General features: G+C 36.2%; 63 protein-coding genes and 3 tRNA genes (2 of these 66 only partly in view). 33 read left to right on the top strand and 33 right to left on the bottom strand.

From position 1 onward, the window contains the following. Together BN1225_RS06050 and BN1225_RS15045 are read left to right on the top strand one after the other, a co-directional pair. On the top strand, positions 1-1190 hold the 3' portion of the coding sequence (locus BN1225_RS06050) for a M1 family metallopeptidase (protein WP_041138887.1). Its footprint begins 166 nt before the window's first position; the window shows 1190 of its 1356 coding nt (coding positions 167-1356); the start codon falls outside the window, past its left edge; it ends in the stop codon at positions 1188-1190. Positions 1191-1231: 41 nt separating this feature from the next. Further along, complete coding sequence (locus tag BN1225_RS15045; RefSeq protein WP_278247261.1) at positions 1232-1360, top strand: hypothetical protein; 129 nt, start codon at positions 1232-1234, stop codon at positions 1358-1360. A 6-nt stretch (positions 1361-1366) separates the two neighbouring features. Here BN1225_RS15045 and BN1225_RS06045 read toward each other — a convergent pair whose 3' ends face one another. The 4 genes from BN1225_RS06045 to BN1225_RS14850 all read right to left on the bottom strand — a co-directional run bounded on the left by BN1225_RS06045 (position 1367) and on the right by BN1225_RS14850 (position 3080). Next, positions 1367-1831 carry a GNAT family N-acetyltransferase gene (locus tag BN1225_RS06045; protein ID WP_041138886.1) on the bottom strand — a complete coding sequence of 155 codons (465 nt, stop codon included), beginning with the start codon at positions 1829-1831 and terminating at the stop codon, positions 1367-1369. A gap of 41 nt (positions 1832-1872) precedes the next feature. Beyond that, positions 1873-2331 (bottom strand): TspO/MBR family protein, encoded by a 459-nt coding sequence (locus tag BN1225_RS06040; RefSeq protein ID WP_041138885.1) that lies wholly within the window; start codon positions 2329-2331, stop codon positions 1873-1875. Between the two features lie 69 nt (positions 2332-2400). Further along, entirely contained in the window at positions 2401-2868 is a 468-nt protein-coding gene (locus tag BN1225_RS06035) for a dUTP diphosphatase (RefSeq protein WP_041138884.1), read from the bottom strand. A gap of 74 nt (positions 2869-2942) precedes the next feature. Then, the gene (locus tag BN1225_RS14850) at positions 2943-3080 is read right to left on the bottom strand and encodes a hypothetical protein (RefSeq protein ID WP_187117539.1); all 138 of its coding nucleotides are present in this window, start codon (positions 3078-3080) and stop codon (positions 2943-2945) included. An 89-nt stretch (positions 3081-3169) separates the two neighbouring features. On the opposite strand from BN1225_RS14850, the gene BN1225_RS06030 reads away from it, so the two are divergent. Continuing rightward, a complete protein-coding gene (locus BN1225_RS06030) occupies positions 3170-4012 on the top strand; it encodes a hypothetical protein (RefSeq protein WP_041138883.1) in 843 nt (280 codons plus the stop codon). On the opposite strand, the gene BN1225_RS06025 is transcribed toward BN1225_RS06030, so the two are convergent. The 5 genes from BN1225_RS06025 to BN1225_RS06005 form a co-directional block, all read right to left on the bottom strand. Further along, positions 4002-4454: an Rrf2 family transcriptional regulator gene (locus BN1225_RS06025; protein ID WP_041138882.1), complete on the bottom strand. Its 453-nt coding sequence runs from the start codon at positions 4452-4454 to the stop codon at positions 4002-4004. The two genes, BN1225_RS06030 and BN1225_RS06025, sit on opposite strands and share 11 nt — an antisense overlap. After that, positions 4451-5203 carry an amino acid ABC transporter ATP-binding protein gene (locus BN1225_RS06020; protein WP_041138881.1) on the bottom strand — a complete coding sequence of 251 codons (753 nt, stop codon included), beginning with the start codon at positions 5201-5203 and terminating at the stop codon, positions 4451-4453. Before BN1225_RS06020 ends, BN1225_RS06025 begins: the two co-directional genes overlap by 4 nt. Continuing rightward, complete coding sequence (locus BN1225_RS14505; protein WP_187117538.1) at positions 5169-6773, bottom strand: ABC transporter substrate-binding protein/permease; 1605 nt, start codon at positions 6771-6773, stop codon at positions 5169-5171. The genes BN1225_RS06020 and BN1225_RS14505 overlap by 35 nt, the downstream gene beginning before the upstream one ends. An 88-nt stretch (positions 6774-6861) precedes the next feature. Beyond that, positions 6862-7527: a DUF5680 domain-containing protein gene (locus BN1225_RS06010; protein ID WP_041138880.1), complete on the bottom strand. Its 666-nt coding sequence runs from the start codon at positions 7525-7527 to the stop codon at positions 6862-6864. 106 nt (positions 7528-7633) lie between these two features. Next, a complete protein-coding gene (locus BN1225_RS06005; protein WP_041138879.1) occupies positions 7634-8398 on the bottom strand; it encodes a ChbG/HpnK family deacetylase in 765 nt (254 codons plus the stop codon). A gap of 302 nt (positions 8399-8700) precedes the next feature. Here BN1225_RS06005 and BN1225_RS06000 point away from each other — a divergent pair, with 302 nt between their 5' ends. After that, positions 8701-9090, top strand: coding sequence for a hypothetical protein (locus tag BN1225_RS06000; RefSeq protein ID WP_041138878.1), 390 nt, complete (start codon positions 8701-8703; stop codon positions 9088-9090). An 11-nt stretch (positions 9091-9101) separates the two neighbouring features. Next, on the top strand, positions 9102-9551 hold the full coding sequence (locus BN1225_RS05995) for a DUF1284 domain-containing protein (RefSeq protein WP_041138877.1): 450 nt from the start codon (positions 9102-9104) through the stop codon (positions 9549-9551). Between the two features lie 431 nt (positions 9552-9982). Here BN1225_RS05995 and BN1225_RS05990 read toward each other — a convergent pair whose 3' ends face one another. The 10 genes from BN1225_RS05990 to BN1225_RS05945 all read right to left on the bottom strand — a co-directional run bounded on the left by BN1225_RS05990 (position 9983) and on the right by BN1225_RS05945 (position 19123). Further along, positions 9983-11200: a hypothetical protein gene (locus tag BN1225_RS05990; RefSeq protein ID WP_041138876.1), complete on the bottom strand. Its 1218-nt coding sequence runs from the start codon at positions 11198-11200 to the stop codon at positions 9983-9985. A 181-nt stretch (positions 11201-11381) separates the two neighbouring features. Continuing rightward, complete coding sequence (locus tag BN1225_RS05985; RefSeq protein ID WP_041138875.1) at positions 11382-11651, bottom strand: CD3324 family protein; 270 nt, start codon at positions 11649-11651, stop codon at positions 11382-11384. Between the two features lie 147 nt (positions 11652-11798). Next, positions 11799-12278 (bottom strand): AAA family ATPase, encoded by a 480-nt coding sequence (locus BN1225_RS05980; protein WP_041138874.1) that lies wholly within the window; start codon positions 12276-12278, stop codon positions 11799-11801. Positions 12279-12333: 55 nt separating this feature from the next. Beyond that, a complete protein-coding gene (locus BN1225_RS05975; RefSeq protein WP_041138873.1) occupies positions 12334-12774 on the bottom strand; it encodes a heme-binding protein in 441 nt (146 codons plus the stop codon). Next, positions 12774-13793, bottom strand: a complete 1020-nt coding sequence (locus tag BN1225_RS05970) for a Gfo/Idh/MocA family oxidoreductase (protein WP_041138872.1) — start codon at positions 13791-13793, stop codon at positions 12774-12776. The genes BN1225_RS05975 and BN1225_RS05970 overlap by 1 nt, the downstream gene beginning before the upstream one ends. An 11-nt stretch (positions 13794-13804) precedes the next feature. After that, on the bottom strand, positions 13805-14773 hold the full coding sequence (locus BN1225_RS05965) for a Gfo/Idh/MocA family protein (protein WP_041138871.1): 969 nt from the start codon (positions 14771-14773) through the stop codon (positions 13805-13807). Positions 14774-14902: 129 nt separating this feature from the next. Beyond that, a complete protein-coding gene (locus BN1225_RS05960) occupies positions 14903-15691 on the bottom strand; it encodes a MurR/RpiR family transcriptional regulator (protein WP_052466391.1) in 789 nt (262 codons plus the stop codon). Between the two features lie 79 nt (positions 15692-15770). Continuing rightward, entirely contained in the window at positions 15771-17111 is a 1341-nt protein-coding gene (locus BN1225_RS05955; RefSeq protein ID WP_041138870.1) for a PTS sugar transporter subunit IIC, read from the bottom strand. Between the two features lie 211 nt (positions 17112-17322). Then, positions 17323-18063 (bottom strand): uracil-DNA glycosylase family protein, encoded by a 741-nt coding sequence (locus BN1225_RS05950; protein ID WP_041138869.1) that lies wholly within the window; start codon positions 18061-18063, stop codon positions 17323-17325. A 172-nt stretch (positions 18064-18235) separates the two neighbouring features. Continuing rightward, entirely contained in the window at positions 18236-19123 is an 888-nt protein-coding gene (locus tag BN1225_RS05945) for a LysR family transcriptional regulator (protein WP_041138868.1), read from the bottom strand. Positions 19124-19271: 148 nt separating this feature from the next. Here BN1225_RS05945 and BN1225_RS05940 point away from each other — a divergent pair, with 148 nt between their 5' ends. The 4 genes from BN1225_RS05940 to BN1225_RS05925 all read left to right on the top strand — a co-directional run bounded on the left by BN1225_RS05940 (position 19272) and on the right by BN1225_RS05925 (position 23392). Beyond that, positions 19272-19793: a flavodoxin gene (locus BN1225_RS05940; protein WP_041138867.1), complete on the top strand. Its 522-nt coding sequence runs from the start codon at positions 19272-19274 to the stop codon at positions 19791-19793. A gap of 17 nt (positions 19794-19810) precedes the next feature. Continuing rightward, on the top strand, positions 19811-20662 hold the full coding sequence (locus tag BN1225_RS05935; protein ID WP_041138866.1) for an SDR family oxidoreductase: 852 nt from the start codon (positions 19811-19813) through the stop codon (positions 20660-20662). A 90-nt stretch (positions 20663-20752) separates the two neighbouring features. After that, positions 20753-22126 (top strand): MATE family efflux transporter, encoded by a 1374-nt coding sequence (locus BN1225_RS05930; protein ID WP_041138865.1) that lies wholly within the window; start codon positions 20753-20755, stop codon positions 22124-22126. Between the two features lie 84 nt (positions 22127-22210). Next, entirely contained in the window at positions 22211-23392 is a 1182-nt protein-coding gene (locus tag BN1225_RS05925) for an iron-containing alcohol dehydrogenase (protein ID WP_041138864.1), read from the top strand. A gap of 176 nt (positions 23393-23568) precedes the next feature. Here the strand turns inward: BN1225_RS05925 and BN1225_RS05920 are convergent. The 3 genes from BN1225_RS05920 to BN1225_RS14065 all read right to left on the bottom strand — a co-directional run bounded on the left by BN1225_RS05920 (position 23569) and on the right by BN1225_RS14065 (position 24742). After that, positions 23569-23642, bottom strand: a tRNA-Trp gene (locus BN1225_RS05920). A 6-nt stretch (positions 23643-23648) separates the two neighbouring features. Beyond that, positions 23649-23724, bottom strand: a tRNA-Glu gene (locus BN1225_RS05915). Positions 23725-23779: 55 nt separating this feature from the next. Beyond that, positions 23780-24742: a GrpB family protein gene (locus tag BN1225_RS14065; protein ID WP_052466389.1), complete on the bottom strand. Its 963-nt coding sequence runs from the start codon at positions 24740-24742 to the stop codon at positions 23780-23782. Between the two features lie 103 nt (positions 24743-24845). Here BN1225_RS14065 and BN1225_RS05905 point away from each other — a divergent pair, with 103 nt between their 5' ends. The 10 genes from BN1225_RS05905 to BN1225_RS05860 all read left to right on the top strand — a co-directional run bounded on the left by BN1225_RS05905 (position 24846) and on the right by BN1225_RS05860 (position 36503). Next, entirely contained in the window at positions 24846-25844 is a 999-nt protein-coding gene (locus tag BN1225_RS05905; protein ID WP_041138863.1) for a YdcF family protein, read from the top strand. A gap of 112 nt (positions 25845-25956) precedes the next feature. After that, positions 25957-26259 carry a hypothetical protein gene (locus BN1225_RS05900; protein ID WP_147585187.1) on the top strand — a complete coding sequence of 101 codons (303 nt, stop codon included), beginning with the start codon at positions 25957-25959 and terminating at the stop codon, positions 26257-26259. A 71-nt stretch (positions 26260-26330) separates the two neighbouring features. Beyond that, a complete protein-coding gene (locus BN1225_RS05895) occupies positions 26331-27188 on the top strand; it encodes a Cof-type HAD-IIB family hydrolase (protein ID WP_041139054.1) in 858 nt (285 codons plus the stop codon). A 156-nt stretch (positions 27189-27344) separates the two neighbouring features. Further along, on the top strand, positions 27345-28934 hold the full coding sequence (locus BN1225_RS05890) for a peptide chain release factor 3 (RefSeq protein ID WP_041138861.1): 1590 nt from the start codon (positions 27345-27347) through the stop codon (positions 28932-28934). A gap of 573 nt (positions 28935-29507) precedes the next feature. Continuing rightward, positions 29508-30911 (top strand): M17 family metallopeptidase, encoded by a 1404-nt coding sequence (locus BN1225_RS05885; protein ID WP_041138860.1) that lies wholly within the window; start codon positions 29508-29510, stop codon positions 30909-30911. A gap of 54 nt (positions 30912-30965) precedes the next feature. After that, complete coding sequence (locus tag BN1225_RS05880) at positions 30966-32105, top strand: MFS transporter (RefSeq protein WP_041138859.1); 1140 nt, start codon at positions 30966-30968, stop codon at positions 32103-32105. 11 nt (positions 32106-32116) lie between these two features. Beyond that, entirely contained in the window at positions 32117-32347 is a 231-nt protein-coding gene (locus tag BN1225_RS05875) for a hypothetical protein (RefSeq protein WP_041138858.1), read from the top strand. Between the two features lie 269 nt (positions 32348-32616). Continuing rightward, the gene (locus BN1225_RS05870; RefSeq protein WP_187117537.1) at positions 32617-34350 is read left to right on the top strand and encodes a P-type ATPase actuator domain-containing protein; all 1734 of its coding nucleotides are present in this window, start codon (positions 32617-32619) and stop codon (positions 34348-34350) included. Between the two features lie 77 nt (positions 34351-34427). Then, on the top strand, positions 34428-36023 hold the full coding sequence (locus BN1225_RS05865; RefSeq protein ID WP_041138856.1) for an ABC-F family ATP-binding cassette domain-containing protein: 1596 nt from the start codon (positions 34428-34430) through the stop codon (positions 36021-36023). Positions 36024-36131: 108 nt separating this feature from the next. Then, on the top strand, positions 36132-36503 hold the full coding sequence (locus BN1225_RS05860) for a desulfoferrodoxin family protein (protein ID WP_041138855.1): 372 nt from the start codon (positions 36132-36134) through the stop codon (positions 36501-36503). Positions 36504-36537: 34 nt separating this feature from the next. Here BN1225_RS05860 and BN1225_RS05855 read toward each other — a convergent pair whose 3' ends face one another. Continuing rightward, positions 36538-37203, bottom strand: coding sequence for an N-acetylmuramoyl-L-alanine amidase (locus BN1225_RS05855; protein WP_187117536.1), 666 nt, complete (start codon positions 37201-37203; stop codon positions 36538-36540). 205 nt (positions 37204-37408) lie between these two features. Here BN1225_RS05855 and BN1225_RS14060 point away from each other — a divergent pair, with 205 nt between their 5' ends. The 8 genes from BN1225_RS14060 to BN1225_RS05815 all read left to right on the top strand — a co-directional run bounded on the left by BN1225_RS14060 (position 37409) and on the right by BN1225_RS05815 (position 44825). Then, positions 37409-38098: a DUF4430 domain-containing protein gene (locus BN1225_RS14060; protein ID WP_052466382.1), complete on the top strand. Its 690-nt coding sequence runs from the start codon at positions 37409-37411 to the stop codon at positions 38096-38098. Then, positions 38073-38930 (top strand): energy-coupling factor transporter transmembrane component T, encoded by an 858-nt coding sequence (locus BN1225_RS05845; RefSeq protein ID WP_041138854.1) that lies wholly within the window; start codon positions 38073-38075, stop codon positions 38928-38930. The genes BN1225_RS14060 and BN1225_RS05845 overlap by 26 nt, the downstream gene beginning before the upstream one ends. Next, entirely contained in the window at positions 38917-40470 is a 1554-nt protein-coding gene (locus tag BN1225_RS05840) for an ABC transporter ATP-binding protein (protein ID WP_041138853.1), read from the top strand. The genes BN1225_RS05845 and BN1225_RS05840 overlap by 14 nt, the downstream gene beginning before the upstream one ends. After that, positions 40463-41176 (top strand): ECF transporter S component, encoded by a 714-nt coding sequence (locus BN1225_RS05835; protein WP_052466380.1) that lies wholly within the window; start codon positions 40463-40465, stop codon positions 41174-41176. Before BN1225_RS05840 ends, BN1225_RS05835 begins: the two co-directional genes overlap by 8 nt. Continuing rightward, positions 41157-42947, top strand: coding sequence for an outer membrane protein assembly factor BamB family protein (locus BN1225_RS05830; protein ID WP_041138852.1), 1791 nt, complete (start codon positions 41157-41159; stop codon positions 42945-42947). The genes BN1225_RS05835 and BN1225_RS05830 overlap by 20 nt, the downstream gene beginning before the upstream one ends. An 86-nt stretch (positions 42948-43033) precedes the next feature. Next, positions 43034-43107 (top strand) — tRNA-Thr (locus BN1225_RS05825). A gap of 213 nt (positions 43108-43320) precedes the next feature. Beyond that, entirely contained in the window at positions 43321-43506 is a 186-nt protein-coding gene (locus tag BN1225_RS05820) for a hypothetical protein (RefSeq protein ID WP_041138851.1), read from the top strand. A 149-nt stretch (positions 43507-43655) separates the two neighbouring features. Further along, entirely contained in the window at positions 43656-44825 is a 1170-nt protein-coding gene (locus tag BN1225_RS05815; RefSeq protein WP_041138850.1) for an MFS transporter, read from the top strand. 35 nt (positions 44826-44860) lie between these two features. Here BN1225_RS05815 and BN1225_RS05810 read toward each other — a convergent pair whose 3' ends face one another. Further along, complete coding sequence (locus tag BN1225_RS05810; protein ID WP_041138849.1) at positions 44861-45064, bottom strand: cold-shock protein; 204 nt, start codon at positions 45062-45064, stop codon at positions 44861-44863. A 334-nt stretch (positions 45065-45398) separates the two neighbouring features. Between BN1225_RS05810 and BN1225_RS05805 the strand changes: the two genes are divergently transcribed. Continuing rightward, entirely contained in the window at positions 45399-46766 is a 1368-nt protein-coding gene (locus BN1225_RS05805; RefSeq protein WP_041138848.1) for an MATE family efflux transporter, read from the top strand. 128 nt (positions 46767-46894) lie between these two features. On the opposite strand, the gene BN1225_RS05800 is transcribed toward BN1225_RS05805, so the two are convergent. From BN1225_RS05800 to BN1225_RS05775, 6 genes are all read right to left on the bottom strand, one after another. Next, positions 46895-47350: a helix-turn-helix domain-containing protein gene (locus BN1225_RS05800; RefSeq protein ID WP_041138847.1), complete on the bottom strand. Its 456-nt coding sequence runs from the start codon at positions 47348-47350 to the stop codon at positions 46895-46897. 191 nt (positions 47351-47541) lie between these two features. Further along, positions 47542-48132 carry a GNAT family N-acetyltransferase gene (locus BN1225_RS05795; protein ID WP_041138846.1) on the bottom strand — a complete coding sequence of 197 codons (591 nt, stop codon included), beginning with the start codon at positions 48130-48132 and terminating at the stop codon, positions 47542-47544. A 19-nt stretch (positions 48133-48151) separates the two neighbouring features. Then, positions 48152-48616, bottom strand: coding sequence for a VOC family protein (locus BN1225_RS05790; RefSeq protein WP_041138845.1), 465 nt, complete (start codon positions 48614-48616; stop codon positions 48152-48154). 67 nt (positions 48617-48683) lie between these two features. Then, positions 48684-49112, bottom strand: coding sequence for a DUF6442 family protein (locus BN1225_RS05785; protein ID WP_041138844.1), 429 nt, complete (start codon positions 49110-49112; stop codon positions 48684-48686). Continuing rightward, a complete protein-coding gene (locus BN1225_RS05780) occupies positions 49109-49312 on the bottom strand; it encodes a helix-turn-helix transcriptional regulator (protein WP_041138843.1) in 204 nt (67 codons plus the stop codon). Before BN1225_RS05780 ends, BN1225_RS05785 begins: the two co-directional genes overlap by 4 nt. Positions 49313-49430: 118 nt before the next feature. Then, positions 49431-49970 (bottom strand): HdeD family acid-resistance protein, encoded by a 540-nt coding sequence (locus tag BN1225_RS05775; protein ID WP_041138842.1) that lies wholly within the window; start codon positions 49968-49970, stop codon positions 49431-49433. Positions 49971-50108: 138 nt separating this feature from the next. On the opposite strand from BN1225_RS05775, the gene BN1225_RS05770 reads away from it, so the two are divergent. Continuing rightward, positions 50109-50834 (top strand): glycerophosphodiester phosphodiesterase, encoded by a 726-nt coding sequence (locus tag BN1225_RS05770; RefSeq protein WP_041138841.1) that lies wholly within the window; start codon positions 50109-50111, stop codon positions 50832-50834. Positions 50835-50945: 111 nt separating this feature from the next. Here BN1225_RS05770 and BN1225_RS05765 read toward each other — a convergent pair whose 3' ends face one another. After that, complete coding sequence (locus BN1225_RS05765) at positions 50946-51497, bottom strand: Sir2 family NAD-dependent protein deacetylase (RefSeq protein WP_041138840.1); 552 nt, start codon at positions 51495-51497, stop codon at positions 50946-50948. A gap of 62 nt (positions 51498-51559) precedes the next feature. After that, complete coding sequence (locus BN1225_RS05760) at positions 51560-52081, bottom strand: hypothetical protein (protein ID WP_052466378.1); 522 nt, start codon at positions 52079-52081, stop codon at positions 51560-51562. Between the two features lie 472 nt (positions 52082-52553). On the opposite strand from BN1225_RS05760, the gene BN1225_RS05755 reads away from it, so the two are divergent. Then, on the top strand, positions 52554-52817 hold the full coding sequence (locus BN1225_RS05755; RefSeq protein WP_041138839.1) for a hypothetical protein: 264 nt from the start codon (positions 52554-52556) through the stop codon (positions 52815-52817). A 12-nt stretch (positions 52818-52829) separates the two neighbouring features. On the opposite strand, the gene BN1225_RS05750 is transcribed toward BN1225_RS05755, so the two are convergent. Continuing rightward, positions 52830-53060, bottom strand: coding sequence for a hypothetical protein (locus BN1225_RS05750; RefSeq protein ID WP_041138838.1), 231 nt, complete (start codon positions 53058-53060; stop codon positions 52830-52832). A 315-nt stretch (positions 53061-53375) separates the two neighbouring features. On the opposite strand from BN1225_RS05750, the gene dapD reads away from it, so the two are divergent. The 3 genes in view from dapD to carB are tightly spaced (at most 14 nt apart) and all read left to right on the top strand, a layout consistent with a single transcriptional unit that may run on beyond the window. Next, complete coding sequence (gene dapD / locus BN1225_RS05745) at positions 53376-54080, top strand: 2,3,4,5-tetrahydropyridine-2,6-dicarboxylate N-acetyltransferase (protein ID WP_041138837.1); 705 nt, start codon at positions 53376-53378, stop codon at positions 54078-54080. 14 nt (positions 54081-54094) lie between these two features. Further along, complete coding sequence (locus BN1225_RS05740; protein ID WP_041138836.1) at positions 54095-55168, top strand: carbamoyl phosphate synthase small subunit; 1074 nt, start codon at positions 54095-54097, stop codon at positions 55166-55168. Next, positions 55168-57007, top strand: the 5' portion of a protein-coding gene (gene carB, locus BN1225_RS05735) for a carbamoyl-phosphate synthase large subunit (RefSeq protein ID WP_041138835.1). Its footprint extends 1358 nt past the window's final position; 1840 of the gene's 3198 nt are visible here — the first part of the coding sequence; it begins with the start codon at positions 55168-55170; the stop codon falls past the right edge of the window. Before BN1225_RS05740 ends, carB begins: the two co-directional genes overlap by 1 nt.

The raw sequence follows: 57007 nt of genomic DNA, 5'->3' as shown, positions 1-57007 counted from the left end.
TGACACTTAAGAATACATCTTGGGACGTATGGGACAAGATCGTATTACGAGATTATCCCAGTCAGTTTAAAGACGAAAAAGATGGTGGTCTAAGTCTTATACAAAATGTCATGACGAGCGATAAAGACGTGCTTGCCTATCTGCGTCTTGATGATCCGACGATCGTGGAGGTCATGTTGGCTGCCCCTTTGGCACCCGGGGAAATTATCACTATTTCGATGGATTATCAGGCGTATGTTCCTGAGCTAAATGCTCGCTTTGGGTATGTAGAAAATAAAGCCGATGCAATTGATTTTTATTTAGGCAATAGTCTGCCCATCTTAGCGGTTTATGAAAATGGGCAGTGGGTGTGCGAACCCTATTTTAGTGATGGAGAATGTTTTTATAGTGAGACAGCAGATTATTTAGTAACGGTGACTGTCCCCAATAATTTCACGGTTATTGGTACCGGTGATAAACTGAATACCGTTAATGGCGAAAATCAAAAAACGATCGAGTATACGGCTTCTTCAGTACGTGACTATGCTTTAGTTATCGGCAATGACTATCAGTGTGTGAGCCAAATGGAAGACGGCATCCTTTATAACAGTTATTATCATTCAGCTAATCAGAATATCGGGATTGGCTCATTGATTACTTTAATCAATGAAACAAAGGCATTAAATAAGCAGTTGGGGGAATATCCTTATCAAACGATGAATACGGTCGAGACTTATATGGACATGCAAGGCATGGAATATCCGCAGCTGATTATGATTGCAGAGTACATGCATGGGAATGAAAGTACGATCCGCCATGAATTAGTGCATCAATGGTTTTATAATATAGTAGGGAATAATGGATATCAGGTAGCATGGCTGGATGAAAGTATTGCGACTTATTTAGCAGAGAAAAGTCTGAGCGAACATATCGGAAGGATCGATCAAAGTTATAATGAATATCCCGACGAAAACAGCTATGTCAACGCTATGTATTTTTGTGGTGGGGCGATGTATACTCGTTTAGCAAATCGTTTTGGCAAAGACCAACTGATAGCGATTCTGCAAGATTATCTTTTGACTTATGCCTATTCACAAGCGGCAACGAAAGATCTTTTAGGAATGCTGATAAGAGGATTGGGAGAAGAAAGTCTGGAAATATTCAAAGATTATTTTGATGAAACCACCCTTACAGAAGCCTCAACTCAGTAATTTTCAATCAAGTCTGCTAGAATAGCGAAGAGGTGAAGAAGATGAGTCAGAGCGAATTCAATGAGTACGTTGAGACATTTTGCCAGCGTTATCAAAAAGAAAAAGAAGAAGTGCTTGCTTTAGCGATCGTTAAAGAAGTGCAAAAAGAGATTATCGAACGTCCTCGATAATCTCTTTTACTTTAATAATGCTTCAATCTGTGGGAGTTCTAAACGGAAGAACTCATGGTCATCGCGCATCGAAGCACCGATCGCAAGATACATATCAATACTTCCCTTATTCCATTTTAAACAATCCCAGTCAATGCGACAGCAGTCTTTTTGTTTGGCAAGTTCCGCTAAAGCTATAAATAATTTTTTTCCTAAACCTAATCCGCGGGCACTTTCTCTTACATACAAGTCCAACAGGTAAATTCCTTTTTTTCCTGTCATTGTCGAAAAAGTATAATAATACAAGGCGTAGCCACAAGGTTTTTGATCGTGAAAGATAATGAATGAATGACAGCTGTGATCAATAAAAATCGCTTTTTCTAAAGCCGCTTCATCCATTGCAATCTCATCACCTAAATAATCTCCTAATTCTTTAATTAAAGTATAAAGAAGGGGAATTTCTGTTTGTTTTACGTGTCTGGTCTCGATCATTACGTTTCTCCTTTGCTTTAAACTATTATCAGTATAGCATATTAATTCATGTAGTAGATACAAATATTTAAAATGCTGGCAAAGGTAATCCAAAGCAGATAGGGAACAAGCAAGTAAGATGCAGTTTCATCAATATCATAAAAAAGAAAAATAAGATAGAAGACAAGCAGCCATAATAAGATGATCCAAAAGAATGAAAATAAATAAGCATGCAGTGTAAAAAAGAAAAACGGCCATAAGAAATTCACCAACAGTTGAACAAGATATAATTTAATGGCTTTGCTTTTATTTGGATGATCACTGATCATAATGAGATATCCTGAAACTCCAATCAGCAGATAGAGAATCGTCCAAACAATGGGAAAGATGTATCCGGCAGGCGCAAACACCGGTAAATTCAAAGCGGCATAAGCAGTGGCAGAATTGGAGATCAATAAACCTACTAAGGCACCTCCGCCTAAACTTAATGCGATATTAAAGATCAATAACTTAATTTTCATATTATCACCATTACATTATATGACAAATTAGGAGGAGTTATCCCATAAAAAAAGATAATAGCACAGCTATTACCTAAATGTATTTTGATATTGAGCTAAAATGTCTTCAAAACTAAACCCTAATTTAGCACCTAAGGAAAAATAATCTTCGATGCTGTTTTGATAATCTTCAAAATTAAAGGTCGAATTAATCTTTAACACACTCTCATACACTTTAAGAAATTGTTTAGGCAAAGAAAGATTATTTTCGAGTTCTGCCTGATTTTTCAAAGCATCGACATGCAGTTCAAAACCAATTGAAAGCAGCATCTGCAAGCCATTGATATAAGCATCTTTTAATTCATGAAGATCCACTTCAGCATATTTATCCCAAAAGCTGAAACATTGGGACTGTTCGGCAACATTTCCTAAATCAGATAAAAACGCCAAGATCTTGATCTCTACTTTATCCTTATGAAGGAGTGCCTTTTCTTTTGACTGTGTCAGTGTCAATTCATGCTCGACATGTTTTTGATATAATTGATTAATTTCATTCATATACAATTCACCTCTACCCCCATTATAATCCATTTTTTAAAAGAGGTTAAATAAAAAAGCGAAATCTCTTTCGCTTAATTTCCGCCAGGTCCGTCACGGCGATCACGGTTATCGGGATAATTATCTAATGAAGTGCTGACCCACTGATTATTATAGGCAGTTTTCTTAGCTTCTTCATTATTCTTTTTGGGAATCTCATTCTTGCGATCCATACTGTAGCCTCCTTTATCTTAGTATTCTTACGATTTCATCGATTCATACCAGGATCTTTTATGATACAATGAAAAAAGAGGTGAGCATTATGGAAAAAACAATGCAGGATGTTTTTGAGATTTTACAATATTCAAACGATAAAGCTAAACATCATCAGGCATATCATCATTATACCGATATGGAAAGTCTGATTAAGATCATAGAATCTCGTTCTTTTTTAGCGTCAACCGGCTTCAATATGAATGATCAGCTGGAATTAAGCAGCGGAATGAAATCAAAGTGGGAAACCCTTTATTTTACCAGTTTTTCTTATGGCAGTGAAAGTATTGCGATGTGGGGACTTTACTGTTTTCCAAGAGAAAGTGCGGTGCGCATTTCATTACCGAATAAAGTCATGAACAGTTGGGTAGAGACATTAAAAATAAAAACGGATATCCGCTGTGGCGTATTGGGTCAAAAAGAGAAAATTCTTGGTTCTGATAAAATAAAATCTATCTTATTAACCGATATTCTTTATACCGATGAGCGTCATCGCTACCTAAGCCGCGGCAGTTATGATAAATTAAAGTTATCAATGCCGATGGCTGATATCGCACAGCTTCCTGACATGACGGGACATATTAAAGATGGGGCTTGGATAGCCGAAAATGAAGTCAGATTACTGATTGAAACAACAGAACGTTATGCAAGCGATATGAAATTGTTTAGTCATTTTGATAGTGACATGATTCAGGCACTAAAAATTACCATTGGACCATGGTGTGATGATCAGACGTATACGCTCTATGTGAGCAAGTTAGTTGAATTAGGAGTTACGGAAAAAAACATCAGCCGGAGTAAATTTACAGGTCTATTGAAAATGAAGTCGCCCTGTGATAAATGTGTGTATAAAACGATGGTACTCAAACAAAAACAGCCCCTTACTCATTAGGGGCTGTTTCTTCATCTACGCGTTGTTTTAAATCACGAATCAGTTCGGACAAAGTAGTACGCTGCAAGTTTTCTTCCATCGTTTGCTGTGCTTTTTGCAAAGCCGGAGTCAAAACAGCCGAAATATTTCTTCCAACCGGACATCTAGGCTCAGTATTTTCATGCATTGAAAAGAGCAGTTGATCTTCCGGTAGGGCTACGGCTTGATAGATATCCAATAAGGTGAGTTCATCCGGAGAAATTTTCAAATGAATCCCGCCCGTTCCACCGGTAACTTCAATTAAGCCATGATTTTTAAGCATGCCCATAATCTTGCGGATGACGACCGGATTCGTACGCACACTTTTAGCCAAGAAATCACTCGTAATTTTATATTGGGTTGAAAAATATTCCACACAAATCAGCATATGAGTGGCAACGGTAAAGCGTGAAGAGATTTTCATTCTATTCCCTCCTTTTGAATATTGACACGAGATAAAAATTGACGTGTTCTTTCTTCTTTTGGCGATAAGAAGATGTCTTGCGGAGTTCCTTGTTCTAGGATATAACCGTTGTCTAAGAATAAAACGTGATCGGCAATCTCATAAACAAAATTCATTTCATGAGAAACAATAATCATTGTATAACCGTTTTCTCTGGCTTTACGAATCACATCCAGCACTTCACCGACCATTTCCGGATCTAAGGCACTGGTCGGTTCATCTAATAAGATGATTTCCGGTTGTAAGGCTAAAGCACGAGCGATTCCGACACGCTGTTTTTGTCCGCCGGATAATTGACGGGGATAAAAGTGATACTTATTTTGCATGCCGACTTTTTCAAGATAAAGTTCGGCAATTTCTTTTGCTTCAGCTTTTTTCTTCTTTTGAACAACGGTTAAACCTTCCATCACATTTTCTAAAACGGTTTTATAACGAAAGAGGTTAAACTGCTGGAAAACCATCGCACTGTGTTGGCGGATAAAAGCAATATCTTCTTTTTTAGCCGATTTCACATCAATTTTACGACCCATGAATTCCAAAGTCCCGTCATTTGGCGTTTCCAAAAAATTGAGACAGCGAAGTAGAGTAGACTTACCGCTTCCACTAGGACCGATGACTGCAATCACCTGACCTTTGTTGATCTCAAAATGAATGTCTTTTAAAACCTCTGTCTGATTATATTTCTTTTTCAAGTGACATACTTTCAACATCGTCTGTAACCTCCTGTTCATCTGCTTTTAATTTCTTTTCTAATTTCTTTAACAGCCATGAAATAATGATCGTCATTGCCCAATAAATCAAAGCCACAGAAATATAGCCTTCAAAGTAACGGTAATTGCGAGATGCCATGATCTTTCCGGCAGCGGTAATATCAACAACGGCACATGTAAAGGCGAGGGAAGTTCCCTTGATTAAACCCACTAATGAATTTCCTAAAGCTGGCAGCGCAATGACTAACGCTTCAGGTAAAGTGATTCTAAAGAAAGTCTGTAATGGACTCATTCCCATTGATAAAGCGGCTTCCTGTTCACCTTTGTCAACAGCCTCTAATCCGGCACGAATGCTTTCGGAACTATAAGCCGCTTCATTGAAAGCAAAGGCAATAATAACGAATAAAACAGGCGGTATTGAGTTTGTGGAATAAGCGGTTCCTTGATAGTAGTTAATATATTGAAGCAGAATCGGAATTCCATAGAAGGTCAGATATAACTGAACTAAGATAGGCGTCCCACGCATAAACGATACATAGAAGTTAAAGAACTGCGTCAAGACCGGAATCTTTTTATGTTTCACGATTGCAATGACAAATCCTAAAATAAAACTGATCGCAGCTGAAACGACGGTAATCAGCAACGTTGTAGGCAGATAGGCTAAAATCTTTGGAATTTGTGTAAAGACTAATTTTAAATCAAAGAGATTTGCCATGCCATTGTTAGTGGTTTGTTCAGTCGCTGTTGTTTGGATATTAGCAACATAGTCCCTGCCTAAATATTCTTTCGATAGTTCTGATAAGGTACCGTTATCAATCAACGTTAAAATGGCTTGATCGACATCACTTTTTAATTTCTCCCCCTCACTTGTTTTAGGAAAGATAAAGTAACCTTCCGGTTTCATGACTTGAATCGTTTCTTCATGTTCGAGAGGGATGATTTGTAAATCTAAGTTATATTCATCCATCATTGTATCAATAATGATTTCCTCACTCAGCAAAAAATCAACGGTTCCGTTCATAATATCCTGATAAGTTTTTAAGTTATCCTGTTCAGAATAAAAGTAGGCAATTTGTCCATCCGGATGATCTTCATTATATTTTTCCATGAATGCCTGAAGGAACGAACCGGATGGTTTGACCGGAGTTGTTTTTCCCGCTAAATCTTTTAACGAATGAATATCTGTACGATCTTTATTGGTCACTATAACCGCATTATTATATAAATAATACTGATCTCCATACAAATATTTACGCTCACGTTCTTCATTCTTGGAGATATTGTTGGCTCCCATTTGATAACGTCCGGAATCAATCCCGGCAAAAATGCTGGAAAATTCAGTGACTTCAAATTCAAACTGATACTGCGGCAATAAGTCATCCAAAGCCTTTACTACGGCAATATCATAACCGGTGAGCTGTTTATTTTCATCATAATACGTATAGGGACGTGTATCACCATCAGTCCCTACTAATATTTTAGTGACTTCGTTTTTTTTCTGCGTTGAGCAGCCGCTTAAAAGCAAGGCAATTACGCCAATCACTAAGAATATGCGGTGTCGTTTTTTCATATTTTCCCTCCTAATTGTTGTAACCATTATAGTTACAACTAAAGTGATTTGTCAAGCAGGAAAATAAAAAAAGGAGAAAATCTCTTATTTAAAGCAGATCTCCGCCATGAAAATAAAGTTCATAAACTTTCTTATCTTTGAAAAAGATTTCTTCTTTCCCATGAAAACAATGAGAATCTCCCTCTGTCTGACAATGGTAGGTATAATCTCCTTTTTGAAAAAGCTGTGGTCCTCGAAATGGCTGATCATAGGGGACATGAAGCAGACTTTCTTTAAGAAAATCACCTGAAAATCCTAAAGCCATCACATAGCCATAATAATTCATTGACCATAGTGGCTGATCTTGAAACCAAATGGCTTCGGTACCGGAAAACTTTTCTGAGCCTAGAAAGCTGTCTAAATACAAATAATCTCCTTCTTTAAACTGATAATCTTGAGAAGCCGTACGGGAAGAAGTCACTTTTCCCATTTTTGCGGCATAGGTATGCTGTTTGGCTTTGATTAAAAAATCAATCCAGTCACTTTTATCGATAGTGGGGGATTTCTCTTTTTTTGTACACTCATCTTCTCTGACAAGCATATCTAAAGTAATGCCGAATAGATCACTTAACTGAATTAAATAATCAATTTGCGGAATTGTTCCTGCTTCCCATTTTGTAATGGTTTGTCTGGATACATTCATTTTTTCTGCCAATGTTTCTTGTGAATAGCCCGATTTTTCACGATATTTTTTTATTTTCTGATCAATTGTCATATCTCTCACCTCGCTTACAGTTTAACAGAAGAATCTTGATAAAAAAAGCAACCGGACTTTACAATTTTTGCTACTTAAATAAAAAGAACGCCTCAGCGTTCTTTCATTATTTTTTGGGTATATCACGATAATCAATTAATTCAATATGGTTATCTTCTACCCATTTTTTAGCTTCTTCGCATAAAAAGACATGAGCATCATGGGCTCTTCCTACGGTTAAGCTGGAAATTTGAAAAATTTCATAATCCACATAACCCGGATGTAAAGCAAATTCAAAGATGTCGTCACTTTCAATTTCTTCTTTAGTATAAAGTTCCGTCAATGATTGAGGGGTAGAAAATTCACTTAATGATCCCCCGCTAAATTTCATTAATGGGATCTTATAGTCAACATCAAGATGATCGCCTTTTGGAAGTGTAAAGAAACGGCGAACCGGAAGATCATATTTTTTAGAGAGTTCACATACGATTGCTTCGGCACCTTTGATCATTTCAATTCCGTGATGACTGTTTAAATGATCCGGTATTTTCCCGGTTAAAGCAATGTATTTTTCAACCTGTGCATAGAGTTCTGCTCGAATTTCTTCAATATCAACATGTTCACTATCTTTAAGCATGCCTTTATTAAAAGTACCATCTTCTTTTAATAATGTCTTATGTGTTTTTAATAATGGTTTCCCCACCGTCAAATTCAGATGAATCCCAACACTAAAATCAGGATATTCTTTCATCAGTTGAGCCGCATGTTCAGCTCCGGGCATATTAACCATCATACTGCATGATTTTAATATCCCATCTTTATAACAGTCAATAATACCAAAGTTAGCGGCACGAGTGATACCAAAATCATCTCCATTCGTTATTAACTTCATTTTATCCCTTCTTTCTTAGCTTCATTATACTCAATTTTGCATTGGCTATGTTCTCATTTTCTGAAAACTAAAATACAATAATTTGCCGCAAAGAACGGCATAGTGCTGGATAAAAAAACTTTGTTTAAAATAAAATTTATGACGATATTTAAAGAATGTTCGTAATTTGGTTAACTATTAATATAAATTTAGGAAATATGAAAGAAGTATACTAAAGAATATGATATAATAAAAGCAAGAAGATCTGTATCTAATAATGGATGTGGAAAAGCAGTATACATTTAAAGAAGGGAGAGGTGAATATGGGAATTATTATTTTGTTGTTGTTATTTGGTGGAGGTGCTTATGTATTTGCCAGCGGTATGCTGACAAAAGAAAAAAATTCTTCCCCAAGCAATGTGTACGATAATTCGCAGTCAGAAACAACAGTACAGACGAGTTCATCGAGTGAATCATCGATTAACACTCCGTACTATATTTACTTTAAAAAGGGGAGTTATCATGATTTAAGTCAGGACGAACGTTTTCAAGACATGGGTATATGGACGGTTTTTAAACATGAAACATTTAAGTTGGAAACGCATTGCAAGCGTGAAGAAGTACACAAAAGAATCAAAGAAACTTTGAACCTAACGGATAATGACTTTAAAGTTGTCGGAAAAATGGACCTTTGGGTACCTATAAGATTTTAGGAGATACAATTATGATAATTAAACCACATCATTTTTTAGATATTATTAAGCTTTACGGTGCGGGAATAGAACATTTTGTTCCTGATACACAAATGAATCATGATTTTTATAAAGCAGCAAATGAGATTATTTCAAATCCGCAAACCATACTCATTCTGACAAAAGAGGCTGACGATATTTGTCAGCCTTGTATTAAGTTAAAACAGGGGGTATGTGCAGATCCGCTGACAAAATATTGCGGTTTTTCATTAAAGGATGATTATAATAAAGCCTTGGATCAGCGTATGCTTGAACAGTTTGATTTAGATGAAACCACTCAATATTCTGCGACTGAATTATGTCAGATTATCTATAAAAACATTGAAAAGATTTTCATGGTTTGGCGTGAAGAAGAAAAGGAAGCTGTACAAAAACGCTATGATCTGTTTTGTATTGGCGCTAAAAAATATTTAGGATTATAAATGAAAATTGAAAGAATGTTTGCCTCGCTTTTATAGCTGTTTGAACCTGAAAAAAGGTACCCAATTTGCCTTAGCCGATTATTTTGAAGTCGTTGCTGGAACCTGTATCTGAGGATACCTTGATAACTGGATAATACTGATACTACGCATTTGGCGATTGATTTTAGTGTGCTAAAACAAAATGGGAATATTAGGGAGCATGACTGTTTTTTGATGAGGCGATATCAAAACAGCATCCTAGTAAAAAAACGTATTCGCATCTTCAACTGGTAAAAGACTATGGTGAAAATCTTATTTTAGATTGCTTAGAATGCAATGAATTGACAGGGGTGCACTATCATTATTTTCATCAGGAAATAGGGGATTATGATTTGAATGATGAAAATGCATTAAGCACTCAGTGTTAAAAGGAAAAAATAGACAACGGATGTCTATTTTTTAGTATTTTTAAGAACAGCATTCACGAGACGTTCTGCTGTATCACGGTTAAGCGGCATCAATGTTTTCCAGTAAATATAATAAATTAGGTAGGAATGCAGTACCTCGTAACCTCCTTTATCATATTCTTTGGCAGTGGGAAGATAACCGGTACAGCCATTTGTGTATCCGGCGAAATAAATTTGCGGGCAGCTTTTTGCGATATCTAAAGCCAACTCGCACATCACTTCGTTAGGAACCCCACATAAGCAATAATCATTGATATAAAAATATTGAATCTCGATTATTTGGTACTGATGTTTAATGTGAAGCGCTTGAACACGTTCTACTTCTTTTAGCCACTGGGTACCATCGATATGATTGACTTCCAATGCTTCTTTGGCAATCTGTTTGGCTTGCGGCAATGTCGGGACATCTGCAGTAAAGCGAACAGATTTGGAATACATGTTGAGCTGGTCGATGGGTTGGGAGATCATTTCATCAAGATGTAGGGTGACTGCTTCCATCATTCTATTTGCCATCGCTTTTAATGAATCAACAGAAGAGGCTTGCTCAATGGCTTCGACATTCCCGGCGGCTCCTTGTGTCATCATAACGGGACAATGATATTTCTCTTCTAAATATTTTCTTGTCATGCCAAAATAATCTGCGGAGATCAAATAATTATCATCATATAAAATATTGGCATGAGCAGTGACTCTTAACAAAATCAAGGTGAAGGCATCGGTATCGGCATTTGTTATTTTGATAATCCCAATTCGATCATCCAATGCGCCATTGGGATCACGACGATTGATTCCGATCTTGGCATGTATGTTTTTAGCTGCGGCTTTAATAGGAATTGTATTTTTTTCTGCTTCTAAAACTCCCTTTAAAACTTGAGAGCAGACCCAATCAAAGTATTCAGGTTCCATACTGATATTAACGGAACTATGTGTATGGCTAAAGCAAAGCATGATATGATCTTGAGGTACTTTAAGATGGTGTGCAATCTGATCACGCAGTATATTGGCATCTTCTTTCATATAGCCAATATGATCTAAAGTCATTAGACAGTATTGTTCCTGATCCGCTCTAAAGAGGGCAACTTCGGCATATAAGGGATCTAAAACCCCTCGGGATTTATTGTCTTTACGATAAAAACCCACCATTTCAACACTTGTTTTTGGGGTAATATCTATTTTTGAAAATCCTAATGTAACTTGTTTCATATTTATTCCGACATAGATTATCTATGCTTTTCCTTTCTTTATATATTTATAATAATGTACGAATTAGAAAGGGACAACTCAAACAAGCTGACCGAAATTATCTGTATAAAAAAGTCAAACCCCTAAAGGTTTGACATCTGTGTGCTATTCATCCTCAATTTTTGTAGTTGAAGGGCAACTATCATTTCTTCTTTTTGTAGATAATTTTTTGTATGGCAGAGATGGACAATGCATATTGATCAGCTAACTGATCGATGGTTTTGCCATTTATAAAAGCTTCTTTTATATGTCGATTACGTTCATCGATTTCCTGACGAAGACCGCAGCGTTCTCCCCAACGACACTGCTTTTTCTTTTTTATGGGGATGTAGATATAACCGCCATTAAAGTAAGTTTGCACTTCCTCAACTAAATGTTTAGGAAGGATTTGATCTGCATTTTTATATAACATATGGCTCACTCCTTGTTTTGTTTTTTTCAAGTTGCAAAGCCAGTAGCTGCACGTTATTGCTCCATGCATCTGTGCAAGTGATTCTGGCTATGCATGGAGTAAAGTTTCATTTTTTCTTTTTTTATTGATACCCATCTTCTAAACCTCCTATAATGTAAAGTGTTTTAATTGATGTTCGTCTAAACTGATAAATTCCGCTGAATGGGATTGTAATTGTTTCATCAACATTTCCCGTTTATCGAGATCTTGTTGACACCAACGCAGCATCTGTTTAAGCATGGCCCATGTAGGGGTATAATTTGCTTTTTCCAACCCAAATTTTTGTTTGAAATAGCGCTTTATAATTCTTTTCTTTAAGATATGAGGTGAAATATTGAGATAAATGATTGTATCTGCCTGTTGTAAACCGGATTGAAAACAAGGTCTGCCAACATCTTCAATGACCCAATCTTTTTTTGATAGAATCTCATTAAAAAGCTGGTCTCTTTCTTTTTGTGTGCGTTTATAATTTCCATTGTAGACCACATCATCTAATTCAAAATGAGGAATCGAATAGCGCATAGACAATCGGTGTGCAAAGGTTGACTTTCCACTGCCAACTGTACCTATAATATAAATTCTAGTCATCGCTTTCCCTCCATTTCCCCCATTATAGCAAAAACCTGGCAGTATGACTACCAGGTTATTTTTGTTTTGGATAAAGATAGGCTTCCAGAGCTTGAATAATTAAATCATGATCCTCTGTATGTTCTAAACCGGAAACACAGATTGCCCCTTTTACTTCATTTTGAACGATAATGGGAAAACCACCGCCACAGATGGCATACGTATCATCATTTAGCCAATGAGGATAATTTTCTTTGTTAAAGAAGACGTAAAGAGAACTATGGTTACTTTCCAATACTGTTTTTTCTTTACGGTTCAGCCATGGGGCAGGTTTTCTTCCATCCATCAAATAATGAAAGATTAAATTTCCCTCGTATACAATTTTGATACCAACTGGTTTTGGTTTAGTTGCTTTTGCATTTTCAATGATGTGTAACGCAATCTTTAACCCGTCACTATGCTGAAACTGGGAGAATTGATAACGTTGTTCCTGTGCTTTTACTTCTTCTAAATTCATTATTCTAATCCTTTCACACCGGTTTCTAAGATTTCCATTTGTAAAATGGTTTGTTGTGCTGTAATAGTGGGGGCTGTTTTGTGAATAATGGCATGATATAAATCATCATAGACTCTGCCATAATCGCCAATTTCACTGACTACTTTTTCTTCATGGTAATTTCCTTTTTCATCATAATAGGTCAAAGTTCCGTAATGTTCCGGAAGATCGACGCCAAAGCCTTCCTGACCTGGCATGTAAAACATCTTTAAATGTTCTTCCATACGGTCTTTGCTTTCTTTGACGAACATTCCTTTTTTACCGTACACCACAAAACTTGGTCTGCTTTTAATTCTGAAATAGCTGGATTTCACAGAAACTTTGAAGCGATCATAATAAAGGTCTAAATCAAAATAGTCGTTCATTCTGCCTTTCCCTAAAAGCTGTCTGACATCATAATGAATGGTATCCGGTTTCCCAAAATATGAAATCACCTGATCCAATGTATGACAGCCATGTCCATAGAGATAAGAACGAACAGGGCTGAACTGCTGAACACTTTCAGGTATTTGAGGACGATAGTAATCAAAGTGCATTTCCATTTCCAAAAGGTCCCCTAGTTTCCCGCTCTCAATCACTTTTTGAACAGTTAAGAAATCACTGTCAAATCGACGATTTTGATATGCTTGCACGATACAGCCTTTTTCTTTCGCTAAAGCAAAAATCTCTTTTGCCTGCTCACTATTTTCCATAAACGGCTTTTCTACCAGACAGTGTTTTCCATGCTCTAAAACCGTTTTAGCGTATTGATAATGTAAATGATGACCGGTACAAATCACGATTAAATCGATTTCCGTATCTTCTATTAATTCATTAAAATCTTCCGTATAATAAATATCGGGGATTTGTTTCCACACCTCATGGGTAACGTTAATATCATAAATAGTTTTAACTCTTATTTTATCTTTTCTTTGAAGGACGAACGGTAAGTGATAGCGGTTTGCGCTTTTTCCGTTTCCTATATATCCGATTGTAAGCATTCTTTTTCCTCCTAAAACTTAATTCCGACTTGTTTTCTGGCTTCATCTAAAATTTCCATCACAAGCAGTGTCTGTTCATTTGCTTTTTTTATTCCATCTTGGTCTTGCTGTGTGACAAGATGGACAAACGCTTCAATTTCATATGTTAAGCGTGATTTTGGCTGATGATTAAAGGGTTGTGTTTCTTTGTGATTGAGTCCGAATTCAAAATGACCATATACATTTGAAGGCATATCACTATGGATGTAACCCTGATCTCCTTGAATGTTGATGGCAACCGGAGATTGGCAGTCTTTAGCCCCTATCGCTACGCACTTAAACGTAGGATAGTCAAACGTTAAGATTCCGGAAGTATCAATTCCTTTTTCAATATTGGCAAGATAATGGATCTGTTGAGGACGTCCAAATAATCCTACAATAAAATGGATATTGTAGACATTCAGATCCATCAAGGCTCCACCTGATTGTTTAGGATCAAACACCGGCAGAATGATATTTTGTTTAAACTGATCATAACGTCTTGAATATTGTGAATAATTCAGCTGAACGATTTTAATATCTCCAAGTTGAGGAAGCAGTTCTTTTGTCTTGTGATAATTGGGAAGATACTGATTCGTGATCGCTTCAAAAATAATAACATTTTTTTCTTTGGCTAAATCGATTAATGCTTTGGCTTGTGCATAAGAAGATGCAAAAGGTTTTTCTAATATGACGTGCTTTTTATTTTCCAATGCTTTTTTCGCAAAGCGATAATGTAAATGATTGGGCACGGCAATATAAATTGTTTCAACATCACTATTTAAAAGCTGCGTATAGTCATAATAGATTTGTGGGATAGAAAATGTATGGGATAATTGTTCCATTCTTTCTTTATCTTGTTCTAACCCGCAGATCGCACTTAATTGTATTTCCTTCACTTCTAAAGCAGCGCTTAGAAATGGCTGGACAATGGTTCCAGCACCAACAATTCCTAATTTCATAGATTATCCTCCTTTACAAAAGCGATTCTACCATGCCGTTGTAAATAGGAAACAGTTTACCTGAATTTAGAAACTTTTGTTCGATTTCTTTTTTTATAACCTAGGATATCTTGAACTTTTAGTTCAAATTTATTGATACCCCATAGAATAAACAATGGCATATAAACAATGAAAAATATAGTTAATGGAGATTTGGGAATAAAAAGTGGCTATCTTATGATCGAAATCTTCTCGTTTGGGGAATTGAATCGTAACATCAAAATCATAGTGGGTATCATTAGACGTAATAAAAAGTGTTTTGCAGCCACTTCTTCTAAGCTGCTGCATAATTTTTTTATTAGGCAATGCACTGCCTGAATAAGAGACAAATAATACGAGATCCTGTTGGGTAACAGTATCGCTCATAGCGGCTATTTCTCCATATTGGTTAGCGATAAAAGCATGTTTTTTAAGCTTCACTAAACGATTGACAAAACTGGTGGCACTGATTAGGGAATCCCCCGCCGCATAGACGAAAAGGTGACTTGCTTTGAGAATCAATTTTGCGGCTTTTTCTAATTGAATACTGGATATCGATTCATAACAGGTATAGATGGTTTCATTGGATAATACCGCAATGCGATTGACAATTTCTTGTGTACTTTCCTTTTTTATAAATGGAAAATCCATGTTGACATCACTTTTTTCTTTTCGTCCTCTTTCTAATTCTTTCACGAGTGCAATTTTAAAATCACTGTATCCCTTTAGACCTAACTTACGACATAGACGGATAATCGTTGCATTAGAAGAATAAGAAAGCTGAGATAATTGAGAAATGCTTAGTTCGCTGATCTGATCAAGATTGTCTAAAATATAGTGACAGACGGATTGTTCGACAGGAGTAAAGTGAGTGGTATTTTTAAGCTGTTCAATTAGCATCTTTTTGTCCTCCTTATATTTTTTTCATTATATCATGATGGAAGCAGAAAAGACATTTGGATTTTCCAAATGTCCTAAATCATGCGATAGCACTTTGTTTGTTGGAAATTTGTACAAAGGGCATCCATAAAATAGTAAGAAATACGATTTCAATAGCATTCCAAAGCATTGATTTGAATGAACCTCCTGTTGCCAAGAAAGCATAAAGCAGTGGGGGCGTGACCCAAGGTACATTCAGACAAGTACGATCAATGATATTAAACTGCATTAATAAATAGGTCAAGACAGATAAGACTACAGGGCCCACAATAAATGGAATCATATAGATCGGATTCATTACGATGGGAATTCCAAAAGTCAGCGGTTCGTTAATCCCAAAGATTCCCGGAGCAATTGATATTCCTACAACAGTTTTTTCGGATTGCACTTTAGAAAATAGTAAAATAGCGATAATCAGTCCTAAAGTAGATCCTGATCCACCGATTGCAACAAATGGATATAATCCCGGAATGATATTAGGGATCTTATCGCCGGCTTCATAGGCGGATGTATTCTCTAACAACATCGGAGTAAAGATAGGTTTAGTAACAGCACCGACGATGTTTGATCCATGCAAACCAAATGTCCATAAAAAAGTGATTAAGAAATAGACGAGTACGGCCGTCCCTACTGTATCTGCGACACTATTTAACGGTGAAGATACAAACTTCTGAATGATGATCCATAAATTCATACCGCTCAGTCTTTCAATATAGGTGCCTACAGCAACTACCATGATGACTGTTAAAACAGCGGGAATAAGTACAGTAAAGGAACCTGCTACTGCCGGCGGAACGCCATCGGGCAAAGTAATCTTTAACTTATCATTTCTTGATAGTCTTACAAAGATTTCAGATACAATAATGGTTAAGATCATCCCAACAAACATACCGTTGGAATCCAATTTGTTGGCGGCGATTCCGCCACTGGCAATATCGGTGGTCAACACATCGATATTGTTTGTGTTATTTGCCCATGTATAATGGCTTGCTAAGGTTTGCACTGCCGGTGTTAATCCTAAATAACAGGTTAAAGCGACTGCCGATGTAGCAATACCATCCCCATCCAGCCCCTTTGCCATGTTGAACCCCAAGGTAACGACGAGTAAGACGGCCATCATATTGATAGAGCCTTTATTGACTGCGGTCATGACATCTTTGATTCCGGTAGATGTAATCATCTTGGCATATCCTTGCTGAATAGCAGGGATATTGAGCCCATTATCTGCAAAGATACCATGAATATTGTTGATAAGAACCGCAATTGCACCAACAATGGTTAATGGCATAGTGACTACAAAGGCATCACGAATGGCGACTAAATGACGCTGCGAACCAATCTTTGATGCTAAGGGAATAAACTTCTCTTCCAAAAACTTCATTTTGTCCTCTCCTTTTTTATTGATTACTTATCGACACTTATTAACTTTTACGCGCGAGTGGTGAAAGCGGTTTTATTTTATAATAAGACAAATATCTTGTCTTAAAAATATGAAATCTTGTACATAAAGTTCGTATTTTTTATTTTTCTCTGTTTTTATTATGAAAATAAAGTTCAAATCAACCTAGTTTAAACAATAAAAGCACTTGATGCTAGAGAACATCAAGTGCTTGGAAATAGGATTTGATTTTTACTTTTAATTGTTCTTTTTCTTGCAAGAATTGTTTGTGCCGATGTCCATTTGCTCCTGAAGGATGAGGAAATCCAAGCAGGCATTGTTGTTGAGAAAGATAGCCGTCCTGAATCATTTTTTGCAGCACTTCTTCCACAGCTTTGCCTAACGGAATAATAAGGGTGTTAGGAAAAGATTGTATCTCCTTATAAAAATAGGTGTGGACATACCTGCTTAGTAACGCTGAATCAAAGATTGCGGGATGGGTTCCTGTATAATTTTTTCCTTTATTAAAAATCGGATAAGGGACCAGCGAAGTTGTATGAAGCAAATGGTCCTCATCACAGAATAGTTGAGTGCATGAGGTGATATTTAAAGCTTTAGGTAATTGTAATTGATCAAGCATTTCAATCAGATTATTACGCATACTCCCGGCAAAGCGTGCCGCCTTTTTGCATTCTTTTCTGATTGTTTCATGATCCCACCCCTGAATTAATCCCATTCTTGCTGTTTGGTAGGCACGATTCATTTGATTCCATCCCGGAGTAATGCCAACGATTACAATTTTTGCTTGTGAATTGACTGTTTCATTATGTGGGGCATAGTAGATTTCTAAGTTTTGTTCAGAATCTAATTTAAAAGTAGGGATGAGTAAATCTGATTTTTCATACTTATCTTTCTGCGGTAATTGGATAATGGCTTCTGTATATTTTTCCAGCATGATGATCTCCTCTTTTTTCTGTAACTATTGAATGAACAAGCTATGTTTATAATATTGCTTTCCTTTTTAAATGTAAAGAAAAGATAGTTTGAAATCTTATATAACAAATGGATACAGTAGGGAATCATAAGAAGAAAAATGAGAGTGATATCTTTTTTCTTTTGAAGATACTTTAAAGCTGTATTGCTGCCATATGATAATAATTTTGGGTGATTTCAATAAGTCTTATTAAAGATTTTCGATGATCATCTTTTTTAGAAGCAAAAACACATTCGATGCTTTCCTCAATATCAAAAGGAGTCCATTCAAATTCTCCTAAATGATCATTACAGAATCCCGGAGATAAACAGATACCAAGATCTGCCGCCACATTTGTTAATGTTGTCATATGATCGCGACTATTAATGGTGTGAACATGGACAGTATCAATAACAAGCTGTTGTGCTATGCGGAGTTCATACGGCGAGCCCCCGCCTACCATTAAGGTTCTTCCTTTTAAATCGGTAGGTTTTATTTTATTTAATTTTGCTAAAGGGTCACCTTTATTTGTGATGAGATAGATATGACTATTGAATAAATGATGAAGCTTGATGTTTGATAAATGGCAGAGTTCTCTTTGCAAACCGAAAACAAGATCTATCTCACCACGTAATAAGGCATCAATCCGTTCATTGCCATAAATATAATGAACTTGAACGGAAATAGTTGGAAATTCTGTCGCAAAATCTTTCATGATCTGTGGTAAGAAATAGATTGCACTTCTTAAAGGAACGGCAATAGTTAAAGATTCTTTATATTTGGAATTAAATCGCCTTCCATCTTCTATTGCATTTTTTAAAGCATTATCTATTCTGACTATTGATTTACAGAACTGATCCCCGGCGGGAGTTAAGACAACGCCTTTTCCTGTACGGATAAATAATTCAAAGCCGATTTCTTCTTCCAAGGCCTGAATCTGATACGTAAGGGCGGGTTGGCTGATAAAAAGATTCTCAGAAGCACGTCTGAAATTTAGGGTATGTGATACTTCAATCGCATATTCTATTTGTTTTGTATTCATAATCGTATTTCACTTCTCTTTCTAGTTTTATATTACATTATATTGATAAATAAATCAAATCAATATCATAATAATTCGATTAGAAATTTATAATACTTAGCCCTATAATGGAATTGTAAAGGAAATAGCATACTAAGGAGGTAGAAAAATGAGCCAAACATTAATTGCTTTTTTCTCAATGACAGGAGAAAGCTATGTTTCAGGTAAACTTATCAATCTTGAAAAAGGAAATACTCATGTGGCAGTGGATATGATCGGTGAAATGATGGAAGCAGATCAATTTCAGATCAAGACAGTTCAAGAATATCCAAAAGGACATATGCCTTTGATCAATTATGCAAAAGAGGAATTAAATCATCAAGCAAGACCGAAACTTACAAGAGAAGTAATCAATATGGAACAGTATGACACGATTGTATTAGGTTATCCCAATTGGTGGGGAACATGCCCGATGCCTGTCTTTACTTTTCTTGAAAGTTATGATTTTGCCGGGAAAAGAATTTTACCACTCTGTACGCATGAAGGAAGTGGGTTATCCAACAGTGTTGCCGATATCAGAAAAATCTGTCCTCAAGCTAATGTACAAAATGGTTTAGCGATAGTGGGAGGACAAGTAAAAGAAAGTCAAGCTATATTAAAAGAATGGTTAAAAACAAATCAATTACTTTAAAAAGGAGAAAGAAGAAAATGAATTTTGATTTTAATGAAAAGAAACCGGTTGTTGTTTTACTTGGAGCAGGAAGTATGGGAATGGCCATCGTGAGAAGAATTGCCGGAGGTAAAAAAGTATTATTAGGGGATATCAGTGAACAAAATTTAGAAAAGGCAGAAAATGATCTGAAATACAGTGGATATGACGTTGAAACATGTGTTGTCGATGCGATGAACAGAGAGTCCATCCAAGCGTTTGCCCAAAAAGCAGCCGCATTAGGAAATGTAATGTATTTTATCGATACGGCAGAGGCCTCTCCAAGTCAAGCGTCTCCTGAACATATTTTAAAATTAGATTTATTAGGAACAGCTTATGCACTCGATGAATTTGGCAAAGTCATTGGAGAAGGCGGAGCAGGGTTAATTATTTCGAGTATGACAGGGTATATGCCAAATGATTTAACCAAAGAAGATGAACTGGCATTAGTGAATACGCCAACAGAATCATTATTGTCGTTACCCTGTCTAAGCAGTGAGAGAATAAAAAATTCAGGGACTGCTTATGTGGTGTCAAAAAGAGCGAATCATATGAGGGTTCAAAGTGCGGCGATGACATGGGGAAAAAGAAAAGCAAGAATTAATACGATTAGTCCCGGTATCGTTGTGACCCCATTAGCTTATGATGAATTTAATTCTGAAGGGAATTCTTATCAGCAAATGATTGAAGCATCAGCCAGACAAAGAGTAGGGACATCGGATGAGATTGCGGCAGCCGGAGCATTCTTATTAAGTGATGATGCGGCGTTTATCACAGGGACCGATCTTCTGATTGACGGAGGGATGATTGCCGCCATTAACAGTGGCAAAATGAAGATGAATATTCGATAAGAAAGTGATCTTATAGTAGAAATAATATCACTGCAAATAGAATAGTATTTTAGACAGATCAAATAATCAAAAAAGTAGGGAGGGTATAGTGTGAATAATGAATTAAATAGTGAAAAAGAAAATGAGTTAGGGACGCTTCCGATAAAAAAATTATTATTGAAAATGGCAGTCCCAGTAATATTATCCATGTTGGTACAATCTTTATATAATATAGTAGATAGTATCTATGTTTCAAGAATTAGTGAGGATGCATTGACCGCTATTTCATTGGCAACTCCAATAAGCAGTTTAATTGCGAGTGTCACAGTGGGTCTAAGCGTGGGGGTGAATGCAATCCTATCAAAAAAATTAGGAGAAAAGAAATATCAGGAAGCCAATCAGGCGGCAGGCAACGGTATTGTAATTGAATGGCTATGTTTTATTGTATTTTTTATCTTTGGTATGTTTTTTACGAGAATGTTTTATGAAATGCAAACAAGCAATCTCCATATTCAACAGTTGGGAACTGCTTATACTTCTATTGTATGTCTATTCTCTTTTGGTGTTTGCACACAAGTGATCATGGAGAGATTACTGATTTCAACTGGTAAAACAATTGGTTCAATGTGCTCTCTTTTAACCGGAGCAGTCGTCAATATTATATTGGATCCGATTATGATTTTCGGCTATTTTGGCATACCGGCATTAGGCATTTCGGGAGCGGCTATTGCGACTGTCATAGCACAATTTTGCGCTGCTTTAGTAGCCTTTGGATTTAATATTTTTACAAACAAAGAGATCCACTTTCATTTGGGCATGTTAAAGCCGAATTTTAAAATAATTAAGGACATCTTTATTGTAGGATTACCGGCTGCATTAACACAGGCGATCAGTCCTTTGCTGGTATTTGGAATGAATCAGATTCTACTAGGATTTACGACGGCGGCACCGGCTGTATATGTTATTTATGTTCGTTTACAAGGCTTTGTGATGATGCCGGTATGGGGACTTAAAAATACGGTCGTTTCAATTATCTCATATAACTATGGAGCTAAAAACAAAGCACGTATGATTCAAGCAATGAAATACTGTCTGTTTATTGTGTGGGGATGTGCTGTTCTAGGAATTGTTATTATGCAAGGGTTTACCAATGATTTATTAGCTATTTTCAATGCTTCCGGTGAAATATTGTCTATTGGGATGAAAGCTTTAAAAATTATCAGCTTGTGTTTTCCGTTTTTAGGAACAACATTGATCATCGGCTCTTATTTACAAGCTCTTGGAGAAAGCAATAAAACACTGCTGACTTCGATTATGGAATTTATTTTGATGCTTTTAATTGCGGCTTTATTGGCAAACACAGGAAATATAGATATAGTATGGTATGCCTTTGTGATGACTGAAGCTATTGTTGTCTTTATCGCATGCTTCTTTATGAGATCCGTCTATAAAACAAAAATTGCGCTTTTACAAAAAACAGAATAAAGAAAAGATTAGGTTATAGTAAATAAAGTTGGATAAAGCATTGTCTCAATATAAAAATAATTAAGAGGAATAGGAGAAATAATTATGAATGATTTTCAATTTCAGAATACGACAAAGGTATATTTTGGGAAAGATCAATTAGGTCATCTGCATACAGAAGTTTTAAAATTTGGTGATAAGGTATTAGTTGCTCATGGAGGATCATTTATCAGGGAGTCACTATTATATAAAAGAGTGATAAACGAACTGCAGACCAATGCTGTAACCGTGTACGAGTTAGGTGAAGTGGAACCTAATCCACGTCATACAACTGTCAATAAAGGTGTTGCAATGTGTAAAGAACATGGAATTCAGACAGTGTTAGCAATCGGTGGTGGCTCTACGATTGATTGTTGTAAGGCGATTGCAGCAGCGGCCTTAAGTGAAACAGATAATATTTGGGATTTAGTAGAAGAAAAAATTGCTTGGAAAGATGCTTTAGCCGTTATTGCTATACCGACAATTGCTTCTACCGGCAGTGAAATGGATAAATCATGTGTTATCAGTAATGTTGAACTTGGGGTGAAAAGTGGCATTAACGGAGAAGCCATTCGACCCAAAGCAGCTTTTTTAGATCCAACCAATACCTTTACCGTTCCCCCAATGCAAACTGCTTGTGGAGGTTTCGATATTATGGCACATTTTCTTGATATGAATTATTTTGTGAATGCGGATAAGTATCCTTTGCAGTTTAATGTGGTAGAAACCATACTTAAAACAGTAAGAAATCAACTGCCTGTGGCAATCAAAGAGCCAGAGAATTATGAAGCAAGAGCAACGTTGCTGTGGGCGGCTAGCTGGGCGTTAAACAGTTTTTGTACCTCTGGATTCAAAACCCAGCCTCAACTTCATGCGTTGGAACAATTCTCATCTACCATGGATTTAACGCATGGACTAGGGTTAGCCATTATTACACCCAAATGGATGACTTACTTATTAGAACGAGATGAAACGGTGGCAGATGATTTTGCCAGATTTGGTGTCAATGTCATGGGGATTCCAGATTCAGAGGATAAAAAAGCCTTGGCTTTTCAAGCAGTTGAAGCATTACAACAATTCATTAAAGATGAGTTAGGCTTACCGGTCTATTTATCCGAATTAGGGTTGGATGGAAGTAAGTTTGATGAAATGACCAAAAAGGCTTGTTATGGGCGAAAGATGCTGCCCCTTGCATATCGACCGTTAACTCAGGAAGACTGCTTAAATATTTATAAAATGTGTTTATAGTCCATCCTATAATCATTTTATTTAAAAAGGCACTTCATAAAGAAGATGCCTTTTGTATTTTTACGTATGTTAGTAGGTGAAAAATATTTTTGCCTGCACGTTTCTCTTTTTATGGAGTATAAATGTGTTAATAATTTTATATATAAAAAAGAGCTTTCGCTCTCATTATTTCTAAATGGCAGGGGCATCAGGATTTGAACCCGAACGAACAGTTTTGGAGACTGTGATACTACCATTATATTATGCCCCTAAAAAATGGTGACCTGTACGGGATTCGAACCCGTGAATGCATGCGTGAAAGGCATGTGAGTTAACCGTTTCTCCAACAGGCCATTTTATCGGACCACTACATATTATCATGGTCCGAATTAAAAATCAACAATTTTTTTAATGAAAATGCTTTTTACCAACCATGTACTCAATTTTCAGTTTAAATACTTTGCATCCTTTGTTTAAAGGGATACTGGCTTTATAGTCTTGGCGGCTTGGAGTATAGCGATCAATCAGTTTATTTAAGATCAGTTCCCGATTTTCAGTTTCTTCTTCAAGAATGCCATAGACCATGACACTTTCAAAATTATTAGTTGTTGCCGCTTCATTAATACCTAAATCACAAACAACATTAAAACATACAGGCTGATGAAGCCCTTTTTGTTTATACCCGCTCATTCCGGAATGAAAGTAGAGGGCATGATCGTAATATAGATGGTTAAGCGGCAGCAGGTAAGGAATATCAGTGTAAAAAGACAATGTTCCATAATGGGTCTTAGAAGTTAAAATTTCCACACATTCAAAATAAGTCAATAATTTTTTAGTTTTACGCATTGGTGTCAATGAATTCTGATAAAGGCTTGCGGCTTTCTCATCAATCTCTTGGATTATTTTTGATTTATGCTCCTGATATTTTTCACGATCATTCTTGAAATGGTCGGCTCCCTCTATTTTCGTATCACGATACGCGATAAAGGCTTCATGATGTTCGATGACATAACGTTTAAAATGAAGGTGTTTTTTTATCTCAGGGTCGCCATAAGGAAAAATATGAATATGATACTGTGGAAGACCATCGATTTCTTTTTCCAGATAACGGCGATTAGGAATACCGTATTCACCTAAATATGTATAACCAAGTGCTTCGCATTGTGTTTGATACTGATCAATATTGCTGATATCTTTAACTTCAATCAGTAAATCGATGATTGGTTTTGCCCACATGTTTGGAATGGAAGTACTGCCGATATGAAAGATATTGATTATTTCTTTTGATAATAATTCAAAGAAAACATTTCTTTCAGCTTCAAATAGCTTGATCCAGTTGGGATCATATGCACTCACTTCTGCTTTTTTCATTTTATCACCCCATTAGACTATACCATGATTGAAAGTAGGATTCTGGTTTTTGCACAAATTGAAAGATTCCTATGTTATACTTGTAACAAAGGAGGGAGAAGCTATGATATGGTGGTTGCTGGGAGGCTTTTTTGCGATTTGTTTTATGGTGTCAATGTCAAAGGAACTGCGTCGATTTCGTAATGGTATTTACTTATTGCTGACCCTTATGTTTTGTTTCTTAGGTTTAGCGATTACGTATCGTCATAACGAATGGATCGTACTGCTGATCCAGCTATTTGTTTTTGTTGCTTCTCCGCTGTGCTTATTTATTTTAGCGATTGGACTTCTCGGCAATGGGATTGTGATGGTAAAAAAAGAAGGACTGCATCCAATGAATCTATTGTCCGCTTATTTTGGCATCGGGATCTTTGCTTTTATGGGCATCGTTTTTATTGCGCTGACACGTTATGACCTTTCTAGTTTTGTATTAAGTTTGTTGATCTTTTGTATTTTGATGATGCTGTATGCGGCATTTATATTTACAGCGTTTCTCTTGTACTCTATGATTTATCGTCTTCTGCCTAAAAACAGCCGTTGTGATTATGTCATCATTCATGGAGCCGGGTTGCTTGATGGATATCGGATTTCTCGTTTATTGGCATTGCGTTTAGATAAAGGGATTTCTGTTTATCAAAAAGGTGGAAGAAGAGCGAGAATCATTGTTTCCGGAGGACAAGGAGAAGATGAGATGCTGTCAGAAGCCGCGGCAATGAAACAATATTTGTTAGATAAAGGCATTGATGAATCGGTGATCATTGTGGAAGATCAATCGACATCTACCTATGAAAATTTACTGTTCAGTAAAAAAATCATGGATCATCTCAGTCAACAATATACGTGTATCTTTGTCACCAATGATTATCATGTTTTCAGAACCTCGACCTATGCCAGAAAGCTGAAAATAACCGCACAGGGAGTCGGGTGTCGAACCGCTATGTATTATTTGCCAAGTGCTTTTATTCGTGAGTATCTTGCTATAGTGTATCAGTATCGTTTAAGTTTTTTTGTTGTAGTTGGTATTTGGATGCTTTTTCTTGGGATTTCATTGGGATTATTCTAACAGCCTGGTTTAATCCCTTTTCTCTGTCCCATACTAAGATATGACTGGCTTCTATTCAATATTGATGAAAAATATAGTATTATATAAATGACATTAGGAGTGAGGTGAAGACATGATGGCCAAGATTCTAAGACAATTGAAAGGGCAGGAACTGGTCGACTTTATTGAAGAATATTTTGATTTTTATAACCGAGTATTTAATATAGAGAATTATTTAGATGAATATGCACAAGCAATTTCGTCGATGCAGCATTATTTAGACACCCGAAAGTTGGATTTAAAACAATTTTCGACTTATCAGACGGATCTTATTAAATTGGGTTTTTTAAATCAATTTACCCCGGGACAGTTGGATCGCTATATCCAAACCGGACTAAACGATGATGAAATGGAAAGGCGTTATCAATCCATTTAATTCAATTTTAGAAAAATATCTTTTTTCTTTTACTTTTATGCTATTGTATAAAGAAAAGAGAGGTGTTGGAATTGATTAAATTAATCGCAAGTGATATAGATGGAACATTAGTTGGAAAGGATCATCAAATATCGCCAAAGAATCTGGAAGCAATTCGTTATGCCATTAAAAAAGGCGTACACTTTACCATTGCATCAGGGAGAGCTTATGAAGATATTACGCCAGTATATGAGGGATTAGGAATTAAATGTCAGGTGATTGCCGTTAACGGTGCACAGTATTATGATGAATTTGGGCAGGTCATGACATCTTGCTTATTAAATAAAGAAGCATGTATTCAGGTGTGTGACATCTTTAAAAGAGAACATCTTCATTTTATGCTGTATACATCAAAAGGTGTTTTTACAACAATGGATATCGATCATGTGAAAGATGCTTTTATTAAAAGAAAAGTAGCCCAGGCAGGAGGGACTTATGAAGAAGCAGAACATCATTTTAAAACGAATTATCTGCCGTTTCAGACCATGCGCTTTGTTGAAGATCTGCCAAGCTTTTTGAAGGATTCGATTGAGATCTATAAAGTAGAAGGATTTGATGAAACAAAAGCTAAAATAGACCAAGTAAGACCATTGATTGCTAAAATAGAAGGAGTAGCCTATTTATCCTCTTTCTTCAATAATATGGAAGTAACAAACAGCGGTGCTCAAAAAGGAACGATTTTAATGCAGGCGATTCAAAAAATGGGAATCCGTCCAGAGGAAGTCATGGTGATCGGTGATGGCGCCAATGATTTGAGTATGTTTGAACTTTTTGAAAACAGTGTGGCTGTTGCCAATGCGATCGATGAAATCAAAGAAAAAGCAAAGTATCTTGTCGCAAGTGATAAAGAAGATGGTGTAGCGGAAGCGATTTATAAACTGATTCAATAACAGTGTAGTCTAAAAACTATGCTGTTTTTCATATATTTTAAAAGTGAGGCTTGCAACCTTGGGCATAATTTAGTAGGATAGACATTGGTAAAAAAGGAGTAACACCCATGTGAGATAGATAAATACAAAAAAGAATCATAATAAAGGAGAGAGAGAATGGCAGATTTTATAAAAGAAGTAGAACGCCGTCGTACATTTGCGATTATTTCCCATCCCGATGCCGGAAAAACAACACTGACAGAAAAGTTTTTGCTTTATGGTGGAGCGATTCAAGAGGCAGGGATGGTTAAAGGAAAACAATCCAGCCGTCATGCGGTTTCCGATTGGATGGAAATAGAAAAACAAAGAGGGATTTCCGTAACCTCTTCCGTACTGCAATTTAATTATAATGGTTATTGTATTAATATTTTGGATACACCGGGACATCAGGACTTCTCGGAAGATACGTATCGTACGTTAATGGCTGCAGATTCTGCGGTCATGGTGATTGATGGAAGCAAAGGGGTCGAAGATCAGACACGTAAATTATTTAAAGTATGTGTGATGCGTCATATCCCAATCTTTACATTTATTAATAAAATGGATCGTGATGCCAAAGACCCATACGAATTAATGGAAGAAATTGAACAGGAATTAGGCATCAAGACGTGTGCGATTAACTGGCCAATCGGTTCCGGAAAAGAATTTCAGGGAGTTTATGAACGTGAGAAAAAAGAGGTTATTCGTTTCTCATTCGGTAAAAAAGGGGCTAAGGAAATGGCAGAAACCGTAAAAGTGGATCTTCAAGATGATACTTTAGCGGATTTAATTGGCGCAGAACACTGTGAAAAATTAAGAGAAGATGTTGAATTGTTGGATGGTGCCAGTGAAGAATTTGATTTAGAAGCTGTTCGTTCAGGGCTGTTATCACCGGTTTGCTTTGGTTCGGCATTAACGAATTTCGGAGTTGAACCGTTTTTGGAACATTTCTTAGCGATGACGACATCCCCTTTGCCAAGAATGGCAGGCGATCAGCTGATTGATCCATTTGATCCTCATTTCTCTGCATTTGTCTTTAAAATTCAAGCAAACATGAATAAAGCGCACCGTGACCGTATGGCGTTCATGCGTATTTGCAGTGGTAAGTTTGAAAAAGGGATGGAAGTCTATCATGTACAAGGCAAAAAGAAAGTCAAGCTGAATCAATCTAAACAGTTGATGGCCTCTGATCGTGAAACGGTAGAAGAAGCTTATGCCGGAGACGTTATCGGAATATTCGATCCGGGCATCTATTCGATCGGAGATACCTTATGCACAGCTTCCAACAAATTTGAATTTGATGGAATTCCGACCTTTGCTCCCGAACATTTTGCCAGCATTCGAAACAAAGATTCGATGAAACGTAAGCAATTTGTCAAAGGGGTAGAACAGATTGCCAAAGAAGGGGCTATCCAGATTTTCCAATCGCCATTATCAGGAATGGAAGAAATCATTGTCGGTGTTGTGGGTGTCCTACAGTTTGAGGTCCTGGAGCATCGTTTGAAGTCAGAATATAATGTGGATATTGAAAGAACGAATCTATCTTATCGCTTTATTCGTTGGATTGGAAACAAGGATATTGATCTGAATCGATTGAATTTATCATCAGATACAAAGAAAATACAAGATTTAAAAGGAAATTTCCTGTTACTATTTACGAATGAATGGGGAATTCGCTGGGCTGAAAAGAATAATCCCGAACTTATCTTGGAAGAGTTTGGAAAATAGTCAATCGTGAGAATTATTCTCACGATTTTTTCATGTAGTCATAAGAAAGACAAAATAAGCGATAGAATAATAAAGGATGAAGTCCTTATCATCAGATCGTAGACGTATGATGGATGAATCCTCTTTATCGCTTTACACCGGGGGAAAAACAATCCCAAAATTATACACGCCAAAGAGGGAATTTTGCTTTATTAAGCAGCGTGATTTAGTATGTCTTTTAATACTTGAAAAGTGTTTTATCACAACGCATTGGATATCGCTCTTGGTACGAACCTGTTAAGAGGTGATCAAAGCAAAGATTTCATGACAAACAGTATAGAATTTGTCAATGCTTTATTTGACGCAAATTGTTTTTGCTTAAGGAAGGACTGTTTGAATGACCTGATACATAAATCTGGGATTTGTGAGGCAACAAAGGATAACCCACGCTAAATATCGACAAAACCTCTATATTAACATAAAAGAAGAATGAATTTTATTCGATAATATATAAATATAGATGTTTATAATAAGAAATTATATAAAAATATTAGAAAATATGTTACTATTAAACACATAAAAGGGGGAAACAGAATGAAACAAGCAGCATATCAGTATATTGACGAAAGTGATCGTGATATCCTTTATCCGATCTATGAAGATCAGGCTATTTGTCCAAAAGTTGTAGAGACATTGGGGTTTGATGTAAATGAAGTGGTAGATAAAAGTTTAAATAAAATAACAAAAGTATTTACTTTAGGAAAGTATCCATTTAAGTCAATCACTTTTGTCGGGTTAGGGGATTCTAAAGAAATAACAACGAAAAAATTACGTGATGCGTTTGCAGTCTTGGCTAATCAAGTGGAAACACCAAGTAGCTTTGATGCAAAAAGGGCGGTGACCCAAACCATCGATATTGAAAAAATCACAGGGTTGTTTGTGGAAACCTATTTAGTTGCCACTTATCGTGAAACAAAAGTAGAACGTCCGGGAAAAATTATTGCTGATGTGACCGTTATGGCACCGGATCATGACGTTCAAGCTGTCATTGACGAAGCCTGCCATTACGCAGAAGGAATCAATCATGCCCGTGACTTGGCAAACTGTCCTGCCAACATTATGACGCCTAAGAAGATTGCTAAAATCGCGAAAGCAATGGCAGAACGTTATGATTTAGAATATAAAATTCTCGATAAAAAAGATTTAGAAGAGATGAAGGCAGGGGCTATCTTAGCTGTGAATAAAGGAAGTGACCTTAAGCCTTATATGATCATGCTTAAATATAATGGAGCAGGTGATGATCCTTATACAGCTCTGATTGGTAAAGGATTAACCTTTGATTCCGGTGGCTATAACCTTAAAGGCAACAGCTACGGTATGAAATATGACATGTGCGGCGGAGCTGATGTCATTGGGGCGATGGAAATTATTGCCGCTAATAAAATGAAAGCAAATGTTTACTGTATCGTTCCGGCAACAGAAAACTTAGTAAACGGTTCAGCCTACAAACCGCAAGATGTGATCACGACAATGTCGGGAAAAACAGTGGAAATTGTCAGTACCGATGCCGAGGGACGTTTGATTTTATGTGATGCGATTACGTATGCACAATCTTTAGGCGCAAAACGTATTATCGACATCGCAACACTGACCGGAGCCTGCATGACTGCACTCGGTGGCGTTTATACAGGTGTATTCACGAACAGTGAAGCTTTCTATGAAAAATTTGAACAATCATTAAAAATGAGTGATGAAAAAGGATGGCGTCTGCCAGTTGATCCTGCTTATTTTGACATGCTGAAATCGGATAGTGCCGATTTTAAAAACAGTGCCGGACGTCCGGGTGGCGGAGCAAGTGTTGCTGCCTGTTTCTTAGAAGCCTTTGTTGATGAAGGGGTGGAATGGATTCATTTAGATGTGGCAGGAATTGCCCATCGTGATTCTCAGGGAGCTACCGGAGAAATGATTCGCTCAATGGTCAATATCTTTAAAAATTGATGGATTTCCATCAATTTTTTGTTTGAATAAGTAAAATCTATTCATACTAAGTGTATGAAAAAGATTATATATTTTTATATTATTTATAGTTTTTTTGCCGTATTAGTCAATATGGCACATCCCGTTACACCGGAGTTTTTTAATATACTGCAATTTGGCAGTTCTATTTATGGATTATCTTTTGCGTTAATGGCATTCTTTAATTTTATTACGAGCTTATTGTGGGCAGATTTAACACAAAAATACGGATCCAGCAAAATGCTGATTCTTTCTTTTATCGGTTTTGGCATTGCTCAGTTCTTATTTTTAAAGACAACCCATTTATGGATGCTGATGTTGGCAAGAAGCTTAGCCGGAGTTTTCATGGGCGGACTGATGGTTGCTTCACTTAGCTATATTTTAAGTATTTCACATAACGTCACGTATTTAAGTATTTATGCACTTATTCAGACGGTGGGATCGGCAATCGGTTATTTCGTCGGCGGCTTCTTTGGAAAATACGGTTATCAGATGACCTTTTATATTCAAATTGGCGGTAGTTTCGTCGCAGCAGTTTTAGCCTTTTTACTATTGGATAAGCATTTTGATATAACCAGTAAGCCAAAGCCAATGACCTACAATCCGCTTAAATTACTATGGGTTCAACTAAAAAGTGCATCGAAACCACTTAAAATCTTTTTGTTAAGTGTGTTCTTTACATGTTTTGGCTATTTTATGCATGATAACTGGCTGAATTACTATTTTATCCACCATTATCAATTCACATCCGATTCCATCGGTTATTATAAATTAGCGATTGCAGCAGTCAGCTTAGCTGCAAATCTCATTTTAATTTTCTTCTTATCTCGCTATAATCGTTTGTTGGTCATCGTATTAAGCGGATGTGGGATTATGCTGTCGGCAGCTTATTTCAATGCTTTGCTTGTGCCGTTTTTAGTTTCGACCTTATTGTATTATATGTTTAGTGTTTTATTTCTCCCTTTGCAGCAAAATCAAATGCGGCAAAATCGACAGAAGTCAAGCAGTGATCAATCCGGTTTATTCAACAGTGCCCGTTCACTAGGCATGATGATTGGTCCCGCCTTTTCCGGTTATTTATATCAGTTTGGTGATCAATTGACCTTAATTACAGCAGCTGCCAGCTTCTTTTTAGCGGCTTGTCTAAGTGCAATGTATTTTCATCGTTCCAATTAAGGAGAAACATTATGGCAAATGAAGGAAGACGCTGTGAATGTATCTGCAAAAAAGACTTAACACTAACCATTGGAAAGGAGGAGCAGAATCTTTTTGAATGTGGAAAGATATATCCTTGTACGATTCGCAAACATTTTCTGCATAAAGATCAGTACAAAATTTACGGGAAAGAATATGCTTTATCCTGTTCAAAGGAAAAGTTTGATGAGTATTTTCATCTGAAGCGTTCTCGCTATTACTGATTATTTTAGGTTTCTCACTATAGAACATTATGTGTTTTGATTAGACGGAGGTAAGGGGACGACCTCTTTTTTTATTGAATGTGGATGAATTTCAAAAAGTATCTTCTGACATCTTAGAAATACTAAAATATATTGATGATAACAATAATAAAAACGGGGAAACTGATGCTTTTATACTATATATAAGCGTTCATTTTTTTGTATAATACGAAAAAAGGTTGCGAATTATGAAAATTCTTATATACTTTAAAGAAGAGGTGATCAGAAAAATGATGAAGAAAATCCATCTCGTTGGGGATATCAATAATGAAGTTGTTGATAATCTTATCCAACAACTCGAAACAAATGAATCGATTAGTAAAATTGAATATAAAGAACCTACTCATGATCTGTATATCCAAACCGATAACAAAGATTACATGAGCCTGCTTGCTAAAGCAATTGAGGAATTGCAGTTAAATATTAAAGCAATTGAAAGAAAGAAAAGCAATGATAAGAGTGAGAAGCCTTTTGAAAAACGTGTCTTTTTATTTTCTGATTTAAAGAGTTCGGAAAATGCAGTCTTTTTGACTTCTTATTTATTGAACGATCCACAGATTCGAGAAGCAAAATTTGATCATAATCAAAAGATTTTGACTTTGGAGACAAACGATCCGTTTATTTATACTAAATTGAGACATGTGATCGATGCTTTTGGAGAAAATATCGAGATTACAGAAAACTACATAAAGGAACAGACGTTTGACTATCGGTTGATGTATCGTTATCTATATGTCGCTTTATTGTTGTTTAGTTTTTCGCTGTATATCGTGACACGTCAAGAGCCTACCATTGTCACCGTATTTAGTGGAATTGTAATGTGTGGGTTATTATCCGTTCGCTTAGTGATGAATGCGATTGATTTAATCAAAGCTAAAGATTACTTAAATGCTAATAATTTAATTTTATTGGGAGCGTTCTTATTACTTTTGTTTAATCGTCCGTTAGATGCGGGGATCGCATTGTTCGTATTTCAATATTTGCAGATGGCTTTTAACAGTTTTGAAAGACAAATCATTCATTTACTGGTAAGCAATGTGGATAACTTAATTCGTATTGTTAAAGTGAAGATAGATGATGAGATAGTGGAAAAACAAGTTGAGGAAGTCGAACACGATGACATATTGATCCTAGAAGAAAAAGATCTGTCTTATTTTGAAGGGGTAGTTATCGAAGGGGAAGCAAAAGTCGATCGCTTATTAATGAATGGCGAAACAGAACTGGCTACGATAAAAGCAGGTGATACGATCGATGCCGGACATCAGGTCGTAGAGGGGCAGCTTTCGATTAAAATCGTGAAAACTTATCCGGAAACGCAGTTTAACCAGATTTATGACTGGAGTCCTAAGCGTTTAGTAGAAAAAGGATATTTGGAAACCCGTGAGAAAAAGGATTATCTTTATTTCACTTATTCCATGTTAGCGATTGGGGCAGTGTTAGTCGTTGCCGGATTGTTTATGAAAAATACGCACTTATCTATTACGGGATTAGTGATCATTACGACTTGCTATCCGTTTTCCCTATCTTTGCTTAGTCCGTATGTTTATGATAATGCGATGATTGAGGCAATGGGACAGCGTGTTTTATTAAAAGATGAAAACAGTTTAAGTAAATTGGTTGAATGGCTAAGAAAACAAAAACCAGAAACAATCAATGACTCTATGACGTTAAAAGAGAGTGGAATCAAGTTTAATCAAGGAAATTATTTGGATGAAACGATGCGCAATGAGTGTGATATCATTTATCACAACAAGGAATCACTGATTAAATTTTTCCGTTATATCAAAGATTTTGATAAGCAATGGGTATATTTTAAATACATTAGCTATGGGGTGAAGATCATTACCATCCTATTATTCTATATCCACTTCTTCTCTTTTATAGGAGCGTTGATTGCCAATGTACTCTTGGCTTTTATGATCTTAGTGGCAATGAAACATATGTTAGATAAAGGAGTGGGATAACCACTTCTTTAATTTTTGTTGAAATCATCGTGAAAAAATGGCATAATAAAGCTACTTGTGAATAAGGAGTGAAGAAAATGATAGCTGCACAAAATGTCTCGCTGTCTTATGGCGGCCGAGTTTTATTTGAAAATGTTAATGTTAAATTTACGGAAGGAAACTGTTACGGGATTATTGGTGCCAATGGTGCCGGTAAATCGACGTTTTTAAAAATTTTATCAGGAGAAATCGAGCCGAATAAAGGGGAGGTCACGATGACTCCGGGACAACGTCTTTCCGTATTGAAACAGGATCATTTTGCCTATGATGACTTTGATGCGGTCAGTACCGTGATTATGGGAAACAAAGCATTATACGATATTAAACAGGCAAAAGAAGTTTTATACGCAAAAGAAGATTTCAATGATGAAGATGGCTTAAAGCTGGCAGAGTTAGAAGCAGATTTCATGGATTTAGATGGATGGAACGCAGAAAGTGATGCAGAAATCTTATTAAATGGATTAGGGGTACCGAGTGAACTTCACTATGTGAAAATGGCAGAATTAGACGGAAGCCAAAAAGTAAAAGTATTATTGGCTCAGGCATTATTTGGTAATCCCGATATTTTATTATTGGATGAACCAACGAACCATTTGGATATTAAATCTGTGGCATGGTTAGAAAACTTTTTGTTAAACTTTGAAAATACAGTCATCGTTGTATCCCATGACCGTTATTTCTTAAATAAAGTTTGTACTCATATTGCCGATATTGATTATCATAAAGTTCAGCTTTATGTAGGAAACTATGATTTCTGGTATGAATACTCACAGATGATGTTGGCACAGGCAAAAGAAATCAACAAGAAAGCCGACGCTAAAAGAAAAGAATTAGAAGAGTTTATCGCTCGTTTCTCTGCGAATGCTTCAAAAGCAAAACAAGCAACATCACGTAAAAAGCTGTTGGATAATTTAGAAGTAGTCGATATCAAACCATCATTAAGACGTTATCCATTTGTTGGATTTAGCCCGGAAAGGGAAGTAGGAAATATTGTATTGCGTGTCGAAGGAATTTCAAAGACAATCGGCGAAAGAAAAGTCTTGAATAACGTTTCATTTACAGTGAATCCTAAAGATAAGATCGCTTTTGTCGGAAGTGATGAGTTAGCGAATACAACACTGTTTAAAATTATTATGGGAGAAATGGAACCTGATGAAGGAACCTATACATGGGGTGTAACAACATCTCAAGCTTATTTCCCAAAAGATAACTCGGAATATTTTGATGGATGCGATTTGACTTTGATTGACTGGCTTCGTCAGTTCTCAAAGAAAAACGAATATGATCAAGATTTACGAGGATGGCTGGGGCGTATGCTGTTTTCCGGAGAAGAAGCCTTGAAAAAAGCCTCTGTCTTATCTGGAGGAGAAAAAGTGCGCTGTATGCTTGCGAAAATGATGATGAGCAATGCCAATGTCTTGATTTTGGATGAACCGACAAACCATTTGGATTTGGAATCTATTCAGGCAGTCAATGAGGGATTAATTAATTTTAAAGAAAATGTTTTATTTGTTTCTCATGACCATCAGTTTACACAAACGATCGCTAATCGTGTCATTGAAATTACATCGGACGGTGTGATTGATCGTTTAGGAACATTCGATGAATATTTAGAATATGTTAAAAATATATAGTCATAAAAAGGTCACTGTTAGCTATACTAATAGTGGTCTTTTATTTTAAGCATATCATTCGTAAATACGAAATGAATCATCTATAATGAAATCAAGGAGGAAAACATAATGAAATTTTATATTTGTAACCATTGTAAAAATGTAATCGTTAAAGTAAGTGATCATGGGGTTCCCGTATTTTGCTGTGGAGAACCAATGAAAGAATTAATTCCAAATACAACCGATGCAGCAACAGAAAAACATGTACCGATCGTAGAAGTGAAAGAAGATCGTGTAGATGTATTAGTAGGATCAACATTGCATCCAATGACAGCTGAACATTTAATTGAATGGGTTGTTTTAGAAACCGATAAAGGATACAGCATCCACTACTTAACAGATCATGATGAACCAAAAGCAAGCTTCTGCTTAAATGGTGCTAAGCCGATTGCCGTTTATGAATACTGTAATCTTCATGGGTTGTGGAAAAAAGATTTATAGCATTAAAAAAGGGATTGATTTCGTTCAATCCTTTTTATGTGCAAAATGTTTGTATGTAGGTATAAATCCCTTGTGCAATCGCCGCAGCGTAATCACTAAAATAAGTATCCAGCAAAGTATTATCATAATCGCTGCTGATAAACCCTAACTCTAAAATGCATGAGGGCATTTGGGCAACACGATTGATCGTATAATTCCCTTCTCCGTCCATTGTTCCGCCTTTAACTCCGCGAATAGTACTTTTAGGGACTGCTTCTTCAATCACCTCTAAAATAGCGGCAGCCAGTAATTCATCTTCTTGTAAAAACTGACTGTTGATCCATGCTTCAATACCATTGACCGCCTCATACCCTTCATAATAATTTCGATGAATGGATACTAAAGCAGCAGCATCATAGAGGTTTGCATATTCAGCTCGGGGGGCATTATCCATACTGATATCCTGACTACGTGTCAAAATGACCTCGACACCTAAGCTTTCCAATTCCTTTTTGACCGCTAATGTAATAGTCAAATCATCGTCTTTTTCATAGCGTCCGTTATACTCTGCACCGACGTCATCACCGCCATGCCCGGCATCTAAACAGACGACGGTTTGATAAACAACAGGATTCAATGAAGCTGACTCGGTCTGATCAATCACACTTTTGATTTCAATCTTACTTTTAATAATATGTAAGCTTCCAATAACTAATACCATTAAAACAGCACATCCACATCCATACTTTATTCTTTTTTTTATCATCTCATTTTCCTTTCCTTATGCTTATCATAGCGATTCTTTTAGGAAAGGTTTTGTAAAAAATGTGTGAAATCATCCTACTTTTATTCTTTCTTATCGAATTATAGCTAGGATTAGAGTATGTTTTATGTTAGAATTTTAAAAGATTAAAAGGAGGAACGGTATGAAGAAAATTTGGCTATGTATCATCTGTTTATGTTGTTTGACGGCTTGCCAAAAGCCACAAGAGACGCCGGTAGAAAAACCGACTCATCAGGAAAATACTGAACTTCCTTTAAATAAGGAAGATACTGAAAATAAAGAGGAACCCGTTGAAGAAACAGCAGAGGTGGAAGAAGAAAATGAACCGGAAGTTTCGACAAATGAAGTCCCTAATGAACCCACAAAAGAAACTCCGCCTACAACGGATGACGCTTTCGTGACAGATGTTCCGGAATCGACACCGCCGCCGGTTACAGAAAAGGAAGACCCGGTATATAGAGTTACACTTTCAATCGAATGTACAACGATTCTTAATAATATGTCAAAATTAAAACCGGGATATCAGGATTTTATTCCTGCAAGTGGATATATATTACCAATGATGGAAATCGAGATTCGGGAAGGGGAAAGTGTTCTGAGTGTTTTAGAGCGTGCTTGCAAGCTGAATGGGATTAAGCTGAGTGCGAGAAATGGCTATGTTTCTGAAATCGGAAATATTGGGGAATATGTATGTGGAAACTTAAGTGGTTGGATGTATTCTGTAAATGGGGCTTTTATCAATCAGTCTGCCAGTCAGAAAATACTGCAAGATGGGGATACAATTAAATGGATGTATACTTGCGATAATGGACGCGACCTTTCATTTAGCTGATTTTCGTCGCTATTATCATCCTTTCCCCATCTTTTTATGTTTTCTTTCTCTGATCTTATTATTAGTATTGATTCCGCATCCGATTATTACTTTCCTTTCTTTAGTTATTTCAGGGATTTTTTTAATCTTATCTAAACAATTGAAGGGGTATTCTTTTATTTATTCCTTTATTCTTTATATCCTGATTATTTTGATAAATCCGGTTTTTGTGACAAAGGGAGCAACTGTTTTATTCTATTTTTTTGGTGCACCTTATACATTAGAAGCCTTGGTGTATGGTATCGTTTTTGCCAACATGGTCATGAGCCTTTTATGGTGGAGTTTGATCTTTCGTTCTTTTTTAACGAGTGATCATATCATTTACTTATTTTCAAAACCGTTTAAAGTGCTAGGTCTCATGATTGCTGTTGTTTTTCGTTTGATCCCTAAATTTAAAAAGCAGATGCAAGATATTCTTCTTTACCAAAAGAAGTATTCGAACGCAAGACCTTTAAAAAAAGGATTAGATGCTTTACTCATTAGTATCACTTGGGCATTTGAGAGTTCATTAACCATGGTGGATTCAATGAGTGCCAGAGGATATCAAAGCAAGCGAACCCATTTTCATTTATTTCATTTTAGTTTTCATGATCTAAAACTTTGTATTCTGATTGTATTCATTGACTTGTGGATGCTGGCTTACTATTTTAAAGATTTTTCTAATTATTATTTTTATCCAAAAATAAAGCCGATTTCTTTTGATTGTTGGAGTTTAATCAGTTATCTGATGATGACTTTATTGATGGTACTGCCGAGTTGTTTTAAAAAGGAGGGTCAGCATGTTAAAGGTTGAAAACTTACAATTCAGATATCCAAAAGAATCGACATTCCTTTTATCCGATCTCCATTTTGAGATAAACGATGGAGAATTTTTGCTTGTGATTGGGACAAGCGGCAGTGGAAAGTCTACACTTTTACGATGCTTAAAACCGGAATTGCAGCCCTTTGGAGAAAGAACCGGTAAAATCACTTATGCAAATGAATCGCTGGAAAAGCTGAATAGCTGTGATATTGGCTTTGTTTTTCAAGATCCCGATGATCAGATGGTCATGGATAAAGTATGGCATGAACTGGCTTTTGGTTTAGAAAATATGAATATGCCTGTCGATCAAATGAAGCACCGGGTAGCGGAAATCGTTCAGTATTTTAAACTGCAGGAAATTTATGATTGTCCTGTTGATCAGTTATCGAGCGGTCAGAAACAAATTGTCAATTTAGCGGCAGCTATGGCAATGAATCCTAAAATTCTATTACTGGATGAACCGACGTCAAGGTTAGATCCATTTATGGCAAAACAGTTCTTACAGTTTTTAAAAGAAATCCATGATGATTTTCATACAACGATTATTATGGTGGAACACCGCTTTGAGGAAGTATTGCCTTTATCACAAAAGATTCTTTGGTTAGATCAAGGAAAGGCGGCTGCATTTGGCGTAAAAGAAAAAGTGCTGGAGGCATTGATCCATCAAGAGCATCCATTACATTTGGCTTTGCCTGAATATATGAAGCTGACAAAGACGGCTTTATTAACAGATAAATGGACGGCACACACGTATATTCAGGATCATCATTGGAAAGTAAATCCATTTTTACCGCTCGCAAAGCGTGGCATCTTTTTGCAGATTAAAGAATTAAACTTAGAATATGATCGTCATCGTGTGCTTAAAGATTTGTCGTTTGATCTTTGTGAAGGAGAATTTTTCTGTCTTCTTGGGGCGAATGGTTCAGGAAAAAGTACGTTTCTTCGTCACCTTGCATTTGCATTTGGCAGAAAATCTTCTATTTATTACAAGCATACACCTATCGATAAAGCAATGAACAAAAAGATTGTCTTATTGCCTCAGAATCCTCAAGTTCTTTTTGCACACGATACGGTGGAAGAAGAATTAAGCGGACTTGAAAGAGTTGAAGTGATAGACCAATGGCTAAAACAGTTTCATTTAGACGGTCAGCGTCATCAGCATCCCTATGATCTAAGTGGCGGACAGCAGCAGCTCTTAGCTTTGATTAAATTGTTGCTTTTAAAGCCGAAACTACTGCTTTTAGATGAACCCACCAACGGTATTGATGCTTCGATGAAACAAGTGTTAGGAGAGATTTTGACAGATTTAAAACAGCAAGGCATAACCATTCTTTGTGTCAGTCATGATTTAGAGTTTTGTGCGGCGTTTGCCGATCGTTGTGGATTGCTGTTTGACGGCAAGATTGAAGCGGTTGAGGCAACACGTGAATTTTTTAAAAACAATTTATTTTATACTACCAGTTTGGGAAGGCTGTTTCGATGGCTGAATCCACGCATTCTATTGGCTAAGGATGTGACAGAAGATGAATAAGCTCATTCGCAGGGGCTTGATTTTTATTGGCTTTCCTCTGATCCTAGGGTTAGGAATACGCCAGCTGCAAGATCGTCAATATACATTTATCTCGATTGTATTAGTGATTCTATCACTGATATGCTTTTATTACCAATATGAAAAAAAGAAGCCTAAAAGCCGTGAAATTGTGTTGTTGGCTGTGATGATTTCGATTGTAGTATTAGGACGTTTGCTTTTCATTCTGACACCTAGCTTTAAACCGACATTGGCATTAATCATTATTTATGGAGCTGTCTTCAAAAAAACTTCGGGATTTGTCTGTGGGAGTTTAAGTGCTTTTATTGCCAATTTCTTTTTTGGACAAGGTCCTTGGACTCCCTTTCAGATGTTAAGCTGCGGCATTATTGGCTATTTTGCTGGGGTGCTGCTGGATAGCCGAAAGGGGCGGGATTCCTTGCAATTTATGGTCGGATATGGTATTTTATCAGCAGTGCTTTATTCACTTTTGATGGAAATCTGGAATGTCATTGCGATTACGGGAACATTTAATATTGATCGTTATCTGGCAAGTCTGATAGCCTCTTTGCCGATATGCATGATTTATGTCGTATCAAACTGTGTGTTTATTTTATTGTTGGCACCGGTAATGACAAAGAAAATGAAGCGCATAAAATGGAAATATGGATTATGTGAAGGGGGAAAATATGAAAAAATTAATGAATAGTCTACTCATGTTGGCAATGATATTAGTATCTGTGTACAATATCCACGGAACAGAAGTTACAAACTGGCATGAATTTATGGGAACGGGGAACGTTATTCAGACCCAAACACCTGTTAAAGAAAATGAAACAGCGATCGCTTGGAGCAAAGATTTTACAAGCGGATGGGACTCTTTATCTGATCCGATTATCGTTAACGATCAGTTATTTGTTGCGACAGCGACTAACTCTCAATTAATGAAGCTGGATTTAAACGGCAATGTAATCAGTCAGATGACATTAGCTTCATCTCTAGGGTATAGTGTCAATATCGCTTATGGTGACGGGATGGTCTTTATTCCGTTAGGAGACGGACGTGTTCAAGCAGTGGATGCCAATACAATGACCTCTTTATGGATCAGTGAAGCTGTTGAAGGCAGCTTGCAAGGAAGATTTACTTATCATAAGGGCTACTTATATTTTGGAAGCTATATTTCGGATTATGTGACTTATGCATCAAACGGAAAATTCTATGCCCTTGATGTGAAAGATGAAAACCCGGCTTCAACTCAGGAAACTAAATCTTTTGCTTGGAGCTTTGCTTCTAAAAAAGATACAGGAGGATTTAACTGGTCAAAAGCCGTTATTTATCAAAACACTGTTTATTTTGCCGGAATGGACGGTATTGTTTATGCGTGTCATCCAACAACCGGGAAACTCTTAAATCAATACGATACAGGGGAAGCTATTTCGAGTGCAATCACTTTAGTCAATAATCAGCTATACTTTACTACAAAAGCAGGAAATATTTTCTGTCTTACATTAAATGCGGACGGAACGTTTGGAAAAGCTGTTAGTCAGCCTTTAGATACAAAACCCAATACTTCATCTACCTCAACACCGACGGTATATAACGGACGTGTTTATGTTGGCGGCGGATATGGTTATGGCAGCAAGGGATTTATCAGTGTCTTAGACAGTCAAACATTAGAAACGCTTTATCGCTTGGAAACATCAAATGACGTTCAGGCATCACCACTGGTTACTACAGCTTATAGTGGGAAAACAATTGCTTATTTTACAATGAATAATGAGCCGGGGGGACTATATGCCTTGGCAGATGATTTGAATGCAAATAGCGGAACGATCGCATCTGTGTATACGCCTAATGGAGACGCTGTTAATTATTGCATGTCAAGTGCGATTGCCGATGCTTATGGAAACCTTTATCATACAAATGATTCAGGTTATCTGACAAAGCTATCTAAAACAGAAGCTTTGAGTTTAAACAGTAATGGTATTTTAGTAAACGGAAACTTTATTAAGGGGACTCAGCTTGAAGTACAACAGCAGTCTCAGGGAAATCAAATCCAAACCTTATTAGATCAAAATACAACGTTTGAAAAAGCAACTCTTTATCATTTTAATTTAACTCATGAAAGTAATGCTATTGAACCAACTCAAGAAGTGGCGGTTACAATGCCAATTCCTGAAGGATATGCAAATGACCGTTTAAAATTATATTATGTCAATGCAGACAATTCACTTGTTGAATATAATTATCAAGTAAATCAAGGAAATATCACATTCCATACGGATCATTTTAGTACATATTTGTTGGTTCAGTTAAAAGTGGAAGAACCCACTTCACAAACAGAGACAACACCACAACAAGAACAGCCACAGATTCCTAATACCGGAGATCAAACAAAGATGACCCTTTACATCGTAATCGCCGGTGCAGCCATCTTAGCCATCATCGGATTAGTCGTGATGAATAAAAAGAAAAAATAATCTTATCCAATGGGTAAGATTTTTTTAATATTATGCAATTAAGAGTTGTAATTTTATACAATTTTGTGTATTCTATTATATGTAGTGCCGATATAGTCTAGTGGCAAAACGGAGCAATGGTAATGCTCAATCCCCAGTCCGATTCTGGGTATCGGCACCATGATTAAAAAATCAATTCGCTTAGAATTGTTTTTTTCATATGGAACAATATATGAATATTAAGCGGATTATTTAAAAGATCAGTCTAAAAATGAACAAGTGAATATAGTATAATAAAATCGTTATACTAAAGCAGGTAAACAGAAAGTGTCATATTCGGGGGAAACGACATTTTTCCATGCGAGAGATCAATATGTTGGAGGGAACTTGAAGTATGCAAATAAAGTGTATCTGTGGGCAAAAGGTTCATAGCTATCAGCGCTATGAGGATGAACGAACAAATAGGATCGTTTATTATTATGTGTGTCATCATTGTCGTAAGACAATGTCAGCTATTCATGATGAAAATGGGAATATAAAAATTGTCAGCGGCTATTTCGGCCCTGTCTATCAAAGATAATTAGGAAGCAAGGAAGTTCTTTGCTTTTTTTTATTTTCTTTTTACATATTTTGTAAAGACCCCTATATTTGTTTTCATTAAATGAAAATAACAAATGCAAAATATAAGAAGTGATAGACTAAGGCTAGTCTATTTTTGGGGGTATCATTATGTTTAAAAAGGGTGGTTATATTTATTATGCCATGGGAAATGGAATGTTTTATTTTTCATGGGCAATGTTTGCTTGCATTATATCCGTTTATTTAGCGGATGTGGGATGCAGTGCAACCGAAATCTCATTCGTAACATCAGCATCGGCACTATTTGCAATGGCAACGCAGCCCATCTGCGGTTTTTTGGCAGATCGATTCCGCAGTCCTAAATATGTCGCCATCGTATCGGCAATACTAGCGATTATCTCAGGAATTCTTTTTGCGTATACAAAGTCTTTTGTTTTTTTGTTTTTAATGAATGGATTAACGCAAGGATTCTTAAATGGCATTACCGCACTGTCCGATCGCTTAGCCACAGCCAGTCCTTATCCGTTTGGTTCTATTCGTGTTTGGGGGTCCATCCTATATGCAATTGGTGCGCAAATCAGTGGTTACGTTTATGATAATATATCACCTAAAGCAAATTATTATATCTTTGCGGTAGGGATTGCAGTCATGGTTTTTAGCTTTATGATGATGAATGACGCCAAGCCTATTGCGAAAGAGGGCGAAAGCGATAAAGTAACAACCAAAGAAGTATTGATTGCTTTATGGCATAATAAGCCTTTTAAAATGTTCATGTTGATTTATTTCTTGTTTCAGGGAGCCGCTTCTGCACAAGGCATTTATCTGCCATTGTTTATTAAACAATTAGGGGGAACGACGACTATTGTGGGAACCACTTTGCTTTTTTCAACATTATCCGAACTGCCGGCAGTGTTGTTTTCTGACAAGCTGATTAAAAAGGTATCTTATAAACATCTGATGATTTTTGCTTGTGTGATGTCATTGATCCGTTTTGTTTGGTATTCAACTTGTCCGACTCCAAATATGATTATGGTCATGTTTTTCTTTCAGGGAATGACAAGTATTATCTTTATTTTGGTGGCTGTACGTATCATATTGGATTTAGTAGAAGATAAATATGTCAATACGGCTTATGGTATTTCTTCTATGTTAGCTAAAGGTTTAGCGGCATTGATCTTTCAAGTTATCTGTGGAAAGATCATTGATATTGTCGGAGGTAACTTTGGCTACACCATTACGTATTATCTTTTTGCGGCAACAATGATCGTATGTATCTTATTATCATGGCGTTTTAAAATGCCGGAAAAGAAAGAAAATTAGAAATAAAAAAACCGTGATTGCTCACGGTTTTAAAATTACATTACTGTAACGTCAGAAGCTTGTTGACCACGATCTCCTTCAACGATTTCGAAGCTAACGTTTTGTCCTTCTTCTAAAGTTTTGAATCCTCTAGTGTTGATTGCTGAATAATGTACGAAGATATCTTCATTAGTTCCATCGATAGTGATGAATCCAAATCCTTTATCTTTGTTAAACCATTTTACTTTACCTGTACTCATTGTTCGTACCTCCTTATAAATTTTGCCCAAAGAAAGCACTTTATGTAGAAAAAAATCACTAAATATTAGATTTTCTGTACACAAGTGATAATATACAATTCTCTAATACCAGTGATACGTTGAATCATAATTATTTTCTTTTGCTTTTATAGTATACCACAGATAAATGGAAACTTGCAATAAAAAGTAATACAATTATCTCATACTAGCAAAAAAACTTTTGAAAATCAATGAAATCATAGGTAAATTTAGCTTTTAGTACTTTTATCAATATTTGAAAAAAGAAAGCATATAATCCAAATTATGATAAACTGAAACAGTTAGGGGTGAGAATATGTCAAAAGATATGACAAATGGTAAACCATTAAAATTAATATTACTGTTTACAATCCCGATGTTGATCGGAAATGTATTTCAACAGTTTTATTCAATGGCAGATACAATCGTCGTTGGAAATTTTATAGGAGTAAAAGCACTGGCGGCGGTGGGAGCAACCGGTGGTATCAGTTTTTTTGTTTTAGGATTCATTATGGGATTAGCAAACGGTTTTTCTGTCATTGTTGCCCAAAGATTCGGTGCAAACGATGAAGAAGGACTGCGACATACAGTCGGAATGTCGATTGTTTTGGGAGCTGCGATTACCTTGGTTGTGACGATCATCAGTGTCAGTGGTGTTCGTTTATTGCTGGAAGTGATGCGCACACCTTCAGATATCATTAATGATTCTTATAAGTATATTTCGGTTATCTTTGCCGGAACAATTGCAACCATTGCTTATAATATGATCTCTTCATTTTTAAGAGCGTTAGGAGACAGTAAAACACCGCTGATCTTCTTAATTATCGCATCTGTATTAAACGTTATTTTGGATATCGTCTTTATTGTTGTTTTTCATATGGGAGTAGAAGGAACTGCTTATGCGACGATCTTGGCACAAGCGATAGCCTTTGGTTTATGCTTTATTTATACGAAAAAGAAATATCCGATTTTACATTTATCGAAACGTCATTTTAAACTAGATAAAGAAATTATCACAAATTTATTAAAAATTGGAATTCCCGGAGCCTTGTCTTCTTCGATTACTGCTTTAGGAGTAATGATCTTACAAGGGACAATTAATCAATTGGGATCTGATGTGGTAGCGGCTTATACGGCAGGTACTAAAGTCGAACAATTCTTTACGATGCCAACGATGACTTTAGGAATGGCGATGGCGACTTTCGCCGGGCAGAATTTAGGAGCAGGTAAAATTGATCGTGTCAAAGAAGGACTGCTTTCTAGTGTGAAGCTGGTCGTTGCCTATAGTGTTATCGGCGGAATTATCCTGTACTTCTGCGGGGGACTGTTCACACAATTATTCGTATCAGCGGATCAGATGAACGTTATTAACACGTCTAAGGAGTATCTGAGCTTTGTTGCGGCATTCTGTTGGGTACTTGGGTTATTGTTTGTTTATCGCTCTACAATTCAAGGGTTAGGAAATGGCTTTATTCCTATGCTTTCAGGTGCAATGGAACTGATCATGCGTGTCATTGCGGCAATTGTTTTGTCAGGCATGTTTGGCTTTGCCGGTATTTGTATGGCCAGTCCGATTGCTTGGATCGGAGCCGATGTTTTATTGATTCCATATTATCATCATATGGTGAAACGATTATCGCTCCAATTTAAAGCAAAAGAAAATTTAGTGAAAGAAATGGTATAGCTTAGTCTATATCATTTTTTATTGCTTAATAACCGGCAAGTGATTTAAGAAGATAAGGAATCAAAGGGATGAATAGAGTTTATAAAAAGGAGAATCGTTTATTCATGCTCCTGTTTAAAATAAAAAGTTTAATTTTTCGCTAAATGAAAGAAAATACAGTAAACACCAACTAAGACAATACCTACTGCTATACCAAAAAGTAAGCCTGAGAAAAAATGGACAATCACGATTGTTCTTGAAATGATAAATAACCCAATACCCAGTAAAATGAGTAAGATTCCATATAGGATATTCTTTTGCTTTTCTAATTGCTGGGTTCTTTGAATTAAATCGATCATTTGAGCGTTATCATAGATACGGATACTGTTTTGTTCGGTATCTTCTCCATCCATTAATTCGGCAACCGTGATATCTAGTTCTTGACATAAGCTTTCTATCACACTGTAATCCGGCATACAGTTGCCATTTTCCCATTTTGAGATTGTTTTATTGGATACGTTTAGTCTTTCTGCTAGTTGTATTTGTGTTAGATTTTTCTCTTTTCTTTTTTTAGCGATATATTTTCCAATCATAAGCTGATTCATAAATGCTGTTCCTCCTTGTTTTATAAATTAACTATATATAAATAATAGATGAAAGACGACCCCCTGTATGGAGAATTCAAGAGGAATTTTGTTTTGTAGCCATATAGTCTGTTATTTTACTTGATAGAGCAGACATACACAATGAATATGCAAAATAAAAAAGAACGCTGTCAGCGTTCTCTAACTTTGAATCATAGATCAGTTTCTATAAAATGTACCTCAGACATATTCCAGTATTTATCATAGACACGATCTTTTAATCCATCAAAGTTTAATTGATATAAGCGAAAGGTTACTAAGATATTTTTAGGCTGCCAAAGTTCTTCGTAAGAGTATTTATACTGCATGCCTAATTGTTTCATCACATTGCCGCTGCGAGGGTTTTTTATGTCATGTGTTGCGGTGATAAATCGAAAACCATCTTTTTTTAGTTGTTCTACGACGGCTTTGCTTGCTTCACTGACAATCCCTTGATGCCAAAACTCCTTACGCAAGCCATAGCCAAAATCATGGGCGTCTTCCATGCTGACGTGAACATAACCGATGGGGATATTATCTTCCTTTAAACAGATTGCGTATCGATAACCATAGGGCTGCTGATAAGCCAAAGCGTAATGTTCTTTGTAAAAGGCTTCGGCTTCTTCAATGGACAAAAGCGGAAACCAAGGTAAATATGTATTGACTTCTTCATCTTTATAGATAGCAAACAGGGCCTCCATATCCTGTTCATTAAATTGTCTTAGTATAAGTCTTTCTGTTTTTAAAGTTGGTGTATTGGTCATAGGTTGATCCTTTCATTTTTTAAGAAGCATTTAACAGTTTTGTTAAGTCTTCAACCGAAGCATCCATTTTAATGGATACCTCATCCATCGTTAATCCGGTATTCAAGAAACGCTGAATGACTTTTTTCATTGATTCTCCTACTTCAATGATATGGCCATCTAAATCATAGAAACGAATGACACGTTGTCCCCAGCTATGTTCGATCACATCACCAAGATACTCAATTTCATAGTTTCCTAATTTTTTTAGGAAATCATCAAAGTTTTCTTCCTCAAAACATAATTCTATATTATTTGGGTATGCGATAATCTTTTCTTTAGGAAGATTTACCAGCCAATCAAAATCCTGCTGTAAAGATATACCACAAGTGAACATGATGTTGATACCATAATCCTGATAAACCTCTAAATGAAATAGATCCTCATAAAATTTTCTGGCAGCATGAATGTCAGCTACTGAAAGAACGGTTCCTGTAAATCTCATTGTATTCCTCCTTTAGTTTATAGTCTTATTTTAGCATTATGAATAAATAAAGTCATTTCATTTAAAATTATTGTTCTTTTTCTATTTTTACACGAGAATAAACGGCATATATTTCAACAAATAAATAGGCAATGACAAATGGAATAATGATTTCCCAGCCACTTCCCATCAAAGCATAAGCTAAAAGCAAGGCAGAAAAGACATAGGTCATGATATCAAATCCTTTTGCTTTGGCAGTGTTTGCCAACATCACGTTACGTTCATCTTTTTGATTAATTTCCATTTGTTTTGCTAATTTGGGGTCTTTTGCGATCACATGACGATTATAAAGTTCACCGAGTCCATGCCCAAACATTCCACAGCCAAGTCCAATGGCGAGATAGGGCATTGTTTTCATGATACCTTGAGGATCAATAATGGCTCTAACCATGTAAAGCCCGACAGCCAGCAAAACAGTACCTAAAATAGTGATTAAAATACTCGTATTCTTTTTCATCTTAATTCCTCCTCATAGATAAAAATATCTTCAATACGCAGATTAAAGTAATGGGCAATTTTAAAGGCAAGTAGAATAGAAGGATTATAGCGCCCATTTTCCAATGAACCGATTGTCTGTCTGGATACTTCCAAAGCACTTGCTAATTCTTCTTGTTTGATTCCATGCTGCTTTCGTATTTCTTCTAAACGATTTTTCAAAGTATCACCCCTTTTTATGTAAAGTTAACTTTCCATACTTTTATTATACAACTTTTATTGTATATGTCAAGCTAGCTTTCCATATGACTGTAATAAAAAACACTTCATAGTGAAGTGCTTAGCGATTCATCAGCCTCTTTATTTGATTGGTCGCATAAAGTTGAGAGATGCCATCAAAGATAAAGAAAGCACCGATAATCATTAATACAGTCTTAGCAACTTTAAATGGGTTGATCAATATAATGATTCCACCAACAAATAAAATAATCATTAAAACAAACGAAATATTATAAACATTCTTATCTGTTTTTAACGGCTGGATCGTCTGCATAAGTGAGAATGCTTCAATAATCATGAAAATTCCGGCGATGAATGGCAAAATAGATAAAACAATCGGTGGATTAAAGAATATAAAGACACCACCACCCAAAGCGATTGCCCCAATCAGCAAATCCATACGGTCATTCATATGAATTTCTTCCTGTTTGCGATAAACAAGGACTTTGCCAATTCCAAATGCTAAAATAGTTCCACCTAATATATAGGCAATAATATTAGCGCTCATCGTTGGATAAAACAAGAAAATGAATCCAACCAATATATATATGATTGAAGATACAATCACTTCTCTTTTTAATCTCTGTGTAAATTTTGACATAGAAATCCCTCCTTCTTTATTATAGCCCATAATAAGAAAAATAGGGAATATTATTATAAAATTAAATTTGTTAAATTATTGTAAACGGGGATATTTAAGGCGGAGATTATGCTATAATTTGTTGCGAGGTGAATAGAAATGACAAAAATAATCGCACATCGCGGAGCCAGTGGCTATGCTCCTGAAAACACGATGGAAGCATTTAAACTAGCAGTCGGATTAGGGGCAGAAGGAATCGAAACCGACGTCCATCTTACACGTGACGGACACGTGGTCATCATTCATGATGAAAAGATTGATCGAACCAGTAATGGGTTAGGTTATATTAAAGACTGTACGTATGAACAATTATCTGCATTTAATTATAATAATCATATGGAACAATATGAATTTTGCAAATTACCTTTATTATCCGATTTATTGGAATTAGTGAAAAGTACCGGTATTTTATTAAATATTGAACTTAAAACAGATTTTTATGGTTATCCGGGAATCGAGGAAAAAGTAATTCAGTTAGTAAAAGCATACGGTGTAGAACAACAGGTAATTTATTCTTCTTTTAATCATTATACCTTGATGACGGTAAAATCAATAGATCCAAATGCAAGAATCGGATTGCTTTATGCCGAAGGAATCGTTCAGCCTTGGGATTATGCGGCACATATTCAGGCAGATGCTTTGCACCCATTTTATGCCAATCTACAGATTCCTAACTATATTGAAGAATCTCATCAAAAGGGAATTATGGTGAATACATGGACAGTCAATAAACGTGAAGATATGAAACGTTTTATTGATATGAAGGCAGATGGTCTGATTACAAATTATCCAGATCTTGCATTAGCTATAAAAAACGGTGATTAAGAGACAAGCCTAGTCATCATGACTGAATAAAAAAGCACCGCAGTTGTAATAACTGCAGCATTTATAAGGTCTAATATTTAGGGGATACCTCATTTTTGGTATCTTTTTTTCTTATTTTAATAGTTCTTTTATTGTCTTTCTGACATTGTGAGCCGCATCTTCTTGAATTTCAATAATCTTTGCCCCTCTGCTTTTAGCTAGTTCTCTTAAATCACAGGCTATAGCCGTATGATAGGAACAACCCACAACGATAAAAACATCATTAGGCTCTAAAGCAGAAACCATTTCATAAGCCTTTTGATAATTTGGGGCTGGATCTCCATATAGTACCGGTTTGTTGTAGAGGGACCAAGCGATCTCCATCTCATCATCTTCCGGTAAACCGCCATGCAGTTCCAAGGCATTGCTTCCGGCTAATTGATGCAATCCGTCGATGTTCATGGTAATAATTGGAATTTTATATTCTGCTAAGGCATAATGAGCATCATTGGGTTGTGCACCGTTCATATTCGCTTTTAATTGTTTGATGACTTCGTTATATTCTTCATGGTGTCTGTTGGCATAACTTCTAAATAGTTTTTCTCTGACATCGGGTCTTTCCATAAAGGTAGGGATATTGCTTTGTTTGCTGATACCGGCTCCGGTAAAGGCTATAATTTTCATTAAAACATCTCCTTTTCATTTCTATATATAGTTAAGTTCTGATAAAATTCAAAAATACTTTTCTATAAACTTTCATGTTTTTCTAAAATAGATTGATCCCATAAATGATCATTGATTTGCAAAAGGGTCTCCTGTAATGTTTTTTCTAATATAATGGACATGACATACTTATAGTCATACTCAACCAAAAAACCTGTGATTTTATCAATATCATTTTGTACATCCCTATTCCAATAGGTTTTAAATTCAATTACCAAAAAATTATGTTTATTATTTCCTCTTTGGTGGACAATCACATCAGGATAAGTACCATTCACAAAACGCCCAACTGACTTTATGTCATAAGCATCTCTATTATAATCACAATCCACAACAAGCTTATTTAGTAAGTTATTATTTTCTAAATATTTTTGCAGATAATATGCAAATCTAAAAACAATGGTTCTTTCACAAAGATGTTCGTCATACGAACTTGGCATAGCAGGTTTATGAGCTATCAGGTAATCATCATTAGTATATAATTCTATAAAACATTTTTCTAAGACTGTTATTAATTCCGTTCTAGTAATAGTGTAATCTTTCATTTTAATCCCTTTCCTGATTGATAATGAATAAAGGCGAAAATTCACCTTATTAACTAATTCTGATTTAAGCAAAAATGATAATTTTCATCTATCATTATGCCATTTTATTTAAGAAGATCCTATTTTAAGTGATATATCACTATTATACTAGATTTTTTAATAAATGTAATAAAACACAAAGATTGTTATAATAAATTTTTGTTAAAAGATATGAAGAAGGAACTAAACAAGATATTTAATCCTCCTCTCCTTTAGTCCCTATTGAACAAGAAAATAATGTAATAGCCGATACTGGAGATCTTACTGCTTTTAACTCATATATTGTGTTTATGAGCTTATCTTTACTAGGTGCATCGGTAATAATGAAGAAGAAAGCATAAAGTATATAAGTGATGTTTATCTAAACAACTTATAGGAAGATCCTATGATATGTGATAAAATTAAGATAGTTATAGGAAATGGGGGATAAACAATGCTGAATTGGCTCTTTACAGACATATTTTCCAGCTATGATCGTGATCAAATTGCTGAAATGACTCGAATTCTAAATGATCAAGGGATTAAAACCAAAGAAGGAATTGAATCGGATCTAGCAGGAATGCCAAATACATTTTCCAGTTATTCGAATCCTTCACCATTAGATTACGATGATGGACACTATTCAAAAATGTACACTTTATATGTAAAAAAGAAAGATGTCGTTAAAGCTAAAGAATTGCTTTCATTAAAAAAATAAACCACAGTGGGTTTATTTTTCTTCTTTTAGCATCGTTTCTGCATAATAGAGTGTCTGCCAATCTAAATCGGGGAATAACTGTGGGTCTAGTTCAATAAAATCAGCATCTTCCCATTCTCCTAGTTCGCGATCTAAAATTGGTTTATCTTTACAGATAAATGTTCGTCCGTTTTGATCACGCGTGATACAAACGGTTTCTTTAAAAGCCCTTAAAAAGAATTTTTGGTGTTCATTTAATTGCATAAGCTGCCTCCTATAGATTACTACTATTATGTTCTTAGGGAAAACATTTTATTCCATCGCCACAATCTTTTATCAGATAAATAAAAGCATCTGTGGTTATTAGCTAAAAAACTTGAAATTATGAAGTAAAGCTGATAAAATACGAGTGTATTTATGAAGTTTTCACATTGACAACAAAATAAAAGCAAAGGAGCTTATTGAAAGTAACTTTGTTTTTAAATTTCAATTTTAAATAAGAGGAGAGATAACGAATAAAGTTATGTCTCCTTTTTTTGTTGGTTAAATGTGTACATTGCAATAAAAAGGAGGAAGTTTATGAGTCAAACAGCAGAAGAAATTATTCAATATATTAAGGAATCAAAAAAGAAAACCATTGTGAAAGTTTATGTTAACGGACATGATCTGCCAACAGACAGTCACATTGAAGTATTTGGCACAAAAAGCAGCCGCATTTTAATAGGGGACTTAGATTTAGTCCAAGCCTATTTAAAGCAATATCAGCATTGCATCACACATTACCATTTAGAACAAAACAGCCGCAACAGTGCGATTCCCTTATTGGATATGAGAGCGATTAATGCACGAATTGAACCGGGAAGCATTATTCGTGAGCAGGTATCGATTGGAAATCAGGCAGTCATCATGATGGGGGCGATTATCAATATTGGCTGTAAGATTGGCGATGAAACAATGATTGATATGGGAGCTGTTTTAGGCGGACGCGTAGAAGTCGGAAAACGTTGTCATATTGGTGCCGGCGCTGTTTTAGCCGGCGTGATTGAACCCCCAAGTGCAAAGCCGGTAGTCATTGAAGATGATGTGTTGGTGGGAGCTAATGCCGTTATCGTAGAAGGCGTTCATGTTGGTCAAGGGGCGGTTATAGGGGCAGGCAGTGTTGTTTTGAATGATGTGCCTAAAGGAGCTGTAGCAGCAGGGAATCCGGCAAAAATAATCAAACAGAAAAAGACAGCAGAAACGATCGAAAAAACAAAACTGATGGATGATTTAAGACAGATTTAAAGAAAGAGGTATATATGAAAGCATATTTAATATTAGAAAATGGAGACAGCTTTGAAGGAATAAGTATTGGTGCCAAACGAGAAGTTGTAAGTGAGTTGGTCTTTAATACATCCATGAGTGGTTACTTGGAAATCCTGACTGACCCGTCTTATGCAGGACAGTCTGTCATTATGACCTATCCGCTTATTGGTAATTATGGGGTTTGCTTAGAAGATCAAGAATCTTCCAGTGTCTTTACAGAAGGACTGATTGTCAGTGAACTCTCACGTATCGGCAGCAACTTTAGAACTGAAATGGATTTAGATACTTATTTAAAGTTAAATGATATTCCAGGTATTGCCGGTGTTGATACTCGCCATTTAGCTAAAGTCATTCGCCAAAAAGGTTGCCTGAATGGAATGATTACAACGCAAAAGTATGAAAATATTCAGGAAGTATTACCGCAAATCAAAGCGTATAAAGTAGAACATGTCGTAGAAAAAGTAACCAGTGATTCTATTCATACAATCAGCAGTGGAAATAAAAAGATTGCTTTATATGATTTTGGGGCAAAAAGAAATATTGCCGAACATTTAATTAAACGTGGGTATGAAGTCATTGTAGTGCCGGCGTCTACGCCTGCCAAAAAAGTGATAGCTATGAACGTCGATGGCATATTACTTTCCAACGGTCCCGGAGATCCGAGTGAATGTACAGAGATTATCGGTGAAATCAAGCAGTTGATCAAAAGCGGAATCCCGATTTTTGGGATCTGTTTAGGACATCAGCTGATGGCATTGGCACAGGGCTTTAAAACAGAAAAATTGAAATATGGGCATCATGGTGCCAATCATCCTGTCAAGAATCTTATCAATGGGCACGTATACATATCCACTCAAAACCATAATTACGTGATTAAAGAAAGCAGCATCGATGCATCGATTGCGAAAGTATGGTTCATGAACGTCAACGATCAGACAATAGAAGGATTGAAATATCATGGACAACCGATTCAAACGGTACAGTTTCATCCGGAAGCGTGTGCGGGACCTCAGGATACTGAATTCCTATTTGATGAATTTACTAAAATGATAGAGGAGAGAAGATAATGCCAAAAGATACACGAATCAAAAAAGTATTAGTCATTGGGTCAGGACCGATAATAATCGGTCAGGCAGCAGAATTTGATTATGCCGGAACACAGGCCTGCAAAGCATTGAAAGAAGAAGGCATCGAAGTGATTTTGATCAACAGCAATCCGGCAACGATCATGACCGATAAATTTATTGCCGATAAAGTCTATATTGAGCCACTGACAATAGAGGTGATTAAAGATTTGATTATTAAAGAAAAACCAGATAGTATTCTCCCTACTTTAGGCGGGCAGAATGCCTTGAATTTGGCAATGAGTTTAGCCGATGAAGGTTTTTTAGAAGAACAACATGTCAGAACTATCGGAACCTCTACCCAAACCATCAAATTAGCAGAGGATCGTTTAGAATTTAAAAAATTGATGGAGAATATTCAAGAGCCCTGTGCGCAATCGAAAATTGTTACCAATGTTGAAGCGGCTATCGATTTTGCGAATGAAATCGGCTACCCGGTAGTAGTACGCCCGGCATATACCTTAGGTGGCACCGGGGGCGGGATCGCTCATGATTCTATGGCACTTCATGATATTTGCGGAAACGGACTGCGTTTATCGAGAGTAGGGCAGTGTTTGATTGAAAGATGTATCTCCGGTTGGAAAGAAATTGAATACGAGGTCATGCGTGATGGCAGTGGAAATTGCATTACCGTATGTAATATGGAAAACTTAGACCCGGTTGGTGTACATACCGGAGATAGTATCGTGGTTGCTCCTAGTCAGACCTTATCCGATAAGGAGTATCAGATGCTTCGTACTTCTGCTTTAAAAATAATCACAGCACTGGATATCCAAGGCGGATGCAATGTTCAGTATGCATTAAATCCATCTAGTTTTGAATACTGCGTGATTGAAGTGAATCCTCGTGTAAGCCGTTCTTCTGCCTTAGCTTCTAAAGCGACCGGTTATCCCATTGCGAAATTAGCAGCGAAAATAGCCTTAGGGTATTGCCTTGATGAGATCATCAATCAGATTACCGGACAGACCTATGCTTCCTATGAACCGGCTTTAGATTATATTGTCTGCAAGATTCCTAAATGGCCGTTCGATAAATTTGCTGATGCCAGCCGTGACTTAGGGACACAAATGAAAGCAACAGGCGAAGTCATGAGTATCAGTAATAATTTTGAAGGCGCATTGATGAAAGCCATTCGTTCTTTAGAACAAAACTTAGATTACCTTTATTTAGACGAATTAACCACAATAAAAGATGATGAATTGAAAAATAAGCTGAATGAAGTAAGTGACCTGCGTTTATTCGTCATTGCCGAAAGTCTTCGCCGTCAAATCTCGATAGATGACATTCATGCCATCACTAAAATAGATCGATGGTTTTTAGATAAAATAGCACATCTGATTGAAGTGGAAGAGCGTTTAAAGAGAGGACCATTAGATTTAGAATTATTGAAAACAGCAAAACATATGCAGTTTTTAGATGAAGTCATTGCTAAATTGAGTGGGCAGTCTTGCCAAACAATTCAGCACTTAAAGCAGCAATACGGCATTTGTGCGGCTTATAAGATGGTCGATACTTGTGCCGCTGAGTTTGAAGCCAGCACTCCTTATTTCTATTCTGTTTACAATCGAGTGAATGAAGTAAGCAGTATTTCACATAAAAAGAAAATACTGGTATTAGGTTCGGGACCAATCCGCATCGGACAAGGAATTGAATTTGATTATTGCAGTGTTCATTGCGTGTGGGCATTAAAAAAAGCCGGATATGAAACCATTGTGGTTAATAATAATCCGGAAACTGTCAGCACTGATTTTGATATCGCCGATCGTCTTTACTTTGAACCGC

The organism is Beduini massiliensis, assembly GCF_000829905.1.
GTDB lineage: Bacteria > Bacillota_I > Bacilli_A > Erysipelotrichales > Coprobacillaceae > Beduini > Beduini massiliensis.
Note: the sequence above shows the minus strand (reverse complement) of the source record. Positions and strands in the feature narration are given on the sequence as shown.

Coding starts and splice junctions, on each gene's coding strand:
- BN1225_RS05810 (WP_041138849.1), bottom strand. CDS start 45,064: ATGAGTACAGGTAAAGTAAAATGGTTTAACAAAGATAAAGGATTTGGA.
- BN1225_RS05765 (WP_041138840.1), bottom strand. CDS start 51,497: ATGAAAATTATAGCCTTTACCGGAGCCGGTATCAGCAAACAAAGCAAT.
- BN1225_RS06010 (WP_041138880.1), bottom strand. CDS start 7,527: ATGACAATTGATCAGAAAATAAAAAAATATCGTGAAAAATCGGGCTAT.
- BN1225_RS05805 (WP_041138848.1), top strand. CDS start 45,399: ATGTCAAAAGATATGACAAATGGTAAACCATTAAAATTAATATTACTG.
- BN1225_RS05925 (WP_041138864.1), top strand. CDS start 22,211: ATGAATGATTTTCAATTTCAGAATACGACAAAGGTATATTTTGGGAAA.
- BN1225_RS05870 (WP_187117537.1), top strand. CDS start 32,617: ATGATGAAGAAAATCCATCTCGTTGGGGATATCAATAATGAAGTTGTT.
- BN1225_RS05935 (WP_041138866.1), top strand. CDS start 19,811: ATGAATTTTGATTTTAATGAAAAGAAACCGGTTGTTGTTTTACTTGGA.
- BN1225_RS05900 (WP_147585187.1), top strand. CDS start 25,957: ATGATGGCCAAGATTCTAAGACAATTGAAAGGGCAGGAACTGGTCGAC.
- BN1225_RS05995 (WP_041138877.1), top strand. CDS start 9,102: ATGATAATTAAACCACATCATTTTTTAGATATTATTAAGCTTTACGGT.
- BN1225_RS05945 (WP_041138868.1), bottom strand. CDS start 19,123: ATGAATACAAAACAAATAGAATATGCGATTGAAGTATCACATACCCTA.
- BN1225_RS05905 (WP_041138863.1), top strand. CDS start 24,846: ATGATATGGTGGTTGCTGGGAGGCTTTTTTGCGATTTGTTTTATGGTG.
- BN1225_RS05815 (WP_041138850.1), top strand. CDS start 43,656: ATGTTTAAAAAGGGTGGTTATATTTATTATGCCATGGGAAATGGAATG.
- BN1225_RS05790 (WP_041138845.1), bottom strand. CDS start 48,616: ATGAGATTTACAGGAACCGTTCTTTCAGTAGCTGACATTCATGCTGCC.
- BN1225_RS05865 (WP_041138856.1), top strand. CDS start 34,428: ATGATAGCTGCACAAAATGTCTCGCTGTCTTATGGCGGCCGAGTTTTA.
- BN1225_RS05840 (WP_041138853.1), top strand. CDS start 38,917: ATGTTAAAGGTTGAAAACTTACAATTCAGATATCCAAAAGAATCGACA.
- BN1225_RS05875 (WP_041138858.1), top strand. CDS start 32,117: ATGGCAAATGAAGGAAGACGCTGTGAATGTATCTGCAAAAAAGACTTA.
- BN1225_RS06025 (WP_041138882.1), bottom strand. CDS start 4,454: ATGAAAATCTCTTCACGCTTTACCGTTGCCACTCATATGCTGATTTGT.
- BN1225_RS05880 (WP_041138859.1), top strand. CDS start 30,966: ATGAAAAAGATTATATATTTTTATATTATTTATAGTTTTTTTGCCGTA.
- BN1225_RS05830 (WP_041138852.1), top strand. CDS start 41,157: ATGAAAAAATTAATGAATAGTCTACTCATGTTGGCAATGATATTAGTA.
- BN1225_RS05985 (WP_041138875.1), bottom strand. CDS start 11,651: ATGTTATATAAAAATGCAGATCAAATCCTTCCTAAACATTTAGTTGAG.
- BN1225_RS05890 (WP_041138861.1), top strand. CDS start 27,345: ATGGCAGATTTTATAAAAGAAGTAGAACGCCGTCGTACATTTGCGATT.
- BN1225_RS05940 (WP_041138867.1), top strand. CDS start 19,272: ATGAGCCAAACATTAATTGCTTTTTTCTCAATGACAGGAGAAAGCTAT.
- BN1225_RS06005 (WP_041138879.1), bottom strand. CDS start 8,398: ATGAAGTTAATAACGAATGGAGATGATTTTGGTATCACTCGTGCCGCT.
- BN1225_RS15045 (WP_278247261.1), top strand. CDS start 1,232: ATGAGTCAGAGCGAATTCAATGAGTACGTTGAGACATTTTGCCAGCGT.
- BN1225_RS05885 (WP_041138860.1), top strand. CDS start 29,508: ATGAAACAAGCAGCATATCAGTATATTGACGAAAGTGATCGTGATATC.
- BN1225_RS05860 (WP_041138855.1), top strand. CDS start 36,132: ATGAAATTTTATATTTGTAACCATTGTAAAAATGTAATCGTTAAAGTA.
- BN1225_RS05955 (WP_041138870.1), bottom strand. CDS start 17,111: ATGAAGTTTTTGGAAGAGAAGTTTATTCCCTTAGCATCAAAGATTGGT.
- BN1225_RS14505 (WP_187117538.1), bottom strand. CDS start 6,773: ATGAAAAAACGACACCGCATATTCTTAGTGATTGGCGTAATTGCCTTG.
- BN1225_RS05755 (WP_041138839.1), top strand. CDS start 52,554: ATGCTGAATTGGCTCTTTACAGACATATTTTCCAGCTATGATCGTGAT.
- BN1225_RS05800 (WP_041138847.1), bottom strand. CDS start 47,350: ATGAATCAGCTTATGATTGGAAAATATATCGCTAAAAAAAGAAAAGAG.
- BN1225_RS06030 (WP_041138883.1), top strand. CDS start 3,170: ATGGAAAAAACAATGCAGGATGTTTTTGAGATTTTACAATATTCAAAC.
- BN1225_RS05760 (WP_052466378.1), bottom strand. CDS start 52,081: ATGAAAGATTACACTATTACTAGAACGGAATTAATAACAGTCTTAGAA.
- BN1225_RS05845 (WP_041138854.1), top strand. CDS start 38,073: ATGGACGCGACCTTTCATTTAGCTGATTTTCGTCGCTATTATCATCCT.
- BN1225_RS14060 (WP_052466382.1), top strand. CDS start 37,409: ATGAAGAAAATTTGGCTATGTATCATCTGTTTATGTTGTTTGACGGCT.
- BN1225_RS05775 (WP_041138842.1), bottom strand. CDS start 49,970: ATGTCAAAATTTACACAGAGATTAAAAAGAGAAGTGATTGTATCTTCA.
- BN1225_RS05965 (WP_041138871.1), bottom strand. CDS start 14,773: ATGAAATTAGGAATTGTTGGTGCTGGAACCATTGTCCAGCCATTTCTA.
- BN1225_RS05740 (WP_041138836.1), top strand. CDS start 54,095: ATGAAAGCATATTTAATATTAGAAAATGGAGACAGCTTTGAAGGAATA.
- BN1225_RS05990 (WP_041138876.1), bottom strand. CDS start 11,200: ATGAAACAAGTTACATTAGGATTTTCAAAAATAGATATTACCCCAAAA.
- BN1225_RS06040 (WP_041138885.1), bottom strand. CDS start 2,331: ATGAAAATTAAGTTATTGATCTTTAATATCGCATTAAGTTTAGGCGGA.
- BN1225_RS05795 (WP_041138846.1), bottom strand. CDS start 48,132: ATGACCAATACACCAACTTTAAAAACAGAAAGACTTATACTAAGACAA.
- BN1225_RS06035 (WP_041138884.1), bottom strand. CDS start 2,868: ATGAATGAAATTAATCAATTATATCAAAAACATGTCGAGCATGAATTG.
- BN1225_RS05980 (WP_041138874.1), bottom strand. CDS start 12,278: ATGACTAGAATTTATATTATAGGTACAGTTGGCAGTGGAAAGTCAACC.
- BN1225_RS06000 (WP_041138878.1), top strand. CDS start 8,701: ATGGGAATTATTATTTTGTTGTTGTTATTTGGTGGAGGTGCTTATGTA.
- BN1225_RS05960 (WP_052466391.1), bottom strand. CDS start 15,691: ATGCTAATTGAACAGCTTAAAAATACCACTCACTTTACTCCTGTCGAA.
- BN1225_RS05855 (WP_187117536.1), bottom strand. CDS start 37,203: ATGGTATTAGTTATTGGAAGCTTACATATTATTAAAAGTAAGATTGAA.
- BN1225_RS05975 (WP_041138873.1), bottom strand. CDS start 12,774: ATGAATTTAGAAGAAGTAAAAGCACAGGAACAACGTTATCAATTCTCC.
- BN1225_RS05750 (WP_041138838.1), bottom strand. CDS start 53,060: ATGCAATTAAATGAACACCAAAAATTCTTTTTAAGGGCTTTTAAAGAA.
- BN1225_RS05950 (WP_041138869.1), bottom strand. CDS start 18,063: ATGCTGGAAAAATATACAGAAGCCATTATCCAATTACCGCAGAAAGAT.
- BN1225_RS05835 (WP_052466380.1), top strand. CDS start 40,463: ATGAATAAGCTCATTCGCAGGGGCTTGATTTTTATTGGCTTTCCTCTG.
- BN1225_RS06045 (WP_041138886.1), bottom strand. CDS start 1,831: ATGATCGAGACCAGACACGTAAAACAAACAGAAATTCCCCTTCTTTAT.
- BN1225_RS14065 (WP_052466389.1), bottom strand. CDS start 24,742: ATGAAAAAAGCAGAAGTGAGTGCATATGATCCCAACTGGATCAAGCTA.
- BN1225_RS06020 (WP_041138881.1), bottom strand. CDS start 5,203: ATGTTGAAAGTATGTCACTTGAAAAAGAAATATAATCAGACAGAGGTT.
- BN1225_RS05970 (WP_041138872.1), bottom strand. CDS start 13,793: ATGCTTACAATCGGATATATAGGAAACGGAAAAAGCGCAAACCGCTAT.
- BN1225_RS05770 (WP_041138841.1), top strand. CDS start 50,109: ATGACAAAAATAATCGCACATCGCGGAGCCAGTGGCTATGCTCCTGAA.
- BN1225_RS05820 (WP_041138851.1), top strand. CDS start 43,321: ATGCAAATAAAGTGTATCTGTGGGCAAAAGGTTCATAGCTATCAGCGC.
- dapD (WP_041138837.1), top strand. CDS start 53,376: ATGAGTCAAACAGCAGAAGAAATTATTCAATATATTAAGGAATCAAAA.
- BN1225_RS14850 (WP_187117539.1), bottom strand. CDS start 3,080: ATGGATCGCAAGAATGAGATTCCCAAAAAGAATAATGAAGAAGCTAAG.
- BN1225_RS05785 (WP_041138844.1), bottom strand. CDS start 49,112: ATGAAAAAGAATACGAGTATTTTAATCACTATTTTAGGTACTGTTTTG.